Genomic DNA, 53,976 nt, shown 5'->3' on the forward strand with positions numbered 1-53,976 from the left:
CTGCTCGCCGAGATCGGCGACGCCCGCGGCCGGTTCCCCACCCCGGACTCGCTGATCTGCCTGGCCGGGGTCGCCCCCTCCACCCGCCAGTCCGGCAAACGCACAATCGTCAGCTTCCGCTGGGCCGCAGACAAACAGCTCCGCGACGCGATCTGCGACTTCGCCGGCGACTCCCGCCACGCCAGCCCCTGGGCCCGCCACCTCTACGCCCACGCCATCGCCCGCGGCCACGACCACCCCCACGCCGTGCGCATCCTCGCCCGCGCCTGGCTCGGCGTGATCTGGAAATGCTGGCAGACCAACACCCCCTACGACCCCACCCGACACCGCGCCGCCCAAGCCCATCAACACCGAGCGGCTTGACACAGGGCTACTCACAGCACGGCCAGGGCCACCAGCGCAGCCCCGAGGAGTAACACCCAGGCGTCCACCGCGCGGCGCAGCGGGACCGCCGCGGCACGCAGGTCCATCAGGTGCCGGGCCAGCAACCACAGCTTCACGCACGTCAGCACGACCGCGGCGACGGCACCGAGGCGCAGCGCCTGTTCGGGGACGTGGTCGGCCGCCAGCCACCAGGTCGCCGCCGTCGCCACGACGAGTCCGGCCCACACCGCAACGAGCCGCCTCACGTCACGGGCACCACATAGAGCACCCCGAACAGCAGGATCCACAACAGGTCGACGAGGTGCCAGTAGACGGCCACCCCCTCGGTGAACCGCGGCTCGGCCGTGCCCGCCCCCACCCGCCGCAGCAGGACGACCAGCAGCACGGCACCGACGGCCAGGTGCGCCAGATGGATCCCCGTGAGCACCCAGTAGTAGACGAAGAAGATCCCCGCGCCGGGGACCGCGCCCACGGCCACTGCGTGGTCGTACTCCACCGCCTTGACGACGGCGAACACCGCCGCGCACGCGAGGGTGCCCCACAGGGCACGGCGGACCACCGCGGGCCGCGAACCCCGCTGGACGAAGCTCGCGACCAGCAGGGATCCGGTCAGGAGCACCACCGTGTTCAGGGCACCGGCGCCCATCAGCAGCCGTCCGGCCGCGGCGGCGGTGTCCGCCCGCTCGGCCCGGCCCTCCCAGCCGACCGCCACGGAGAAGGCGGCGAAGACCACGAGGTCGCCCAGGACGACCACCCACAGCCCCGGCTCGCCGGGCACCCCGTCGCGACGTGCGGTCGTCCGGACAGGTTCGGTGGGCGGCGGCGGGTCGTGCCGGAGGAACTCGGGGAGGTCGGCCTCGCTCACGTCCGCGCCGTGTCCCGCAGGACGACCCGGCGCAGGCTCAGCGCCATCGTCACCACCCAGGCCCCCACCGCGGCGAGGGCGAGCCAGAAGACGAACACCCCCTGCCAGGCGAAGGGGCCGGAGTAGAAGAAGAACGGCAGCACGCCCGGCAGGAAGAGGAAGGCGATCCAGAGGTTCAGGTAGCCCACCCACCTCGGCATGAGAGGCTCCGCCGAGCGGTCGCCCAGCACCGCCACCCCGACCGCGACGGCCTGCAGCATGAAGGGCACGACCGGCGGCAGCAGGAGCAGCCAGGCCAGGTCGTGCAGCAGCAGGACCAGCGCCGGGTCGCGGTCCACGCGGAAGGCGCACACCGCCATCATCAGCAGCGGGACCAGCAGCATCACACCCGTGACGGCACCGCCCAGCAGCTGCAGGAACGCGAGCACGGGGACTCGGCCCTCGATTCCGACGAGGTGCGCCGACAGCAACCCCACCAGGGGCAACAGCAGCCCGACGGACATGCTCGCGAGCACGAACCCGACCCGCGTGGTGGTGGGCGAGTCGGTGTAGAAGGCGAGCACCCGGTCGGCGGGCCACCACGCGGCGGGCGGCAGCGGCAGCACCCCGGCGACCAGGAAGCCCGCCAAGGTGCCCGCCAGCATGGCGAACCCGCTCCAGGCACACAGCAGCTGCACTCTCGTCCGCACGAAGCGTCCCATCGTCGATGGTGGTGAATGAGGACTAGACTATTCGGCCCATCGCGACAAGGGCCGTGTGGGTCTAGCTACATGCCCATGTCGGCGTTGGTGGCGGCGCTGGCGCTGAGCCCGCCGTCGACGGCGATCACCTGTCCGCTGATGTACGCGGCGTGGTCGGAGGCAAGGAACAGCGCGGTGTCCGCGATGTGTCGCGGCTGCGCCACAAAGCCCAACGGCACGTTGCGCTCGTAGACCTTGCGCAGCTCCGGCGGGGCGTAGAGGTCGTTGTTGCGGGTGGCCACGAACGCGGGGGCGATCGCGTTGCAGCGGATCCCGTGCCGCCCGTACTGGACGGCGGTCGATCTGGTCAGCTGGATGACCGCCGCCTTGGCCATGCCGTAGGCGGTCATGAACGTCTCCCCCGCGATCCCCGAGACCGACGCGATGTTGACGATGCTGCCGCCGCCCTGCGCCACCATCACCGGCAGGACGTGGCGGGTCAGCAACATTCCCGGCAGCGCGGTGCCGCGCATCGTCGCCAGGAGGAAGTCCCCTGACATGTCCCCGACCGGTGTCTCCTGCGCCCCGAGCTCGATCGCCGCGGCGTTGTTGTCGACGACGTCGATGCGGCCGTGGTCGGCGACGACCTTCTCGACGATCTCCTGGACCAGGCCCTCCTCCTGCACGTCGGCCACGAAGGACGTGGCCGTGCCACCGGCGGCGCGGACGGCCTCCTCGACCAGCGGCGTTCGCTCGGCGTCGCGGTCGATCATGACGACGGTGGCGCCCGCGGCGGCGAAGGAGTGGGCGGTGACCTCGCCCATGCCGTTCGCGGCGCCGGTGACGATCACCACCCGGTCGGTGAAGTCGAACATCGGAGTGTCCTTCCTGCTCAGGGGCCTCGCGGCCGGTCGGTGCGGCGAGTGAACCACCTCGGGGCCACGCGGCTCACTGCACTTTCGTGCAGTGACCCCCGCCACCCCGGCTCCTACCGTGAGGCCATCCGCGACCGCCTGCACCGGCTCGGCGATCGCCACCCCGACGAGGAGGAGCCTCATGTCCCGACTGCGCTTCGGGGCGTTCATCGCCCCGATCCACCCGGCGGGCACCAACCCCACCGCCGCCCTGCACCGCGACCTGGACCTGGTCACCTGGCTCGACCACCTCGACTACGACGAGGTCTGGTTCGGCGAGCACCACTCGGCGGGCAGCGAGATCATCTCCTCACCGGAGATCTTCATCGCGGCGGCGGGCGCCCGGACTCGGCGGATCAAGCTCGGCACCGGCGTGATCTCGCTCAGCTACCACAACCCGCTCTGGGCGGCGGACCGGATGGTCCTGCTCGACCACCTCACCCATGGCCGAGTGATGCTCGGGGTCGGTCCGGGATCGCTGCCGACCGACTCCGCCATGATCGGGCTGAACCCCACCGACACCCGCGAGCTGCTCGAGGAGAACCTCGACATCGTGCTGCGGCTGCTGAACGGCGAGACTGTATCCGCCAAGACCCGGACCCACGAGCTGATCGACGCCCGGCTGCAGCTGCGTCCGTACTCCGACCCGCTGTTCGACGTCGTGGTGGCCGCGGTCGTGTCGCCCACCGGACCCCGCCTGGCCGGGACCCACGGCCTCGGCCTGCTGTCGATCGGCGCCACCCTCACGATCGACGGGTTCAACGCCCTCGCCAACCATTGGACGATCATGGAGGAGCGGGCGGCGGCGGCAGGCACGACGGTGGACCGGGATGACTGGCGGCTGGTCTCCCCCATGCACATCGCGGAGACTGAGGAGCAGGCGCACGCCGACGTGGAGCACGGCATCGAGGCCTGGTTCGAGTACTTCGCGCACACCGCGGCCTTCCCCCAGATGGCCGTGGACGGCAGCAACGTCAAGGAGATGATCAGCTTCATCAACGACAACGGGATCGGGGTCATCGGCACCGCGGAGCAGGCACGTGCCCAGATCGAGCGGCTCGCCGAGCACTCGGGCGGGTTCGGCAGCTTCCTGCTGCTCGGCCACGAGTGGGCCACGCCGGAGAAGACCAGGCGCTCCTACGAGCTGCTCGCGAGCGAGGTGATCCCCCACTTCCAGGGGCAGGCCCAGCCCACTCTCGACGCGAAGGCCCGCGCCGTCGCCGTCCGGGAGGGGCACTCGCAGGCCCAGCTGCAGGCCATCGCCCACATGAGCGAGAAGTACCAGCAGGAGGTAGCGGCGACCGCCGGGACCTCCACCGAGGTCGTCTGACATGCGGGCCGCCCGGTTCCACGCACGCCAGGACGTGCGCATCGACGACGTCCCGGAGCCCGCGCCCGGCCCCGGACAGGTCCTGCTCCGCCCGGGGTACGCCGGGATCTGCGGCTCCGACCTGCACCTCGTCCACGCCCCCGAGGCCGTGGGCGTCGACCCGACACGTCCGCACCCCCTGACTGGCGCACAGCCGCCCCAGGTGATGGGACACGAGTTCGCCGGCACCGTCGAGCAGGTCGGGGAGGGGGTGACCACGGTGCGTCCGGGCGACCGGGCCGCCGTGTTCCCGATCTTCTCGTGCGGGCGCTGCGCGGCATGTACCACCGGACGGGTCAACGCCTGCCGCACGGTGGGCTTCCTGGGTCTGACCGCCGAGGGTGGAGGAATGTCGGAGCACGTCGTGGTGGCCGCCGAGCGGCTGCACCTGCTCCCGGACGGCGTCGACCTGCGTCTCGGCGCACTGGTGGAGCCCATGGCGGTGGCGTGGCGCGCGGTCACCGCGAGCCGGGTGCGACCCGGTGGGTCGGCGCTCGTGGCCGGCGCCGGGCCCATCGGGATCGGGCTCTGGTTCGCCCTGCGGGCCCGCGGGGTGGAACGGGTGGTGGTGTCCGAACCGAGCGCGGTGCGGCGGGCCGCCGTCGCGGCCCTCGGCGCCCACGTCGTCGACCCGGCCGCCGAGGACCTCGCAAAGACGGTGGACCCCCTCACCGACGGCGCGGGGGTCGACGCGGCCTTCGACGCCGCGGGTGCAGCCCCCGCCTTCCTTGCGACCCTGGCGTCGCTCACCCCCGGCGGACGTGCGGTCGTGGTCGCCGCGCACGAGCAGGCCGTCGAGCTCAACCCGACGATGCTGGTGCTGGGCGAGACCGAGGTCGTCGGCTCCCTCGCCTACCTGCCCGCCGACTTCGACGCCGTCATCGCCGCGATGGCCGAGGGCGCCTATGACACGACCGGCTGGGTCGAGGAGCGCCCACTCGCCGACCTGCTCGCAGCGCTCGCCGACCTCGGGGAGGCGCGGGCGTCCAAGATCCTGCTCACGATCTGAGCAGCGGTCTCGGGATGCTAGGTCTGGGCGTCCGCCCGACCGTAGAGCGCAGTGACCCAGACGTGGACCATCCCCTCCACCACGTCCGCAGGCACCTCGTCGTGTCCACCTCGACACCACCGCTCAAGCGCCGACGCGTTCATCCCGACGAGGAGCCGGACCAGCACGGCGGGATCGGGCCCGGCCGGGGCACGGCCGGTCGCCCGCTCCTCCCGCACGACGGCGCCCACCGGCTCGACGAAGCTCTCCAGCCACTCGTCCCATATCCCGCGGACCGACTCGTCGATGTCGCGGGCGTCGAACATCGCGAGCATGACGGATCGCCGGACGCGCCATGACTCCCACAAGGCGGTGAGGGCGTCGCGGAGTGCCTCGATCGGGTCGCCGCCGCGGCCGAGGAAGTCCTGGGCTCCGGCGATCAGTGCGTCGAACGCGTCCTCGAGGAGGGCCGCGACCGCAGCGGCCTTGTTGGCGAAGTAGAAGTAGAACGCCGTGCGCCGGACGCCCGCCGCGCCGGCGATGTCGTCGACGCCGATCTCTGCCAGCCGGCGCTCGGCCAGCATTCCCTCGAGCGCGTGGAGCAGGTCCGCGCGCCGTTCCTCGCCCTTGCTCGGGCGCAGCCAGTCTCGCTCGGTCGATGCCTTGGCGGGTCTCGGGGGCACCGGCCCAGCCTGCCACAGCACCCACATAGTCGACATACGACGACTATTTTTGACAGACGTCGACTCTGGGCTACTGTCGCGCTGGTCACCCCGATCACCACCAGAGCCGGTGGTGTGGGCCGGGTGCGCCAGGAGGCACGATGACCACGGCAGTGCCGCCGCGTCCGACCGTCTGTGTGATCGGTGCGGGCATCAGCGGACTCACCACGAGCAAGATCCTCAGCGACTACGCCATCCCGTTCGACACCTTCGAGAGTGGCGACCGCGTCGGCGGGAACTGGGCGTTCAAGAACTCCAATGGGCACTCGAGCGCCTACCGCTCGCTGCACATCGACACCTCGGCGGAGGGCCTGCGGTTCAAGGACTTCGCCATCTCCACGAGCTACCCGGACTTCCCGCACCACTCGCAGGTGCAGCAGTATCTGGAGGACTACAGCGCGGCGTTCGACCTCAAGCGCCACATCCGCTTCAACACCTCTGTGAAGCACGCTGAGCGGCTGGACGGGGGTGGGTGGCGGATCGACACCTCGGACGGGGAGACCCGGCACTACGACGTGCTGGTGGTGGGCAACGGCCACCACTGGGACCCTCGGTTCCCGCAGTTCCCCGGCACGTTCGACGGCGAGACGATGCACTCGCACCACTACATCGACCCGGAGGAGCCGCTGCACCTGCGCGGCAAGCGAATCCTGGTGGTCGGGATCGGCAACAGCGCGTCGGACATCGTCTCGGAGCTCTCCCAGCAGAGCAACCGCAACCGGGTCTTCCTGTCGACCCGCTCGGGCGCCTGGGTCGTGCCGAAGTACATGCTCGGCAAGCCGGTCGACCAGCTGATCTCGACCTTCCCGCGGCTGCCGATGAAGCCGCAGCGCTACCTGGCCCGCGCGCTGCCCAGGCTGCTCTCCGGCGACATGACCCACTACGGGCTCCCCCAGCCCAACCACCACTTCCTCGAGGCGCACCCGACCCAGTCCAGTGAGCTGCTGGTCCGGCTCGGGTCCGGCGACGCCGTGGCGAAGCCCAATGTGCGCGCGCTCGAGGGCAACCGCGTCCGGTTCGTCGACGACTCCGTCGAGGACATCGACGTCATCATCTGGGCCACCGGCTACAACATCACCTTCCCGTTCTTCGACGAGGACTTCCTGTCCGCGCCGGACAACCGGATCGACCTGTTCAAGCGGATCTTGGTCCCGGGGATCGACGACCTGATGCTGGTCGGGTTCGGGCAGGCCATCCCGACCCTGTTCCCGTTCGTCGAGTGCCAGGCCTCACTGGTGGCGCGCTACCTCGCGGGCACCTACCGCCCACCGGCGGTGCCGAAGATGAAGGCGGCAATCGCCGCGGACCACGAGCGCTACCTGGGCCACATGCACGACAGCGCGCGGCATACCCAGCAGCTCGACTACCACGTGTACGCCGACGACATGGTCCGCCGCGAGCTGCCCGCGGGCCGCAAGCGGGCCCGCGGGCAGGGTCCCGTGGCGCTCGCCGGGCGAGCCGCGACCCAGATCGGGAAGGAGCGCGTCGATGCGCACTGACATCCAGATCGCGGTGCCGGGCGGCACCCTGGCCGCCTGGCACTACGCGCCGTCGGGCGAGACCTTCGCGGGGTCGAGCGGACTGCCCTGCGTGGTCATGGCGCACGGCTTCGCGGCGACCCGAGACTCCGGCCTCGAGGGTTTCGCCGAGCGGTTCGCCGCGGCCGGCCTGCACGTGCTGGCCTTCGACTACCGCGGGTTCGGCGAGAGCATCGGGGGCACCCCCGGCACCGTGTCCCCGGCGGCCCAGGTGGCCGACTACCGCGGCGCCGTTGCGTTCGCCCGCTCGCTGGCCGGGGTCGACCCCGACCGGATCGTCGTCTGGGGGGTGTCGCTCTCCGGTGGGCACGTGTTCCCGGTCGCCGCCGCGGATCCGCGGATCGCGGGCGCGATCGCGCTCACCCCGGCCGTCGACGGCCCGGTCGCTATGCGGGGCGCCGTGGGCAACCTCGGCGCCGCCGCCACCGGCGTCTCCGCCGCAGTCGCCGCGGACCTGGTGGCGGCCGCCCGCGGCGGAACGCCGGTCACGCTGCCTGTCGTCGCCGAGCCCGGAGCGGTGGGTGTCATGACCGCCCCGGGGGCTGCGGCCGAGTACCGCCGGATCGCCGGGCCCACCTGGACCAACCGGGTGCCCGCCCGGTCGGCGGCGGCGGTCGGCGCCTACCGGCCCGGCCGACGGGCCAAGGACGTGCGCTGCCCGATGCTGGTGCAGATCGCGGACGAGGACCAGAGCGCGCCGCCCGCGCCCGCGCGCAGGGCGGCCTTCCGGGCCCGGGCAGACGTGCGCCACTACCCGTGCGACCACTTCGACGTCTACCCCGGCAGCGAGTGGTTCGAGCAGGCCGTCGCCCACCAGCTGCACTTCCTGCACCGGCACTTCGCCCCCGGGTCGGAGTTCGCCCCGGTCGTGCCCGTGATGGTGAACGCATGACGGGCGTCCTGGTCACCGGCAGCGCCTCGGGCCTCGGCCGGGCGATCGCCGAACGGTTCGCCGCCGACGGCGCCAGGGTCGCGGTGCTCGACGTCGACGCCGACGCCGCGGCCGCGACCGCCGCCGAGCTGGGGACCGGCCACCTCGGCGTCGGCGCGGACGTCCGGTCGGCCGAGCAGGTGCGGTCGGCCGTCGGCCGGGTCGTCGAGGCCTTCGCCGGGCTCGACGTGCTGGTCAACAACGCCGGGGTCGAGGCGGTCGGACCGCTCCTGGAGACCGCCGACGACGAGGTCCTGCGGCTCTACGACGTCAATGTGGTGGGCGGCCTGCGGTGCCTGCGCGCGGCGCTGCCCGCGCTGTCGGCGGCCGGGCACGGCGCGGTGGTCAACATGTCGTCGGCCGCGGGCACGGCGGGCAGTCCGCTGCTCGCCGCCTACAGCATGTCGAAGGCCGCGGTAATCCGGATGACTGAGGCGCTGGCCGTCGAGCTGCGGCCGACCGGGGTACGGGTTAACGCCGTGTGCCCCGCCCTGACCGGGCCCACCCGGATGGTCGACGCGCTCGTGGCCCCGTTCGAGGCGATGGGGATGCCGTTCGAGCAGGTGGTCGCGAAACAGGGAGGACGGATGGGCGAGGCCCGCGAGGTGGCCGACATGGTCGCCTTTCTGGCGTCGCCGCAGGCCGGGCTGGTCAACGGGGCGCACTACCTCGTCGACGGCGGGCTGACGGCGGGTGTGCTGTGAGCGCCGGGGAGCTGGCGGGCCGGGTCGCGCTGATCACCGGGGGCGCGGGCGGCATCGGGTCGGCGATCGGCGAGGCCTTTCACGCGGCGGGCGCGACCGTGGTCCTCGCTGACCTCAACGGCGCGGCGGCCGAGCAGGCCGCCGAGCGGATCGGCGAGCACGCCGAGGGTGTGGCGTGCGACGTCCGCGACGAGCGGCAGGTCGCGAGCACCGTCGCCGCGGTCGTCGAGCGACACGGCGGATTGCACGTCGCGGTGGCGAACGCGGGTGTCAGCGGGCCTGTGGGTCCGCTGGTGTCCACGGCGACCGACGCCTGGGCCGGAGTAGTCGATGTGAACCTGCACGGGACCTTCCACACGCTGCGTGCGGCGGGTGCGGTGCTGGCGGAGCGGGGCGGGGGTGCCCTGATCACCACGGCGTCGATCATGGGACTCAGGCCGGCCCCGCTGTGCGGAGCCTACTCCGCCACGAAGGCGGCGATCATCAGCATGACACGCTCGTTCGCGCTGGAGCTGCGCCCGGCCGGGGTGCGCGCCAACGCGATCTGCCCGGGTTTCGTGGACACGGCGCTGTTGCGCGACCGGGACGTCGACCTCGGCGCCGACCTCGGGATCCCCGATCTCGACGCCGTCGTCGCCCAGGTCCACTGAAGGTTCGGCGAAGCGGGGGACGTGGCGTCGTTGGCCCTGTTCCTCGCCTCGAACCGCGCGTCGTTCGTCACCGGCGGCACCTACACGGTCGACGGCGGATTGTCGGAGAACCTGCTCTGACGGTCGCCGGGTGGGCTCATGCACGGCGTGCGCCCACCCGGCGACGTTCCGGACTCCGGCCTCCTCGCGGGTCCGCCACGATCTCCGGTAGGCGAGCTCGGCCTTGAGTGTGGAGAAGGAGTGTTCTCCAACAGCGCGTCATCGTAGGAATCGCCGACCGAGCCATCAATGCGAGAATTCCGTGGTCCTCGAGACGCTGCGCGAAGCGCGGAGACGTGTGATTCGAGCCGCGATCGAGGTGATGACGATCTACCCACTTGCGACGTCAAGTGTCCAGACCGCGTACTCCAGAGCACCAAGGATCAGGTCGGTGTCACAGCGATCCGAGCAGCGTCACCCCACGATGCGGTTGGAGAACGCGTCGCGGGCCGGCCAGAGCACGCCCTCCCCGCTCGGGATGCGAGTCGCGTCGGCGACCCACCACCGGTCCGGCGCCGCTGCGGTGGAGTCCCGGCCGAGCAGGTCCGGAGCCGGAGTATGGAACGGGTTCTGCCTGGTCGACGCCGCACGCCATCGCTTGCGCAGGAACGCGTCCGGCAGCCCGTGCTCACGCATCAGCCGCTCGACCCGCTTACGGGAGACATGCCGTCCCCGCAGACGCCGGGTGGCCCGGATCGGCCGGAGCTTCGCCGCCGCCCGGAGCGGGGCAAGCGAGCGGGTAGGCGCGCATACCCTGGCGGAGCCATGCTCGACGACCCCGACATCGAGATCGCGAGCGTGCGTTCGTCAGTGGAAGGGGCCGAGGCCGCTGCCTCGGCCCCTTTTCACGCCAACCGATCCTGCCGCCGGATGCGCTGCGGGCACTCGCCAGGGTAGCAATTGCGCGAGTGGCCCGACACCCGTGCCTCCACGCCCGCTTGACCACGCTTCGGCTTCTCCTCGACCGCGGCCGGGTGAGCCAGGCCGCGGCGGCGGACGACATGCAGGTCGAGCTCGGCCCCTGGCAACTCAGCGTCGCCCCCAACTCGAGACTGCGACGCGCTGCGCCGCCTCCCACCGCGCGCTGCCGCCGGGCGCTGCCCATGATCCCGCGCCGCCCTCAGCCAACACACCCCTCGTCGGCGTCATCGGAGACCACGTCCTGGAGCACGGCTCCGAGCCTGGCGCGGAGCGGACCAGACCACTCCCCCGTTGTCCGATCCTGCGGCCGGTCCGCGACCGCGGCTACGCATGGCTGCGCGATGCCGACCAACACCACTCCGGCTGGCGGGCGGCGCGCCGGTCCATCGTGGGCGCGATCCCGCTGCAGGACCGCGACCGTGGGCCGGCGCCGTGGTAGGCGGGGTCGGCGGCCGCGGGGGTCTCGTGCGCGGTGAGGGCGTCGATGATGCCGTGCTCGCGGGCGGCTCCCATGTCGTGGCGGGCGCCGGGCAGGGGCGGGGAGATCCACACCAGGCGGCCGATCGGGTCAGCGATGACCTGCACGATCAACCCGTGGGCCTTGTGCTTGCCGGAGTAGCAGGCGCGGTCGTAGCCGAACGCCATCCCGACCCGGTCGGTGCGCGGCAGGGTGCCGCCGAGGATCACGAACGCCTTGCGCTTCGCGACCTCGATTGCCTGTTCCAGCGTCGGCGCCATCGCCACCAGCAACTCGAGGGCCTCGCGGATGTAGCGGTACACCGTCGAGGTGCCGATCTCGAATCCGGAGGCCAGGTCGGCATAGGTCTCGCCCTTGCGCAGATACGCCACGACACCAGCAGGGCCTGGCGGCCGGCGGGCGGCTTGCGCCACCGAGTCCGGCGCTGGTTGCGCTGCGATCGCAGCGCATCCGACAGCACGCCGAGGGCGCGGCTGAACACGGTCATCCCGGACGGGTAGGACAGCACCTTGAAGCTCCTGGTAACGCGGATTGATCTAGGCAATCGCCCCTCTACCAGGAGCTTCACCCATACAAGGTCACGCCACGCCGCACACGCTCTGGCCTGGCCGTCCAGCAGGTTGGCAAAGGTTAAGTGAAGGTAGGGCGTAAATTAGGGCCGCCTCAGGAACTATTCATCACCTGCACCAGAGCGAACGAGTGCCCAAGCGGCACCCAGCTGTTCACTCCGCTTGCTCCACTGGCGACGGCAGAGGATCGAGGCCGAGCTCTATTAGGAACCTGTTGTGCTTCACTAGCGCATCGCGGATCTCTCGCTCGGCTCCCAATAGCTCCGAATTGGCCGCCGCCAGGTCGATCTCGACCTCCGCCTCAGCGAGGCTCACATACCGCGAAATACTCAGATTATAGCCATTAGCCTCGATTTCGTCTATCCCTACCCGCTTGGCATACCGCTCCTCCTCCCGACGATACCGGTAAGTGTCGATGATCTTCTCGATGTGATTATCGTTAAGATAGTTCTGCCGCTTGCCTTTCTCGAAGCATTCAGCCGCGTTGATGAACAAGACATCATTGGGCTTCTTGCACTTCTTGAGGACCAGAATGCACACAGGGATGCCAGTCGAATAGAACAGGTTCGCCGGCAAGCCAATGACGGCATCAATGTGCCCATCTTGCAGCAATTTCGTGCGGACCTTCGCCTCCGCTCCACTGCGGAACAAGACGCCGTGCGGCAGGATGATAACCATCACACCGTCGTCCTTCACGTAGTGAAATCCGTCTAAGAGAAAAGCAAAATCGGCCGCCGATTTCGGCGCCAACCTGTAATTCTTGAAACGCACGTCCTCGCGCAACGCTTCGTTCGGATCCCAGCGGTAGCTGAACGGCGGGTTGGCAACCACTGCGTCAAAGTAGGGCTTCCTCGCAGGGTTCGTCTCACGAAGCATGTCCCAGTCGTTGGTCAGCGTGTCGCCGTGATAGATCTCGAACTCTGAATCTTTTACCCCGTGTAGCAGCATATTCATTCGGGCGAGGTTGTAAGTAGCGACCCCATCCGCTTTCGGACGTTCAGAAGCAGCGAGCCGGATCCACACGCGAAATCCATAACGCTGTCAAGCCGCTCACGAGTGCCGGACGCTGGCTCCTGACCGTCTAGGGTGACGATCGCCGAAAGGATATCGGAGATTCGCTGAGGCGTGTAAAACTCGCCCGCCTTCTTGCCCGACCCAGCGGCGGCGAACTGGCCAATGAGATACTCATAGGCATCGCCAAGTGTGTCGCTGTGAGTTGAGAACCCGCGAGACCATCGGCAATATTTGTGATTATTACGCAATGCTTCGCGTTGCGGTTGGCGTAGGTCTTGCCGAGATTCTCCGAACCGAGATTAATCTCCGAGAAAAGTCCAAAGAATGTGCTCTGGAAGGATTCGTTCTCGATGTACTTGAAGCCGGCCTGCAGTGTGTTTAACAGCTCCTCATTCTGCGTCCGCGCCATATGTGCGATACTTGCCCAGAGGTGCTCGGGTCGAATAACGTAATGGGCTTTAAGGCGCATTTGCTTCTCAAACGCCGATATATCGCCTGAATTCTGCTCATACCAAACAGGCAGAGACGACCGCCCACCGTTGCCCACGGCGTTCGAGTCAGGATAATCAGTCCCGAGTTCCTTCCTCGCAGCCTGCTCGTAGTTGTCTGAGAGGTAGCGAAGGAACAAGAACGCGAGCATGTAGTCGCGGAAGTCGTCCGCATTCATCGCCCCTCTGAGCTGGTCAGCGATGTTCCTTAGAGTCTTGCCGAGCTGCTTCTGCCCTTGATCAGTCATGTAGCATCACTTGTCGCACTCATCGACTCTCTGGGGAACAGGTCGTCACGATTGAAGGGATATTCGTGGACGAAATTATGGAGCACTCTTCGGAAGTGTCGCTTGTTCTCTTCCAGCATCTCCTGGGGCTCAAACATCGAATAGTTCCCATGACTAAGAATATTGATCAACCTTGCATGGAGGATTCCGTCCTCATCGTCCGCATCGCTTTTTATGCATGCGGAAAAAGTCCGGTAGCCATGGAAATTTGCGGTCTTTTCCAGGACCGCTCGGAGCATGTTGAAGTGATGCGTGTACAACCTGTCGTCACGATCCGCTTCGTACAGCTCAATGAGCGTCGCCAAATGCTGAAAGATCGGTGTGTCCCCGGTCTGGGAGAGGAGAAGCGCCTCCGGCGCTCGACCGCGCCTCATGAAGTACTTTCTCGCTTATCTCTGCTCAGTTCATTATATAGTACATTGAAAAACAGCCGCGTTCTCGATCGCCGTGCGGGCATGCGAGCGTGCCGGCGTTATTGAGGCCGTGGCCAGTATTGCGTTGACGTTGCGTCGCTACGGACTACCAAGCCAGCACCGCGGCGATGCTCGAAGTCCAGCTGGTCGACGTACCCGGTCCGACTCGGCCAGCCGCACCGAGCAGTGCCACACATAGCCCCGGCCGGCGTCCTTCGGCGCTCGCAGCGGTAGCCCGGCCGCGACCGCCGGCGCCTGCAGCGCCCGAATCAGCGGACCGAGCTCCAGGTCGTGCTCCCCCGCCCCGCGCCGGGCGGGCTGCCAGGCGGCGTCGCGGCCGTCCCAAGTGGCGACGACCCGCGGGTTCTGGTGCTCGTCGGCCACGCCCGGGCCAAACAGATAGGCCAGCAGCCCGCCCGCACGCCACCCGTGCACGACCTTCGCGATCACCGGGCGCGCCCTGCGCTGGCGACGAGCCGGTCGAGCAGCTCGTCGAGCCGGTCGGTCAGCCGGGTCAGCTCGCCGCAGTCGACGAGCTCGGCGGCCGCGGCCAGCTCGAGACGCAGCCGTAGCAGCTCCGCCACCACCCCGCGCGGGCTGTCCGGCGTGCCGTCGGGCCCGGCGGCTCGGAGCGCCTGCTCCCCCAGCCACGCCCCGACCGCGACACCTGCGCGCAGGGCTGCCTCGGCCACCAGAGCGTGCTCCTGCGCAGTGAACGCGACCCGCACCGACCGCGTCCGCGGCACCACAGATCGTGGACGACGAGCTGCGCGCGGCTTCACCCCGCAGGCTGGCTACCGCAAGATCCTCGATCCGCTCGGGACCGCTCAGCTCACCGCCCTGTGCAAGGAACAGCGTGGGAGCGCCCTAAGCTCACCAGGACGCTGCCCACAGCCCAAGGGCGAAGCCTGCCGTGAGCATCACCACCGCCCCGACCAGGAGGACCACCCGCCATTGCGGCCCGCCGGGCCGGGTCGGCGGCGGCCACGTCTGTCCGGTCCGTCGATGCCGGCGGGTTCTTCCGATTCGACTTCTGCCGGGCGAAGGCATGGAAGGGTTGCGCACAGCCGTCTCCTGTCACAGCAGGGGCGGTCAGACCCTGGTGCCGGCGCTGCAACGCCGGCCCGGGGTCGCCCACGTGGTCCTTCACGAACGGCACGCCCGCAGGACGCGAACGCACCTCCGTCGAGACCACCACTGCCCCGCCCGCTTCGCGACAGTCGAGAGGGCCCTGGGGAGGAAAGCCCCGCAGCACGCCCGGCTGTGCATCACTCGGCAGTGCGAACGCCCCCGTTCGCACCCCTCTCGGTCGCGCGCCCGCGACCGCAGAAGGTTCACTTCTGCATATCTTGCTCCGCCCTGGAAGCACAGGGCGAGCGGGCGAATTGGTCCGGCTCTCGACCGTGCCAGCAGGACGCCTGGCGCTCGACCCGGGTCGCCCGAAGCTCGCCGAGGAGCGACTCGACTCGCCTCGAGCCGCCGGCCGTCCGTCAGGCCGAACGACCGCGCACGACGAGGACCACGATCAGCGACAACTCTCCAGAGCTGTCACAGAGCCTGACGCGACGAGAGGTGAACTGCCATGAAGGATCGACTGTGGGGCGTGAGGGATGTCGCCGAGTTCCTCGGAGTGCCCGTTGCGACGCTGTACCAGTGGCGCCAGCGCGGCTACGGCCCGAAGTCCCGTCGGGTGGGCCGCTACGTCCGCTACGAGCCGGCCGAGGTCCGAGCCTGGTTCGCGGCGCAGGAGTGAGTTGCCGCATGTGCGGGCCTGGCCCCTGACGCGCACGGAGCACAAGATCAAGTCGCGGAGTGAATCATGTGACTATCCTGTGACTGGATCTTCGCAAGATCAGGCGAGACTCGCTCTGACCTGGGGAGAAAGCTCCTCCGACTGGACTCGAACCAGTAACCCTGCGATTAACAGTCGCATGCTCTGCCAATTGAGCTACGGAGGACCGCTGGCCCGCGAGCGGAACCCGCTCGCTGACGGGGGAAACCCTACAACACCGGTTCCGGCGCCCCCGCACCCCCCTCCCCCGCCCTGGGCGAGCATCCGTCCGGGGCTCTGGGGCAGGATGGCGGGGCAGGCGATCACGACCGTCCCGCGTGGAGGCGACATGCTCAAGTTCCTGCTGGGTGCCGCGGTCGGCTACGTGCTGGGCGCGAAGGCCGGTCACGAGCGCTACGAACAGCTGCACCGCACCTACCAGCGCGTCGCCGACCATCCCGCGGTCCAGGGCGCGGCCGGGGTGGTCCGGGCCCGCGTCGAGGAGGTCGTGAAGGGCGGCACGCACGACCCCGGCTCGAACGGGTCGGCGCGCTGAGCCGACCCCGTCCCCCGCGCGGGGCGGGGCTGTACCTGCGGCGCATCGAGATCGACGAGCCCGAGGCGGGCTGGGATCGCTACCCGTTCGCCCTGCCCGTGGTCGCCGCCCTGCGCGGACGACGGCTGGAGTTCGGCCCGGGCGTCACGTTCCTGGTGGGCGAGAACGGGTCCGGCAAGTCGACGCTCGTCGAGGCGATCGCCGTCGCCGCCGGGTTCAACGCCGAGGGCGGCTCGCGGAACTTCGCCTTCGCCACCCGGGCGAGCGAGTCCGCCCTCGGCGGCTCGCTGCGGATCGGGCGGGCGCCGGGGAAGGAGCGCTCGTCCTTCTTCCTGCGCGCCGAGTCGTACTACAACGTCGCCACGGAGCTCGAGCGGCTCGATCGGGAGCCGGGCGGCGCACCGCTGCTGCCGGCCTACGGCGGCGTCTCCCCGCACGAGCGCTCGCACGGCCAGTCCTTCCTCGACCTGCTCATCCACCGCTTCCGCCCGCGCGGCCTCTACCTGCTCGACGAGCCCGAGGCGGCCCTCTCCACGAACGGGCAGCTGGCGGCGCTCGCCCGCATCCAGGACCTGACCACGCAGGGCTCGCAGTTCCTGATCGCCACCCACTCGCCGATCCTGCTCGCGCTGCCCGGCGCCCGGATCCTCGAGATCGGCGACGACGGCGGCCTGCGCACCGTTCCCTACGACGACGCCCTGCCCGTCCGCACCACCCGGGACTTCCTCGCCGATCCCGGGCGGACCCTGCGTCACCTGCTCGGCTGAGCCACCCGGCTGCGGAACGTCCGCCGGTACGCCGTCGGCGAGACGCCCAGCTCTGCCTGCAGGTGCAGCCGCATCGAGCCGGCCGTGCCGAACCCGGCCCGCTCCGCGACGTCGTCGACGGACAGGTCGCTCTCCTCCAGCAACGTGCACGCGCGTTCGACGCGCTGCCACGTGAGCCACTGCCCGGGTGAGGTGCCCATCTCGTCCCGGAAGCGGCGGGTGAAGGTGCGGGTGCTGGTGGACTCGCACGCCGCGAGCTCCCGCAGCGTGACGGGCCGATGCAGGTTCTCCAGCGCCCACGCCCGCGCCCGGGCCGTCGACGACACCGCGGGCTCGGGCACCGGGCGTCGGAGGTACTGGGCCTGTCCGCCGTCCCGGTGCGGCGGGACGACGGTGCCGCGCGCGACCTCGTTGGCCACCGCGGCGCCGTGGTCGGTCCGGATCATGTGCAGGCAGAGATCGATCCCGGCCGCCTCGCCCGCCGACGTGAGCACGCCGCCCGAGTCGGTGTAGAGGACGTCGGGATCGAGGTCCACCTGCGGATGGAGCTCGCGGAACCGGGCGGCGCACTTCCAGTGGGTGGTGGCCGGGCGCCCGTCCAGCAGCCCGGCCGCGGCCAGCACGAACGAGCCCGTGCAGATCGACGCGATCCGCGCGCCCGGCCGGATACGGGCCAGCGCCTCGGCGAGCCCCGGGGGCGACGGCGCGGGCGCGTAGTCGAGGTCCGACGCCGGGACGATCACGGTGTCCGCGGTGTCGAGCATTTCCGGTCCGTGCTCCACCAGGACCGGGAAGTCGGCGTCCGTGCGGACCGGTCCCGGGACGAGCGTGCAGGTCACGACCTCGTAGAGCGGCCGGCCGGCGGCGTCGCGGGCCTGTCCGAACAGCCGGTGGACGATCCCGAGCTCCATGGGCAGCAGCCCCTCGCGCACGAGGACCGCCACCGTGTGCCGCCGCGTCGCCATGGCCCGATCCTCGCACATACTGTCCATCGAGCCACTGGTTCGGCGGGAACGCGGGGCCGACGATCGGGTCATGGACGTTCTGTGGGTGGTCGCGCATCCGGAGCCGCGCTCGTTGACCGGCGTGCTGGCCGCGGAGGGCCGCGCGGCGCTGGAGGAGCAGGGGCACCGGGTCGAGGTGTCGGACCTGTACGCGATGCGCTGGGACCCGGTCCTGACCCGGGAGGACTATGGGCTCGACGCAGACGCGCGGCTGTTCGTCTCCGACGAGTCCCGGCGGGCGTACGACGCCGGGACCCTGCCGCCGGAGATCCGCGCCGAGCAGGAGAAGCTGCGCCGGGCGGACGCGGTGGTGCTGCAGTTCCCGCTGTGGTGGTTCGGGATGCCCGCGATCCTCAAGGGCTGGGTGGACCGGGTGTTCGTCGACGGCTTCGCCTACGGGGTGCGCGGCCCCGACGGGCGCACGCGCCGCTACGGCGACGGCGTGCTCGCCGGGAAACGCGCCCTCGTCGTCACGACGACCGGGGGCCCGGACTCGGCGTTCGGGCCGCGCGGGATCAACGGGCACGCCGAGGAGCTGCTGTTCCCGCTGCTGCACGGCACGCTCTTCTACGCCGGCGCCACGGTCCTGCCGCCGCTGCTCGTCCCCGGCGCCGACCGGTTCGCCGAGTCCGACCGGTTCCGCGCCGGCGCGGCCCTGCGCGAGCGGCTCGGCGGCCTCGGGACCGACGCGCCGCTCCCCTTCCGCCCGCAGCGCGGCGGGGACTACGACGAGCACCTCGTGCTGCGCCCGCACGTCGCGCCCGGGCGGGCGGGGCTGTCGGTGCACACCGCCGCCGCCGAGGTCCGGGCGGCGGGCTAAGGAGACACTGCCTAACCCGCGAGCGGGCGCGGGGACTCCCCCGCGGCGGCGGACACGGCGGCGTCCGGGCCGAGCCGGCGGGCCTGCTCGCGGAGCCGGCCGAGCTCCCGCGCGACGTCGGCCGCCCCGGTCGGCAGGCCGGGCGGCTGGCGCAGCCACGCCGTCGCGACCCGCGGCGCCCGGTGTGCGGCGAGCGCGGCGCGCAGGGCGGCGTCGAGCGTGGGTGGCGCACCGAGGTCGGTGACGACCACCAGGTCGTCACCCGTCCCGTGCGCGACGCTGCTCCCGGCGAACCGGGGCAGGACGTCCGTGACCGCGCGGGCGACCCGACGCAGTCCGTCGACCACGGCGTCGAACCCGCCGCGGGTCAGCGCGCCCAGGTCGGCGGTGACCAGCCCGATCCCGGCGCCCTGCCCCGCGAGCAGCCGCTGCTCGAGCGCCTCGGTGAGCGCGGGCACGCCGGGCAGGCCGGTGACCGGGTGCAGGGCGAGCGCCCGGTCGTACTCGAGCGCCGCGACCGCACGGAGCAGGTCGCCGGTCCGGGCGACGCCGCGGCAGCGGCCGTACCCGTCGACGAGCGCGATGTCGTCGTGGGCGCGGCGGGGGTCGCCGAGCTGCAGCGCCTCCCGCGGCTCCGCGTCGAGCGGCAGCACCCGCGCCGGGTCGGCGAGATCGCGGACCGGCCGCTCGGCGTGCAGGGCGTAGCCGAAGCGGGCGGAGACGGCGAGCAGGAAGCGGGTGCGTTCCAGCATCGCGACCGGCCGCTCCGACGCCGTGGTGAGCACGATGCCGGCGAGCTCCGGCGAGTCCTGGAACAGGGCGCGGGCCTCGGCGCCGGTCGCGGTGTCGCGCAGCATCACGGCCGGGCGGGCGAAGTCACCCAGCACCGGACCGACCGGGTCGGCCCGGACCGAGCGCACGTGCGGGGTCGGCGCGGGCAGCGGGGCCGCGAGCCGGTCGACGGGCCGGCGGCCCGGTGCGCCGAGGAGCGGGCCGCACCCCCGGCGGACGCCGTGCCGGCGGAAGGCCTCCAGGTCGGTGGCGGTCGCGATCCCGGAGGCGACCAGCTCGGCGCCGGTGCGCCGGCAGAGCCTTGCCACGGCGTCGAGCACGACCTGGCCGCCGGGGTCGGCGTCGAGCGCGCCGGCGAGCTCCGGGTCGAGGGCGACGACGTCCGGCGCGAGCCGGGCGATCAGGGCGAGCGGGTGGTCGGCCGGCCCGACCTCCGCCGCCCCGATGCGATGGCCGCGGGACCGCAGCGCGCGGGCGCCGGCCTCCACGTCCGCGTCGGACGGGTCGCCGATCGGCGCGGCGACCCGGACCACGACGTCGCGCGGGGCGAACCCCGCGTCGCGGACGGCGGCGTGCAGCTCGGCGAGCGCACCGCCGTCGTCGGCCACGGTGTCCGCCAGTAGTGTGACGTGCAGGGGGACGCCGAGTCCGTAGCCGCCGGCCCGGCGGATCCCGGCGGACGCGGCGCCGACGTCGAGGGCGGCCCGGCGGTCCGTGCGCGCGGCCGCCGCGACCACCCCCGCCATCGCCCCGTCCCGTGGTCGGGGCACGGCCTCGACGGCCACGACCGCGCCGGTGGCCAGGTCCGCTATCGGTGCGAACAGGGGCCGGATGCCGTCCGACCGGCTGTACGAGGCGGCCCACGCCGCGGGGCCGTCCGGCCCGTCCTGCGCGATCGTCACGCCCGTCCCTCCACCGCTCGAGCGACCGGTCACACCGCCGCCCCGGTCGCGGGCGCCGCGACCGTCCCCGATGGACGGAACGGGCGCCGGGCCGTCCCCCTACCTGCGGGTGGCCGGGAGGTGAACGGATGAAGATCACATCAGGCGGGCGGGACGTTCCGGTCCGCCGGGAGCCCCAGCGTTCGGGACGGGTCGTCAGACCTTGTGCGCCACGGCGAAGAGGCGGCGAAACGGGAACCAGGTGGTGCCGTCGCCGGAGGGCGGGTAGGCCGCGCGGAGGCGTGGGGCCAGCTCGTCCGTGAACCGGGCGTACTCGGCCTCCCCCAGCGCGTCGCGCACGGGACGCAGGGCGGTGCCGCTGATCCAGCGCAGCACCGGGTCCTCGCCGGTGAGGCGCTGCAGGTAGGTCGTCTCCCAGACGTCGGCCATCGCGCCGGTCGCCGCGAGGAGCTCGGCGTACTCCCCCGGCTCGGCCACGGCCGCCTCGCCGCGCAGCACGATCGGCTGTTCCCACTCCGCGGCCAGCTCCCGCACCAGGGCGTGCGAGGGGGCCGCGAAGTTGCCCGGGACCTGCATCGCGAACGTCGCCCCCGCGGGCAGCGCCGCGATCCACCCCGGGATCAGGGCGGTGTGGGTGGGCACCCACTGCAGCACCGCGTTGGTGACCACGAGGTCCGTGTCCGGGGCGGGCGTCCAGTCCTCGACGGCCTGCAGCCTGGCGTGGACACCCGAGGCGCGGGCCGCCTCGACCATGTCCGGGGAGGAGTCGAGGGCCTCGACGACGGCTCCGGGCCAGCGTGCGGCCAGCACCGGGGTGAGGTGGCCGGGACCGCAGCCGAGGTCGACGACCCGGCGCGGGTCGGTCGTGCGCACCCGGGCGAGCAGGTCGTGGAAGGGGCGGGCGCGGTGGTCGTCGAAGTCGAGGTAGAGGGCGGGATCCCAGGTCGTGGTCACGGGTACTCCCAGCTCAGCCCCTGTGAGTGGCGATAGTCGCCAGAGCGACTATCGCCACTCACAGAGTGGGGTCAGGGGTCGGGGTGGATCTGCCGGATCGTGCCGTCGCGACCGGGCACGCGGCGTTCGAGCACCCAGGCCTCGCGACCGTCGGTCATGGTGGCGCGCTCGCGGGAGACGATCGAGCCGGTGACGCGCTGGTGCACCGCCTGCGGCACCTTGCCGGGCTCACCGAGCGGGAAGCGTCGGGGCAGGCCGTCGTGCAGCAGGAACGCCCTGCCGAGGTCCTCCTGTGCGGCCACGACGAAGGTCATCGCACCGTCCGTCCAGGTCGCCTTGCTGACCAGGTGCCAGCCGACCCGCTCCGGCTCGCCGGGGAACCACACGCCGCGGTTGGTGACGACGAGGTGCCCGCCGCCGCGCACGACGTCGGCGACCGCGACCACGTGCTCCTCCGGGTCGAGCTCCCCGGCGAACCCCTCGGGCAGGTCCTCCTTGCCGAGCAACCGCCGGAGCAGGTTCACCGGTGGGCTCCGGAGGCCTGCTCGCGCAGCGCGATCTTGTACTGCTCGAGCGGCACGAGGTCGCCGAACAGCTCGTTGTAGAGCTCCGGGTCCTCGGTCGGGTTGGTGCGCTGCAGCCGGGACTTCACCTCGGCGATCTGCGCCTCGACCAGCGCGAGCTTGACGCCGGCGAGCACGCTGCCCACGTACCGCGCCTCGTCGCCGAGCTTGCGCGGCAGCTCCAGCGGCTCGACGGCCAGCTCGCTGAGCAGCTTGCGCTCCTCGGGACCGCACTCGGCGGTGACGGCCTCGATCCACGCCGGGCCTTCGATGCCCGCGCACACCCCGCCCGCCTTCTGGATCGCGACGTGCACCGCGGCGAACGCGGGATGGGTGAAGACCAGCTCGGGCAGCTCGTCGTAGGCCGGGCCGGCGACGGCCGGTATCTGCAGTGCCGACTTGAGCGCCTCGCGCTGCAGGTGCAGGCGCGGGTCGTCCCGGCGCGGGGCGGCGACCGGCTCCGGACGACGGCCGCGCGGCCGCTCGGGGGCGACCCCGGCCTCCTCGCGCACCCGCCGCACGACCATGGCGATGTCGTCCCAGCTGGTCCAGCCGGCGAGCCTGCGCGCGTACTCGTCCCGCAGGTCCTCGCGCTTGATCCGCGCGACGAGCGGGACGGTGCGCTGCAGCGCCGCCACCCGGCCCTCGGCGGTGTCGAGGTCGTGCTCGGCGAGGATCGAGCGGATCGCGAACTCGAACAGCGGCTCGCGGCGGGCGACCAGGTCGCGGACGGCGGTGTCGCCGTGCGCCTGGCGCAGCTCGCAGGGGTCCTGCCCGTCCGGCGCGATGCAGACGAAGGTCTGCGCGGCGAAGGACTGGTCGCCGTCGAACGCCTTGAGCGCGGCGGCCTGGCCCGCCGCGTCGCCGTCGAAGGTGTAGATGACCTCGCCGCGGTCGAACGAGTCGTCGCCCATCAGCCGGCGCAGCACGGTGATGTGCTCGGTGCCGAAGGCGGTGCCGCAGGAGGCGACGGCGGTGGGCACGCCCGCGAGGTGCATCGCCATCACGTCCGTGTAGCCCTCGACCACCACGACCTGGCGGCGCTTGGCGATCTCGCGCTTGGCGAGGTCGAGCCCGAACAGCACGTGCGTCTTGCGGTAGACCGGGGTGTCGGAGGTGTTGAGGTACTTGGCCTCGATGCCGTCGTCGTCGAACAGGCGGCGGGCGCCGAAGCCCACGACGTCCCCACCCAGGTCCCGGATCGGCCACAGCAGCCGGCGGTGGAACCGGTCGATCGGGCCGCGCCGGCCCTCCTTCGACAGGCCCGCCTTCGTCAGCTCGTCGAGCGAGAAGCCCTGGGCCAGCAGGTGCTTGGTGAGCGTGTCCCAGCCCGCGGGCGCGTAGCCGCAGCCGAACTGCTCGGCTGCGGTCGCGCCGAACCCGCGGGTGGTGAGGAACTGCATGGCCTGCGCCCCCTCGGGGGTGCGCAGCTGGGCCGCGTAGAACTCGGCGGCCTTCTTGTTCGCCTCGAGCAGCCGGCTACGGGTGCCGCGGTCGCGCTGGACGCTCGAGCCGCCGCCCTCGTAGGTGAGCCGCACGCCCACCTTGTCCGCCAGCCGCTCGACGGCCTCGACGAACCCGATGTGCTCCATCTTCATGACGAAGTCGATCGCGCTGCCGCCCTCGCCGCAGCCGAAGCAGTGGAACGTGCCGTGGGTGGGCCGGACGTTGAACGACGGCGTCTTCTCGTCGTGGAAGGGGCACAGGCCCTTCAGCGAGCCCGCGCCGGCCCGGCGGAGCGCGACGTACTCGCCGACGACCTCCTCGATCCGGGTGCGGTCGCGGACCTCCGCGATGTCGCTGTCCCGGATGCGGCCTGCCACGCCCCCGAGTCTAGGCGCGCGCCCGGCCCGCGGTCCCGCAGGTCGCCGGACGGGCGCGGGGGACCGCGGCGCGGGCGGGACGATCGGCGTTCCGGAGTCGCACCGGGGAACGATCGGCGCGCGGTCAGGCTCAGCTGAAGCGGGAGACCCGGCGCTGGAGCGGGATGACCGGGGCGAGGGCGGTGCGCTGGAGCGGCAGGCTGATCTCCCGCGCGGCACCCCGGAGGGTCAGCGTGCCCCGGGCCTGTTCGGGGGCCTCGGCGGGCTCGGCGTCCGCCGGGCCGCCCTGGGCCGGCACCTCCACGCGAGCCGGGGCACCCCCGCTCTCCTCGGGCGCCGCGACCGGCTCGACCGGAGCGGTACCGACGGACGCCGCGACCGGGGCCGCGGCGGGCAGCGTGCCCACCGCCCCGCCGGGGAGCCGCCGCTTCCGCGGGCCGACCAGGTCGACCAGGAGCGGCGCGCCGGCGACCAGCAGCAGCACGGCGATCGCGGCGGCGGCACCGAGCGCGGTCAGCGTGTCGGCGAGGGGTCCGGCGGAGAAGCTCATGCCTACGAATCTCCGCCCCGACCCTGGGCGTTACATCACTCGGCCCTGAGAATTCATGAAGAACGCTCCGGCATTCGGCCTAGTGCACGACACGCCGTCGCGACACGCCCACCAGCACCGCCGCACCCACGCCGAGCTGCAGCGCGAACCCGACCGTCTGGGCCACGGCGTCGACGGTCGGGAAGCCGTGCAGGTGCAGGCTGTGGAACACCGCGTGCGGCACGGTCGCGGTGAGGAACGCCAGCAGCACGACGACCGTGAGCCGCCGCTCCGGCCGCAGGGCCGCCCCGGCCAGGGCGACGGTCAGGGCCAGGCTCAGCGCCCCGACGTCGCGCACCAGGTGCTCGTTGTACGGCGGGAGCATCGCCACCCAGGGGTGCCCCGGCGCCGGGAAGCCCGTGTAGAACCCCGCGGGCACGAGCAGCGCCCACGCCCCCACGACCACCTCGGTGAACGCGAGGAACCAGAGCCCGGCGCGCACCGCCGGACCGCCGACCGCGGGGACCCGGATCTCGCTCACCCCGCTCACCGCGCTCACCGCGCTCACCGTGCCACCCCCGCACCCTGCAGGTACTGCGCGAAGGTGATCCGCCCGTCGGCGTGCTCCGGCACCAGGTTCGCCCCGTCCCGCACCGCAGCCGCGAGCCGGCCGGGCACGGGAACGGTCACGACCCGGCGACGCAGGCCGCGGGCCTCGAGCCAGGCCCGGGCGAGGTCGTCGAACGCCCACACCTCCGGCCCGCCGAGGTCCGCGACCCGGCCGGCCGGTTCGCCCGTCGCGAGCGCGCAGAGCCGGTCGGCGACGTCCCGCACGTCGACCGGCTGGAACGCCACCCCGCGCGGCACCGGCAGCACCCCCGGCACCCGGCCGAGCACGCCCAGCATCGCCGCGACGAGGTCGTGGAACTGCGTGGCCCGCAGGATCGTGTGGGGCAGGCCCGACTCGACGAGCAGCCGCTCCACCGCGAGCTTCTCCCGGTAGTAGCCGAGCGGGATGCGGTCGATCCCGACGATCGAGATGAAGACGAGGTGCGGCGCCCCGTTCCGCTGCGCGGCCTCGACCAGCCGCGCCGAGGTCTCGCCGTCCTTGCGCCCGGTCGCGCAGTGCACCACCACGTCGCAGCCGCGGACCGCGGCGTCGATCCCCTCGCCCGTCGCGAGGTCGCCCACCACGTGCCCCTCACCGGGCCTGCGGCTGAGCACCCGCGTCGGCCGCCCGGCCGCCCGCAGCCGCTCCACCAGAACCCTGCCGAGGGTGCCCGTACCCCCGGTCACCAGCGTGTCCGCCATGTCGGACTCCTTCCGTCAGGAGGAGTGACCGGGCAGCGGCTCGAAACGTGACAGCTGCCCGGCGAGGAAGGCGAGCTTGTCGGGGTTGAGCACGAACCGCAGCCCCGTGACCTGGGCGCCGGTCCGCTCGACCGCCAGCACGGACGTGAGCTCGCCGTCGCGGAGGGCGAGCAGCGCGGGTTCCCCGTTGACCTCGGCGACCCGCCCGACCAGCCCGGTCGTGAACCTCGCGAACACCCCCGCCAGGAACCGCGCGACCTCCGCCCGGCCGCGCACCGGCCGTCGGGCGGCGCTGACCCGCCCCCCGCCGTCCGACCAGGCGGCCACGTCGGCCGCGAGCAGGGTCTCCAGCTCGGCGATCTCGCCCTCGCGGGCCGCCGCGAGGAACCGCTCGACGAGTGCGCCCCACGCCGCCGGGTCGGCCTCGGGCGGCTCCGCGGGCGCCTCGGCGAGGTGCCGGCGGGCACGGGTGTGCAGCTGGCGGGAGTGCGCCTCGGAGACGTCGAGGATCGCGGCGACCTCCGCGTGCGTGTGCCCGAAGGCCTCCCGCAGGACGTACACCGCCCGCTCGAGCGGGGACAGCCGCTCCAGCGTGACCAGCAGCGCGAGCGACACCGACTCCCGCTGCGCCGCGGTCTCCGCCGGCCCGACGGCCGGGTCGGTCGTGAGGATCGGCTCCGGCAGCCAGGGCCCGACGTAGGTCTCGCGACGGGCCCGCGCCGAGGTCAGCCGGGTCAGGCAGAGGCGGGTCAGCGCCGTGGTCAACCATGCGCCGGGGCTCGCGACGGCGGTGTGGTCGGCGCCCGACCAGCGCAGCCAGGCGTCCTGGACCGCGTCCTCGGCGTCCTGCGCGGAGCCGAGCAGGCGGTAGGCGAGCCCGAACAGCCGCGGGCGGTGGTCCTCGAAGTCCGCCACCGGATCCGTCGCCGTGCTCATGTCGAGAAGACTGCCATCGCTCCGACCGATGACCGAGCGGGCCGGGAACGGTCCTCTCCCGGAGCCGAGAGGAGCGGGCATGCCCGACGTGCAGGAGATCGTGGCGGACAAGGCGGCCGAGCTGGTGCGGTCCGGCGGCGAGCGCGGGCTGCAGGTGGCCGCGTACGTCGACGGGCGGCCGGTGATCGACGTGGCCGCGGGCGTCGCGGACCCCGCGACCGGCCGCGCGGTCGAGCCCGGGACGCTGTTCTACAACTGGTCGGTCGGCAAAGGCGCCACCGCCACGCTGGTCCACCGCCTGGTCGACGCCGGCGTCCTCGGCTACGACACGCGGGTCGCCGAGGTGTGGCCGGAGTTCGCGGCCCGCGGCAAGGACGGGATCACCGTGCGCCAGGCGCTCGACCACAGCGCCGGCGTTCCCGGGCTGCCCGCCGGCGTGACCGTCGACGACGTCTGCGACTGGTCCCGCATGGTCGCCGCGCTGGAGGAGGCGGAGCCGTGGTGGGAGCCGGGCACCGCCGTCGGCTACCACGCCTACACCTTCGGCTTCCTGAACGGCGAGATCGCCCGGCGGGCGAGCGGCCGCGAGCTGTCCGACCTGCTCACGGACCTCACGGACGTCCTCGGGTTCCCCGGCGAGATCCGGTTCGGCACGTCGGACCCGTCCGGGCTGGCCGTGCTCGAGGACGCACCGATGCCGGAGACGGGCGGCTTCACCCTGCCCGAGGAGATGCTGCGGGCCGTGCCGATGGCGCTGTTCCCCACCGCGGCGCTCGGCTCCGACCCGCGGGTGCTCGCCGCCGACATCCCGGCCGGGGCGAAGGTGTCCGCGCGGGCGCTCGCCCGGATGTACGCGGGCTGGCTCGACGGCACCGTGGTCTCCCGCGACCGGGCCCCGGCGGCGTACACCGAGTCGTCGTCGGGGACGGACCGGGTCTACGGCAACCCGAGCCGGTGGGGCCTGGGCTTCGGCCTGGGCCTGCCGTGGGAGCAGGAGGGCGCGCCGCGGGTGTTCGGCATGGCGGGCGCGGGCGGCAGCTGGGCCGGCGCCGACCCGGACCGCGGCGTCGCCATGGCCGTCACGCGGAACGTGATGAGCATGGACTTCGAGACCGTCCGGGTACTGGTCACCGCGGTGCTCGACGCGGTCCGATAGGAGGGTGGACTTCGAGGAGCTGCGGCCGCACCTCCTGCGCGTCGGGTACCGGATCACGGGGAGCCTGGCCGATGCCGAGGACGCCGTGCAGGAGGCCTGGCTGCGCTGGTCCGCCCACGAGGCGGAGGTGCGAGACCCGCGGGCCTGGCTGACGACCGTCGTCGGCCGGATCTGCCTGGACCGGCTGACCTCGGCGGCGGCCCGGCGGGAGACGTACGTCGGGCCGTGGCTGCCCGAGCCGCTGGTGACCGCGCCCGACGACGAGGGCCCGCTCGCCGCCGTCGTCCGCGGGGAGGACGTGCGGCTGGCCGCCCTGCTGCTCCTCGAGCGGCTGACCCCGGCCCAGCGGGTCGCGCTGGTCCTGCACGACGCGCTGGGCGAGGCCCACGCGGAGATCGCCGGGGTGCTGGGCTGCAGTGAGGCGGCCGCGCGGCAGCATGCCGCACGGGCCCGGCGGATCGTGGCCGCGGAGGGGCCCCTCCCACCCCGGGTGCCGGCCGCGGCCGAGGAGAAGGTGCTCGCCGCGTTCGCCGACGCCCTCGCCCGCGCGGACCGCCAGGCGCTGCTCGGCGTGCTGCACCCGGACGTCGTGCTCACCAGCGACGGCGGCGGCGCGGTGCCGACGGCGCTGCGGCCGGTCGCGGGTGCGGACAAGCTGATCCGGCTGCTGGCCGGGCTGCGGGACCGCTACGGCGCCGACCTCGACCCGGCCGGCTGGATCCCGGTGCGGGTGAACGGCGAGCCCGGCTTCGCCACCCCGGCCACGCCGGGGGTGACGGCGTCGGCGACGGCGGTCACCGTCGTCCTCGACGAGACCGGGGAGCCGAGGATCGCGGCGGCCCTCCAGGTCATGAACCCGGCCAAGCTGCGCGTGTGGTGGTGACACGTGTGATGGTGACGCAGCCGTCACGGCGTGTCACCACGGCACCCCGGCCGCGGGACGGCAGGATCGTCCGGTGCACGGCGCCCGGATCCTCACCGCAGTCCTTCTCGTCCTCCTGACGGCGTCCGGGTGTGCCACCCTCGCCGACCGGTACACGCCGTGGGCCGCTCCCGCGGCGGCGCCCACCGGCTCCGCCGCGGACACCCTGGAGGCGCTCCCCGTGAAGGGCCGGGCACCGAAGACCGGCTACGCCCGCGACGAGTTCGGCCCCAGCTGGTCCGACGTCGACCGCAACGGCTGCGACCAGCGCAACGACGTCCTCGCCCGGGACATGACCGGCGAGACCTTCAAGCCCGGCACGCACGACTGCGTGGTGCTCACCGGCACCCTCGCCGACCCGTACACCGCGACGACCATCGCGTTCACGCGCGGCCAGGGCACGAGCGAGGCGGTGCAGATCGACCACGTCGTCGCCCTGTCCGACGCCTGGCAGAAGGGCGCCCAGCAGCTCGACGCCGACACCCGCAAGCGCCTCGGCAACGACCCGCTCAACCTCCTCGCCGTCGACGGACCGACCAACAACCGCAAGGGCGACGGCGACGCCGCGACCTGGCTGCCGCCCAACCGCGCCTACCGCTGCGACTACGTGGCCCGGCAGGTGGCGGTGAAGGCGAAGTACGGGCTGTGGGTCACCCAGGCCGAGCACGACGCCATCTCCGGCATCCTCGCCGGATGCCCCGGTCAGCCGATCCCGGTGGACGACACCGTGCCCGGCACGGTTCACTCCTCCGGGGCGTAAGGCCCGGCCCCCGGAGCGCGATGAACCGGGGGACGGGGTTTCGCGGCAATCGGGGGGAACGATGGCCGGGCAGTGGGACGGGCACGGGGACGGGCACCCGGTGCCGCGACAGCGCGGACCGGTGGGTGCACCGCCCGGATCCCCCGTGCCCGCCGGGGTACCGGGCCGGCACGCGGCCGCCGGGCCCGCCCGGCACGCCGCGCCGCAGGTCCCCGCCCCCCGCGACCCCTCCGCCGGCCACCGGTTCGGTCCCTCCGCCCCGCCTCCCGGGTACGGGGTGCCGGGGTACGGGCCGCAGCCCTACACCCCGCCGCTCCCGCCCGCGCCGGCCTCCCGTGTGCCGCGCTGGGTGCTCCCGGCCGCGCTGGTCGCCGTGATCCTCGGCGCCGGGGCCGCGATCGGCGGCATCTCCGTGGCCGCCCTCGCCGCGGGCACCGGCGAGACGTCGACGGTGGCCGCCGGCACCGGTGACCGCGCCTTCCTGGCCGCCGTGTCGACCCGGCCCGCGTTGGCCGAGGTCCCGCCGGACACCCTGATCGAGCTGGGCCACGGCGCCTGCTCGTCCCTCGAGGGCGGGGCGAGCCGGGGCGACCTGGTGTCCGCGGCCGTGTCGGCCGGCTTCGGCACCCGGGACGCCCAGGTGCTGGTCGACGCCGCCCGCACGAGCTACTGCCCCGGCGCCTGAGCCACCCGCGGGCCGCCGAGCCGCACGCGGCACGCCGCGTCGAACCCCTGGTCGACGATGCCCAGGGCGTGGTTCCCCCGCGCCCGCTGGTTCTCGACGGCGATCGCCTGGGTCAGCTCGAGCAGCCCAGCCCGGCCGAACTCCCGCTCCAGCTCCGCGACCTGCGCGTCGGTGACGGTCGGCGGGGTGGCCGTCATCGCGTCGGCGTAGGCGACCGCGAGCCGCTCGGCGGGGCTGTAGAGCGGGTCGGTGGCGTAGTCGTCGATGCGGGCCAGACGGTCGACGTCGAGCCCGTCGAGCCGCTGCAGCATGGTGCCGAAGTCGACGCACCACGAGCAGCCGACGACCGTCGCCGTCCGGTACACCGCGAGCTCTCGCACCCGGGCGGGCAGCACCCGGGCGGCGCGCTCGTTGGCCAGCTCGGACACCAGCGCCGACCAGAACAGCCCGCGGTGGTGCCGGGCCACCGCGAACGGCTCCGGGACCGCGCCGAACCTCCTGCGCGCCAGGCGGTAGACCAGCCGGCCGAGCACACCGGCCTCGGCCTCGGGAACGGCGGGGATGCGTGCCATGTCGTCCTCCTCGGGTCGGGTACCGGGAGGACGACGGCGCCGCGACCTCCGTGACGCGCTGTGTCCCGGATCACGCCCCATCCCGTGAGCGGCAACTGCCCCTAGAGCAGCACTTCCCGCTCACGACCCCCGCTGACCAGGGCCAACGAGATCAGCCGCGGCACAATCGACGGTGCCAGGCGAGCGCGCCGGCGTCCGTCAGCACCGCGATCTGGTCGACGACGACCCGGAGCCGGGCGGTGTCGTCGCCGGCCGCGGCCCACTCCCCCGCCCGCACCGGGTCGAGGGTGCCGGGCGCGCCGGCCAGCAGCGCCTCCCCGAGCTCCTTGAGCAGCTCCCGCTGCCGCGCCTGCATCCGCAGCCGGTCCGGGTCGCTCATCACGTACCGCAGCGCGACGGCCTTGAGCAGCGCCACCTCCGCGGCCGCCTCGGCGGGCACGACGAGATCCGCGGTGTAGCGGAGCACCGGGCCGTCACCGTGGGCGTCGAGTGTGGCGTCCGTGGCCGCCCGCACGAACCGCCCGACGAGCTCGCTGGTGAGCCTCTTGAGCGCGGCGTGCGCGGCGGCCGGTGCGGTCGCGGTGTCGAAGCCCTTCACCGCGTCGACGACGGGCAGCCGGGCGAGCTCCGCGGCCGCGACCTCGCACGCCGCCGGGTCGGCCCCGAAGTGCGTGCTCGCCAGGAGTGCGAGCACGGCCCGCTCCTCGGGCGCGGCCAACGCGGCCAGGTCGATCCGGCCGGAGAGGATCCCGTCCTCGACGTCGTGCACGGAGTAGGCGACGTCGTCGGACCAGTCCATGACCTGGGCCTCGACGCAGCGCCGGGGCACGGAGACGGAGCCCGCGGAGTCGACCATCGGCTCGGAGACGGAGCCCGCGGAGTCGACCATCGGCTCGGAGACGGAGCCCGCGGAGTCGACCATCGGCACGGAGACGGAGCCCGCGGAGTCGACCATCGGCTCGGGCGCGCCCTCGCGGACCCAGTCGAACACCGCGCCGTCCTCGTCGTACGCGCCGAACTTCCGCTCCGCGCCGCGGCGCCGCCAGGGGTACTTGCAGCTGGCGTCGAGGGTCGCGCGGGTGAGGTTGAGGCCGCCGGGGTGCTCGCCGCTGTCGTCGACGAGGGCGACCTTGGGCTCGAGCCGGGTGAGGATCCGCAGCGTCTGGGCGTTGCCCTCGAACCCGCCGCAGGCTGCGCCGAACTCGTCGAGCGCGCGTTCGCCGTTGTGCCCGAAGGGCGGGTGCCCGATGTCGTGCGCGAGCCCGGCGGTGTCGACGACGTCCGGGTCGCAGCCGAGCTCCTCGGCGATCCCGCGGCCGATCTGCGCGACCTCCAGCGAGTGGGTCAGCCGGGTGCGCGGGATGCCGGTGATCTCGGCGGCTTCGCCCGGTCCCACGACCTGCGTCTTCCCCGCGAGCCGTCGCAGCGCCGCGGAGTGCAGCACCCGGGCGCGGTCGCGGGAGAAGGGCGAGCGCTTCTCCGGGCGGTGGTGCTCGCCGAGCCCGGACCCCTTGGGCGGCTCGGGGAGCAGGCGGGCGCGGTCGTGGTCGTCGTACCCCTCCCGGGCCGGCGCCGGGACCGTCGCGGTCATGGTCGGCGTCCTCAGCCCAGCCCGGTGTTCTCGGTCTCGGCCGAGGCGTGGGTGAGCTGGTAGTACAGCAGCGCGGCGGTCTCGCGGAGGATGTAGCGCGCCTGCGTCTCCCGCGTCTGCACGACGGGCCCGCTGCGGGTCGGCGACGTCCAGGCCTCCAGCCCCGAGTCGCGGGCCATGGTGCGGGCGCGCAGCGAGTGCCACGGGTCGCTGACGATCAGGGCGCTGCTCCAGCCGTCCCGGCTCGCCCGCGCCGCGACGGCCTTGAGGCTGCCCAGCGTGTCCGCGCCCTCGGCGACCGTGGTGATCGCGCCGGCCGGGACGCCGTTGCGCTCCAGGTACCGCGTGCCGGCCTCCGCCTCGGTGTACTCGTCCCCCGCGCGGTTGCCGCCGACGGTGACGATCCGCGGGGCGAGCCCCTCCTGGTACAGCGCGACCGCGTGCCGCAGCCGGGCGGCCAGGATCGGGCTCGGCTCGCCGTCGTACTGCGCCGCCCCGAGGACGACGACGGCGTCGACCGGCCGGTCGCCGTCCACCCGGGCGGTCTGCCAGACCCGGAACATGGTGCCGCCCAGGATGATCGCGGCGGTGAGCAGAGTGCCGACCACCAGCCGGGCGGCCCAGGTCAGCCCGGTGCGCGTGCGGGGCGTCGGTGTGGTGGGGGTGTCGTCCGCGTCCGGACGCTCCTGGCCGCGCACGTGCCGGAGCCGAACGGTCTCCGGCTCGCGGACACCTCGGCCGGCACCCCGGGCAGCACCGCGCCGGTGCCCGATCGGTGCGCTCACCCCCCGATCTTCCCCTCCGACGTGCCCAACGCGCGGGCGGCGCGCCCGGAGCGGGCCGCGATGACCTCGGCGACGATCGAGACGGCCGTCTCGGCCGGGGTGCGGGCGCCGAGGTCGAGCCCAACCGGGCCGTGGATCGCGGCCAGCTCCTCTTCGGAGACGCCGGCATGCAGCAGGCGCTCGCGGCGGGCGGCCTGGGTCCGGCGGGAGCCGAGCGCGCCGAGGAAGCCGCGGCCGCGGCGGATGCCGTCGACCAGCATCGCGTCGAAGCGCGGGGCGTGGTCGAGCAGCACGACGACGTCGGCCTCGGTGAAGGCGGACACCGCGGCCCGGGCCTCGTCGAGCTCGGTGACGGTGCGGCCCGCCCAGCCGAGCAGCGCGGCCTGCGCGAGCAGCGCCTCGCCGATCGCGCCCGAGCCCACGACCAGCACGGACGGGACGGGGACCCACAGGTCGAGCAGGATCTCGGTGTCGCCGACGGTGCGGCGGTCGGTCACGGTGGCGCCGCGGCGCAGCAGCTCCCGTGCGGCCGCCGTGACCTCGGCGTCGAGCCCCGGGGTGCCGTCCCCGAGGGTGCCGTGCACCTCCTCCAGGCCCGGGCCGGTGAGCACGAGCGCGGCCTCGCCGTCGATCGTCGAGACCAGCGCGGCCGGGCGCGCCTCCTGCAACGCGGCGCCGAGGGCATCGGCGAGGTCCGCGGGCAGCGGGTGGCCGAGCAGCGTCGCGCCGCCCGCGCACGCCAGCCCCGCCCGCAGCGCCGCACTCTCGGCGACGTGCGCGGTGCGGGTCTGCGGGAGCCCGGCCGCGGCGCCGGCGAGCGGGACGGCGGAGTCGTCGAGCGCACCGAGGTAGAGCAGGCCGGCGGTCTCGCCGTCCGCGGTGCCGGCCAGCAGCTGGCCGGACTCGACGGTGCCGAACCCGTGCCGGTCCAGGACCCGCACGACGCCGACCGTTCCGGTGCCGCCCGCGGCCCAGCGGCGCAGTGCGGCCCCCAGCTCGCGACGGGGATCGGTGGACGGGGCGGGAGCGGTCACGAGCGCCAGGGTAGCCACCACGGCCGCCCGCCGAGTGCCGCCCTCGGCACCGATCGGGCGTGTGGGGATGCGCTGCGGGAACCGGCACGGGATCATCGCCGTTGTCCGGGAAACGGACTTTCCTCCCACCGACTCGTCACGGAGCCATGGACCCTTCCTGCAGTACCGGCACCGTCCCCCACGGACGGACGCTCCGCTCCCCCGCCGGAGCGATCGCATGACGACGATCCTCGGCATCCTCCTCGGCGTGCTGGTCGTCGTGGGCATCACCGCCCTGACCGGCTTCTTCGTCGCCCAGGAGTTCGCGTACATGGCCGTCGACCGGTCGCGGCTCAAGGCCCGCGCGGCAGAGGGCGACGCGGGTGCCGAGCGCGCCCTCACGGTCACCCGGCGCACCTCCTTCATGCTCTCCGGCGCGCAGCTGGGCATCACCGTCACCGGTCTGCTGGTCGGTTACGTCGCCGAGCCGCTGATCGGCGAGGGCATCGGCGAGCTGCTCGGCGGCGCCGGCTGGGCCGTCGCGCTCGGCACCGTCGTCGCCCTGCTGCTCTCGACCGTCGTGCAGATGGTGTTCGGCGAGCTGTTCCCGAAGAACCTCGCGATCGCCCGGCCCGAGCCCGTCGCCCGCCGGCTGGCCCTGCCCACCACGATGTACCTGACCGCCTTCGGCTGGATCGTGCGGGTCTTCGACGCCGCGTCGAACCTGCTGCTCAAGGCCCTGCGCATCGAGCCGGTGCACGACGTCGAGCACGCGGCCACGCCGCGCGACCTCGAGGCGATCATCGACGAGTCCCGCGACAGCGGCGACCTGCGCCCCGACCTGTCGACGATGCTCGACCGCGTTCTCGACTTCACCGACCGGCCCGCGCGGGCGGCGATGATCCCGCGGCCGCGCGTCACGTCGGTGCAGGCCAACCTGCTGGTGCCCGAGCTCGCCGAGGCCATGGCGGCGGGGCACTCCCGCTACCCGGTGCTCGACGAGACCGGCGAGGAGGTCGTCGGCGTCGTCTGCCTGCGCGACCTGCTCGCGCTCGAGGGGCGCGACACCTCGGCCCTGCGGGTCGCGGAGGTCATGCGTCCGGCCGTCGTGGTCCCGGCGTCCCTTCCGCTGCCCGCGGTCGTCGCCGCACTGCGCGAGGCGGGCGACGAGTTCGCCTGCGTCGTCGACGAGTACGGCGGCCTGGCCGGCGTGATCACGCTGGAGGACATCGCCGAGGAGCTCGTCGGCGAGATCACGGACGAGCACGACCCGGCGCTCGCCGACCGGCCGGTCGACGCGCCGGACGGCTGGGTCGTCCCCGGCACCATGCACGTCGACGAGGTCGAGCGGCTGATCGACGCCGACCTGCCCGAGGGCGACTACCAGACCGTCGGCGGCCTGGTGATCGCCGAGCTGCAGCGGCTGCCCGAGCCCGGCGACGTCGTCAGCGTGCGGCTGCCGCGCGGTGCGGACTCCGACGAGCCCGAGCGGGACGTGCGGATCGAGGTCCGCGAGGTCGCGCGCCGGGTGCCCGAGCAGGTCCGGGTGCGGGTCGTCGAGTCCGCCCCGGTGGAGGTGGAGCGATGAGCGCCGTGTCGATCATCGTGTCGATCGCGCTGGTGGCGCTGTCGGCGTTCTTCGTCGCCGTCGAGTTCGCGCTGGTCGCGGCGCGGCGGTACCGGCTGGAGGAGCAGGCGGGGCACAGCGCGTCCGCCCGCGCCGCGCTCCGCAGCGCGAAGGACATCTCGCTGCTCCTGGCCGGCTCCCAGCTCGGCATCACCCTCTGCACGCTCGGCCTCGGCGCCGTCGCCAAGCCGGCCGTCGACGAGGCGCTCGAGCCCGTGTTCCTCGGGTGGGGGCTGCCTGCGGGCGCCGCGGGGATCGTGTCGTTCGTGCTGTCGCTGGTCGTCGTGACCTTCGTGCACCTCGTCGTCGGCGAGATGGCGCCGAAGTCCTGGGCGATCTCGCACCCCGAGCGGTCGGCCACGCTGCTGGCGCTGCCGATGCGGGCGTTCATGGTCGTCACCCGGCCGCTCCTGGTGGCGCTCAACGGGATGGCGAACTGGTGCCTGCACCGGGTCGGCGTCGCGCCCGTCGACGAGATGGCCTCCGGCCGGAACGCCGACGACCTCCGCCAGCTCGTCGACCACTCCGCCCGGGCCGGAGCGCTCGACGAGGAGCGGCGGGACCAGCTCGTCACCACCCTCGAGCTCGACCGGGCGCCGGTGCGCTCGCTGGTCCACCCCGACCCTGCGGGTGTGAGCTGCTCGGACACCGTGGCCCGAATCCGCCAGGTGTCCCGGGAGAGCGGGCACCTGCGGCTCGTGGTCCGGGACGGCGACCGCGTGACCGGCTTCGTGCACGTCCGGGACACCCTGGGCAGGCCGGAGACGGTGCGGGCCCGCGACCTCGTCCGCGACGTCCTCACCTTCCCCGCCGACACCCCGGTCCACCAGGCGCTGTCGACCATGCGGGAGAAGCGGGGGCAGCTGGCGCTGGTCACCGAGAACGGGACGCTCCTCGGCATCGTCACCATGCAGGACGTCGTCGACCGCCTCCTCCCCGCCTGATCCTGCGGCCGCGCTCGGGTCGCGCCGGACCGTGATCGCCAGCTGGGACCGTTGTTGGCCGCTGGTGGCCGTCCACGGTCCGCCTCGGTGATCACGCCCCGAGGGACGACTCCCCTCCGCCGTGATCGCCATACCGGACCGACCACGGCCGGAAACGGCCGTCATCGGGCCGGTCCGGTGATCACACTCGCCGGCTCAGCAGGCCCCGCCGTGATCGCCCACTGTGACCGCTCCCGGCCATCAGCGGCCGTGAACGGTCCGGTTCGCTGATCATCTCCCCAGCCCGCGGCTCCATCCTCCGTCATGATCGTCGTGCGGGACCGCTCGCTGCCGACTCCGGCCTGCAGCGGTCCCCTTCGGTGATCACGTCCACCGAGCGCGGACGCGTGCACACCTGCACACACCTGGTCCGATCCGGTCTGCCGACACCTCGTCGCGCGGCATCGTCGAGCGATGGATCTCGACGCCCTGCTGCGCAACCAGGCCGGAGTGCTGTCCCACGCACAGGCGGTGGCATGCGGGGTACCACCACGGACCGTGTCGCGCCGGGTCGCCGAGGGCCAGTGGGTGCGCGTCCTGCCCCGGGTGTACCGCGCGGCGAGCCACCGCTATGGCGACGAGGCGCGGATCCGGGCGGCCTGGCTCTGGCTGGGTGACGACGCCCTGGTCCCAGGACCGGCGGCGGCGTACTGGCACGGCATGCTCGACGCTGCACCTCGGACCGTCCAGGTCACGATCCCCCGCGGCGAGCATCGCGGTGCGCGGCCCGGCGTCACCGTCCGACGGCGCACGCTCGATACCGCGGACCGCGCCCGGGTCCGCGGCATCGGCGTCACGGCGCCGCCGCTCACGGTCCTCGAGATCGCGGTCGCGCTCGACGCCGGCTCCGCGTTCCTCGACCGCGCCCTCCAACGGCACGTCCGCTTCGCCGAGGTGCACCGTGCCTCCTCGCGCATGCTCGGCAGCCGCGGCTCCCGGTGGGCCGGCCGACTGCTGGCCGCCGCCGCCGACACGGCGGGATCGGACGCGGAACGTCTGATGGTCGCGCTGCTGCGCGGGGCCGGCATCCGCGGCTGGGTGCTCGGCCATCCGTTCGGGCCGTGGACGATCGATCTCGCGTTCGTCGGCGCGCGGGTCGCCGTCGAGTTCGACGGGTGGGCCTGGCACGTCGACCAGGTGCGGTTCGCCCACGACCGCCGCAAGGGCAACGCGCTGGTCGGCGCCGGCTGGACCCTGTTGCGCTTCACCTGGCACGACCTCACCGGGACACCGGCGCTCGTGGTCGGCCAGATCAGCAGGGCAGTGTCGACGGCGGCGTGACGCCGGAGATCACCGACTCGGACCGTTCTGCGCCGCACCAGGCCGTCGACAGTCCCGGACGACGATCAGTGAGTCGACGCGGCACGCCCGCAGGTCGTGATCGTCGGACGGGACCGGACACGGCCACATACGGCCGAGAACGGTCCCGCCCGACGATCACGTCGAGGGCTCCTGCGCGCGGAACCGACCCAAGAGGCCCGGGATCAGCAGCCCAGGAGGCGCTGGGCGAGGTAGGCCTCGACCTGGTCGAGCGGGATGCGCTCCTGCGCCATGGTGTCCCGCTCCCGGATGGTGACGGCCTCGTCCTGCAGGGTGTCGAAGTCGACCGTGATGCAGAACGGGGTGCCGATCTCGTCCTGGCGGCGGTAGCGGCGGCCGATGGCGCCGGCGTCGTCGAACTCGACGTTCCAGTTCTTCCGCAGCCGCGCGGCCAGGTCCCGTGCCTTGGGCGAGAGGTCGGCGTTGCGGGACAACGGCAGCACGGCGGCCTTGACCGGAGCGATCCGGCGGTCCAGGCGCAGCACCACGCGCTTGTCTGTGCCGCCCTTGGCGTTGGGCGCCTCCTCCTCGTGGTACGCGTCGATGAGGAAGGCCATCATCGAGCGCCCGACGCCGGCGGCCGGCTCGATGACGTACGGCCGGTACCGCTCCTTCGTGTTCTGGTCGTAGAAGGAGAGGTCGACGCCCGAGTGGTTCGAGTGCGTGGTGAGGTCGAAGTCCGTGCGGTTCGCGATGCCCTCGAGCTCGCCCCACTCCTGCCCGACGAACTCGAAGCGGTACTCGATGTCGACGGTGCGCTTCGAGTAGTGGGAGAGCTTCTCCTTGGGGTGCTCATAGTGCCGCAGGTTCTCCCGCGCGATGCCGAGGTCGACGTACCAGTTCGTGCGCTCGTCGATCCAGTACTGGTGGAGCTCCTCGTCCGTGCCCGGCTCGACGAAGTACTCCATCTCCATCTGCTCGAACTCGCGCGTGCGGAAGATGAAGTTGCCCGGCGTGATCTCGTTGCGGAAGCTCTTGCCGACCTGGCCGATGCCGAACGGCGGCTTCTTGCGCGAGGTCGTCTGCACGTTGAGGAAGTTCACGAAGATGCCCTGCGCGGTCTCCGGGCGCAGGTAGTGCAGGCCCTCCTCGGACTCCACCGGGCCGAGGTAGGTCTTGAGCATCATGTTGAAGTCGCGCGGCTCGGTGTACTGGCCGCGCGTGCCGCAGTTGGGGCACGGGACGTCGGACAGGTCCTCCTCCGACGCCTCCTTGCCGGTGCGCTCGGTGTACTCCTCGGCCAGCTGGTCGGCGCGGAAGCGCTTGTGGCAGTGCTGGCACTCGACGAGCGGGTCGGTGAACACGCCGACGTGCCCGGAGGCGACCCACACCTGGCGCGGCAGGATCACCGACGAGTCGAGGCCCACGACGTCCTCGCGGCCGGTGACCATCGACTTCCACCACTGCCGCTTGATGTTCTCCTTGAGCTCCACGCCGAGGGGCCCGTAGTCCCAGGCCGACCGGGTACCGCCGTAGATCTCACCCGACGCGAAGACGAATCCGCGGCGCTTGGCGAGCGCGACGATGGTCTCGATCTTGGCGGAACTGGGCTTGCTGGCCACGGAGGATCTCCCGGGAACGGTCTGGGGCGACCCCGCCGGATGCGGGGGCGGAATCTCCAGGGTATCGACCGGCGCGAACGGGTTCGGCTAGTCCCCCGCCCGCAGCGACGCCCGCCGCTCGACGGCGCCGCCGGCGGCCCCGAGCAGCGTCTCGTACGTGGCGGGCGAGTCGGCCGACGCCTCGGACAGCAAGGGCACGACGTGTTCGCGGACCGGGAAGGGCGACAGGGCCCGGCGGTAGGCGTCGACCCCGGTGAAACGCACGGTGAGCACCCAGTGCTCCGGGTCGTCGACGGCCCGGCCGGCCTCCCCGCCCAGGCAGCCGGGTTGCGCGGTGAGCAGCTCCAGGGCGTGCGCGAGCCGCTCGGCGAACGCGGCGGGATCGGCGGGTGTGAAGCGGCACACGAGCAGCACGCGGCGGACCCTACCGACCGCCTTCCCGCCTTGTTGAAAACGCCTATCATGGCCGATGCGGCCCGGCGAGGCTCACGACGCGACCGAGGGTGCGGCCGCCGCCCCCGGGGACTGGACGGTCATGTCGATCACGCACGAGCACGAGGGCACGCTCTGCCCCGCCGCCGAGCCCGCCCCCGTCCACCCGCCGCGCACCCTCGCCGCCGCGGGCGACCTGCTCCGCGCCCTCGCCGCGCCGGTCCGGATCGCGATCGTGCTGCAGCTGCTCGACTCCCCGCGCTGCGTGCACGACCTGGTCGACGCCCTCGGCGTCACCCAGCCCCTGATCAGCCAGCACCTGCGGGTGCTCAAGTCCGCCGGGGTGGTCGAGGGCGAGCGCAAGGGCCGCGAGGTGCTGTACTCACTGGTCGACGACCATCTCGCGCACATCGTCGTCGACGCGGTGGCGCACGTTCAGGAGGACGCATGACCGCTGGGGGCACCCGGGTACTGCGCGCGACGAAGCAGCGCGCCGCCGTCTCCGCCCTGCTCGACCGGCTCCCGGACTTCCGCTCGGCCCAGGAGATCCACGAGGAGCTCCGCCGCTCCGGCGAGGGCATCGGCCTGACGACCGTGTACCGGACCCTGCAGACGATGGCCGACGGCGGCGAGGTCGACGTCCTGCGCAACGCCGGCGGCGAGGCCGTCTACCGCCGCTGCGCCTCCGACGAGCACCACCACCACCTGGTGTGCCGGCGCTGCGGGGCGGCGGAGGAGATCGACGCCCCCGCCGTCGAGGAGTGGACGCAGCGCGTCGCCCGGGAGCACGGCTTCACCGAGATCTCGCACACCGTGGAGATCTTCGGGGTGTGCCGGTCCTGCGCCTGACCTGCGCGAACGGCGCTCTCGCTCGCCAAAGTTGAGCGAGAGCGCCGTTCGTGCGACGGGGGTCAGGACTTCGGGGGCATCCGGATCGCGCCGTCGAGCCGGATCGTCTCGCCGTTCATGTAGTCGTTGGTGAGCACCTCGACCGCCATGGAGGCGTACTCCTCGGCCTTCCCCAGCCGGTTCGGGTAGACCACGCTCTGGCCGAGCGCGGCCTTGAAGGCCTCGGCCTTCTCACCCTCGCCGTAGATCGGGGTGTCGATCAGGCCGGGGGCGATGGTGTTGACGCGGATGCCGTGCCGGGCCAGGTCGCGGGCCATCGGCAGGGTCAAGCCGACCACGCCGCCCTTCGACGCCGAGTACGGGGTCTGGCCGATCTGGCCGTCGAACGCCGCCGCGGAGGCCGTGTTGAGGATCGCGCCGCGCGAGGTGCCGTCCTCGAGCGGGTCGGTCTTGGCCATCGCCGACGCCGCGAGCCGGGCGCAGTTGTAGGTGCCGGTCAGGTTCACCCGCACCACGAACTCGAAGGTCTCGAGCGGGACCGGCTCGAGATCGCGGCCGATGATCCGGGCGGCGCGGCCGAGGCCGGCGCTGTTGACCAGGATCCTCAGCGGGCCGAGCTCGGACGCCGCCTCGACGGCCGCCTTGACCTGCGCCTCGTCGGCGACGTCCGCCTTGGCGAACACGCCCCCGATCTCGGCGGCGACCTTCTCGCCCCTGTCCTCCTGCAGGTCGAGCACGACGACCTTGGCCCCGCGCTGGGCCAGCAGCCGCGCGGTCGCCTCCCCGAGACCGGACGCGCCGCCGGTGACGATGGCCGAGGCTCCCGTGATGTCCATCAACGCTCTCCTCTCCGCGGCGGCGTCGGTGCCGCCGTGATGCACGTGCATTGTCTGCCCACTCTGCTGTGCCGGGGCCGTGCTGTCGACCACATCCGCGGCCCGGGCGGAGTGGCCGGCGTCTCATATCGAGATCCATCCTCCGTCCGCACGGCATTACCGTGCGCGACACGCGACGAAGCGGGAGGCGTGCCATGACCGACGGCGTACCCGAAGGCGGGACACCGGACGCACCGAGCACGGTGCGGAAGCTGGACACGCCGGAGTCCGGGGAGCTGGCCCAGCTCTCCGCGGTGTTCGAGGACCTGCAGTACGTGCTGCGCTGCTGTGAGCACCTGGTCGCGGCGCTCGCCGTGCCCCGGCCCGATCCGGTGCTGGTCGAGGCGCTGTGGACCGGCGCCCTCGTCGGGTACGTGCGCTGCTTCTCCGGGCGCACCAAGATCCTCACCGACGCGGACGTCGAGGCCCTCGAGCTCGACGACGAGATGGTGAAGTTCCACAGGACCTTCCCGACCCTGCGGGACCACTACGCCTCGCGGCACGTCAACCCGCGCGAGGCCTTCACGATCGGCATCGCGCAGGCCAACGACGGGCACCCGACCGGTGTCGCCGTGGTCTCCGCGCCGCGGCCCCCGGTCGACGACACCACGGTCCGGCTGCTCGGCCGGATCTCCTACGGCCTGTCCGGGCTGGTCGACGGCCGGATGCAGGAGGCCCAGGCGCGCGTCCTCGAGAACGCCCGGCAGATGAGCGCGGCCCAGCTCGCCGAACTGCCGCTCGTGCACCTGTCCGAGTCCCCCGTCGGCTGACCCCGTGAGTGGCGATGGTCGCTATAGCGACTATCGCCACTCACGAGGGTCAGGAGCCGACGAGCTCGGTGCGCATGGCCGAGGCGTTGCCCACGACCAGCATCAGCAGGGTCCCCATCGGACCCTCGCCGAGGCCGGCGGCGGGGAAGGCGTAGCGGAGCGTGACGTCCCAGCCGTTCTCGCCGCGCACGACCCGCGGCGTGCCGAACAGCCCCTCGCCCACGCCGAGGGCGACACGGGTGGGGACGTCCGTGGCCGGGTCCGCGGACACCGGCAGGTCCCAGGCGACGACGCAGGTCAGGTTGAGGACGGGCAGCCCCTCCTCCAGCTCGGTGCCCTGCACCACGCACAGCACGCCGCCGTGGGCGAAGGTGAGCGCGCCGTCCTCGCCGACCTCGACGTCGTGGTAGCGCTCCAGCGCCCTGCGGGCGATCTCCAGGCTCACGAGGGCCCCGCCTTGTCTGCGTGATCGATCGCCCCGCCGAACCGGCGGTCCCGCCTCGCGTAGATCTCGATCGCCTCCCAGATGTGCCGGCGGTCGAAGTCGGGGAAGAGCGTGTCGAGGAAGACCATCTCGGCGTAGGCGCTCTGCCACAACAGGAAGTTCGACGTCCGCTGCTCGCCGCTCGACCGCACGAACAGGTCGACGTCGGGCATGTCCGGCTCGTCGAGGTACCTCGCGATCGTCCGCTCGTCGATCTTGTCCGGCCGGATCCGGCCCTCGGCCACCTGCTGCGCGATCTGCTTCACCGCGTCGGCGATCTCCGCCCGGCCGCCGTAGTTCACGCACATGGTCAACGTCAGCACGTCGTTGTGCCTCGTCTTCTCCTCCGCGACCTCGAGCTCCTTGATCACCGACCGCCACAGCCGCGGCCGCCGCCCGGCCCACCGGACCCGCACGCCCATGCCGTGCATCTCGTCCACCCGGCGGCGGATGACGTCCCGGTTGAAGCCCATGAGGAACCGCACCTCGTCCGGGCTGCGCTTCCAGTTCTCGGTCGAGAAGGCGTAGGCGGACAACCACTTCACGCCGATGTCGATGCAGCCCCGCGCGACGTCCATGAGCGAGGCCTCACCCCGGCGGTGCCCCTCGATCCGGGGCAGGCCGCGGGCGTTGGCCCAGCGGCCGTTGCCGTCCATGACGAGGGCGACGTGGTTCGGGACCAGCTCCGGCGGGATCGCCGGCGGCCGGGCTCCCGACGGGTGCGGCGGCGGGGGCTGGAAGGGCCCAGGAGTCGGCACGGCCACGGAGCCTACGTCCGCCGTCCCTGGACGCCGGGCCCCGGTCTGGAGTAGGCACTGCACATGGGGGCCTGGTTCACGGAGACGATCGTCACGACCGGGCGCCTGCCCTTGTTCTGCTTCCTCTGCGCGTTCCTCGTCGCGTTCCTGTTCATCCGGTTCAGCGTGCGGATGATCCGCGCCCAGGTGTCGTGGTGGCCCGGCAACGTCACGCCGGGCGGGCTGCACATCCACCACGTGATGTTCGGGATGGTCATGATGCTGGTCGCGGGCTTCGGCCTGATCGCGCTGGCCGAGGTGAGCACGCCCGTCCCGAACGTGATCCTGGCGAGCCTGTTCGGGATCGGCTCGGCGCTGGTGCTCGACGAGTTCGCGCTGATCCTGCACCTGTCCGACGTCTACTGGAGCACGCAGGGCCGCAGCTCGATCGACGCCGTGTTCGTCGCCGTCACGATCACCGGGCTGTTCCTGTGCGGGCTGCACCCGCTGGGGTTCAACGACGACTTCACGGCCCTGAACTCCGGCGACGCCGTCGAGGTCGTGCTGACGTTCGTCTTCTTCGCGCTGCAGCTGCTCCTGGTGGTGATCACGCTGGCCAAGGGCAAGCTGTGGACCGGCCTGCTCGGGCTGTTCCTCACCCCGCTGCTGCTGTTCACCGCGATCCGGCTGGCTCGGCCGGGATCGCCCTGGGCGCGCTGGCGGTACCTGTCGCGGCCGAAGAAGATGGAGCGCGCGGTGCGCCGCGAGAAGAAGTACCGGGTGCCGGTCGTCCGGGCCAAGATCGCGGTCCAGGAGGCGATCGCGGGCCGCTTCGACGCGGACCCGGAGCAGCGCCACGCCGTGACCGAGGCCGCGCACCGGGAGGCGGAGCGGGCGGCGATCGACGCCGCCGAGGCCGTCCGGCGCGCGGGCCCGATCGGGGCGCCGCGCACCCCAGTCCCGGCGGCGCCCCCACCCGAACGCGTCATGGAACCATGATGCGCAGAATCCGGCTCCCAGAACGCGTCACGGAACCATGATGCGTGTGGGCAGGGTTGTCAGCCGGCCACGCGCGGCAGGTTCCACCCCTGCCACACCGCGACCAGCCGCAGCACGATCGTGACGACGGCGCCGAGAGCCAGCACCAGCACTCGCGGCCCCCCGTAGCGCAGCCCCACCGCCGTGACGCCGGCACCGGCCAGCGCGGCCACCGCGTAGACGTCCGAGCGCAGGACCAACGGCACCCCACCCAGCAGGACGTCCCTGATCACGCCGCCGCCGACCCCGGACACCGTCCCGAGCAGCGCCGCCAGCAGCGGCGACATCCGGTGGTCAATGGCCTTCGCGGCGCCGACCACGGCGAACAACGCGAGCGCGGCCGCGTCGAGCGGGATGAGGACGTCGCGCGGGACGTCCCGCACACTGGTGTACAGCAGCACCACCACCGCCCCGCCGGCGAACGCCGTGACCGGGTAGGCGACCTCGCAGAACGCCGCGGGCGGCGCGTCGCCGAGCAGCAGGTCCCGGATGATGCCGCCACCCAGTGCCGTCACGAAGGCGATGACGAGGACACCGAAGACGTCGAGCCCCGCCGCGGCCGCGACCAGCCCGCCCTGCAGCGCGAACAGCCCCGTCCCGGCCAGGTCGACCGTGCGGAGCAGGTGGGCGGGACGGAGGCGGGCGCGGGGGCGGCGCGGGCGCGTCGGCATGGGTGGACTCGGACGGGTTCAGGCGATCGGGGTGGCCCCCGGCGCGGCGGCGGCGGTGGGGTCGCCGCGGCGCTCGACGAAGGGCAGGGAGCGGAGCTGGCGCTCGAGGTGCCACTGCAGGTGCGCGGCGACCAGGCCGGAGGTGTCGCGGCGGGTGGGGGCCTCGGCGGCGTCGGCGATCTCCCAGTCGCCGTGCAGCAGGGCGTCGAGCAGGCCGAACACGGCGGCACCGGGGAGAACCGAGCCGGGCGGGCGGCACACCTCGCACACCGCGCCGCCGCCCGCGACGCTGAACGCCCGGTGCGGTCCCGGCGAGGCGCACTTGGCGCACTCGGTGATCGCCGGCGCCCAGCCGGCGTGGCTCATGGCGCGGAGCAGGAAGGCGTCGAGGATCAGCGAGGCGTCGCGCTCGCGCCCGGCGAGCGCCCGGATCGCCCCCACGAGCAGCAGATAGACGCGCAGGGTCTCGCCGCTGTGCCCGCTGCCCTCCTCGGACACGAGCCGGTCGGCCGTCTCGAGCATCGCGCAGCCCGCGGTGTAGCGGGAGTAGTCGGAGACGACGCCGGTGCCGAAGGCGTCGAGCGTCTGGCACTGGGTGATGACATCGAGGCTGCGGCCGGTGTAGCACTGCACGTCGACGTGGTTGAACGGCTCGAGCCGCGCGCCCCACCGCGAACGGGTGCGGCGCACGCCCTTCGCGACCGCCCGGATCTTGCCGTAGCGCCGGGTCAGCAGGGTGACGATCCGGTCCGCCTCGCCCAGCTTCTGCACGCGCAGCACCACACCGGTGTCGCGGTACAGGGTGCTCACCGGGGAAGCCTACGACCTCCGCCGCGAAGCCACGCCGCGACCGGCCGGTTGACCAGCCTCCGCCGCACGAGGATCGTGGACGTCCCCGGTGGGCGGTCCGGGCGAGCGGCGCGGCCCGCCGCGGCCGGACGAAGGGGACCCCATGACCGTCATCGTCATCACCAGCCTGCACGGCGTGACCGCCGACGGGCTCCGGGAGACCAACCGCAGCCACGACGCCACGATGCAGCGGATCGTCGAGGACGCCCGGTCCAAGGGGTGCCGGCACCACGTGTTCGCCGAGGCGGAGGACGGCAGCGTCGTGGTGTTCGACGAGTGGACCAGCCGCGAGGACTTCGAGGCGTTCTTCGGCGGGCAACGGGAGATCCCGGACGTCATGCGCGCCGCCGGCGCCACCGCGACACCGACCGCCGCCAGCTACCGGGTCATCGAGACCACCGACAGCTACTGAGCCGGCGGCTGCGGCCGGAAGGGCTGCTCGACGTCCGGCCCCTTCTGCAGCACGAGCGCCGTCGACGGCGGCACCTCGTGCCAGAGGCCGGGCAGGTCGGTCAGCGGCTCGGAGACGACCGCCCGGGAATCCTCGGAGAAGTGCTGCCAGCGCTCGTCCGCGGGGTAGAGCCGGCGCAGCGCGTCGACCTCGCTGCTCACGTACAGCGTGTTGACGACCGGGCCGCTGGCGTACCGGACGGCGTAGAGCCGCTCGCCGTCGGCGACCCCGACCGTCATCTGCAGCGGGTGTTCGGAGCCGGCGGCGCGGCCGGCGGCCTCGACGTAGCCGGCCATGCGCTCGAGCGCGGGCAGCGGCTCGTCCTCCAGCCCGAACGTGAGCGCGAGGTGGAAGAGGACCTCCGAGTCCGTGCTGCCCTGGACGTTGCCGAAGAGATCGGGCCGGACGGCGAAGAGCAGGTCCCGGCGCAGCTCGGCCCACCGGTCGACGAAGCCGTTGTGGACGAAGATCCAGTTGCGGTACCGGAAGGGATGGCAGTTCGTCTGCTGCACGGGCGTGCCGGTGGCCGCGCGGACGTGCGCGAGGAACAACCCGGACTGCACGACGCCCGCGATCTCGCGCAGGTTCCGGTCGCCCCAGGCCGGCGACTCACTGCGGTACAGCGCGGCGTCCGGTCCCTTCCCGTACCAGCCCAGCCCGAAGCCGTCACCGTTCGCGATGGCGCTGTCCGGGGCCGCCCGCCTGCTCTGCTCGATGAGCGAGTGGCGGGTGTCGTAGATCAGTTCCTTCGGCTCGATGGGGTTGCCGAAGTAACCCAGCCACCGGCACATCGGCGCCTCCCTGGTCGCGTCCGCGTCAGGCTGACCTACCCGGTACGCCCGGAACCTCACCCCGGCGGGACGACCTTGACAGCCGCCCGCGCAGAAGTAAGGGTGACCTCAGTTCGTAGGGAGGTGACGGGTGGGCGAGCTGGAGGAGGTCCGGGCGCTGCTGTCCGGGCAACGGTCGGGGACGCTGGCGACGATCGGGTCCGCCCCTGGCCCGACGAGCACGTCGGCCGGCGCGGGTGCCGCGGGCTTCCCGTTCGGGTCCGTGGTCGCCTACGCGCTCGACGACGAGGGCTCGCCGCTGCTGTGCCTGTCCGACCTCGCCGAGCACAGCCGGAACCTGGCGGCCGACCCGCGGGCGTCGCTGCTGGTGGCGGAGCCGGGTCCGGACCCGCTGGCCGCGCCGCGGGTCACCCTCGTGGGCCGGGTGTGGGTCCTGCACGGCGACGAGCGCACCCGCGGCCTGGCCGCCTACCGCCGCGCCTTCCCCGACGCCGGGTACGTCGACTTCGCCGACTTCCAGCTCTACCGGCTCGAGGTCCGCACGATCCGCCACGTGGCCGGGTTCGGCCGGATGTCCTGGCTCGAACCGGATCAGAAGCCGAGCTTGCGCAGCTGACGCGGGTCGCGCTGCCAGTCCTTCGCGACGGTGACGTGCAGGTCGAGGTAGATCTTGGTGCCGAGCAGCGCCTCGATCTGCTTCCGGGCGGCCGTGCCGACCTTCCGCAGCCGCTCGCCCTTGTGGCCGATCACGATGCCCTTCTGGCTCTGCCGCTCCACGAAGATCGTGGCGTGCACGTCGAGCATCGGGTCGTCGGCGGGCCGGTCCTCGCGCTCGATCATCTCCTCGACGACGACGGCGATCGAGTGCGGCAGCTCGTCCCGGACCCCCTCCAGGGCGGCCTCGCGGACCAGCTCGGCGACGAGGGTCTCCTCCGGCTCGTCCGTCAGCTCGCCGTCCGGGTAGAGCGGCGGGCCCTCCGGCAGCTTGCCGACCAGCAGGTCCGCCAGCAGCTGCACCTGGTACCCGCTCTTCGCCGAGCACGGCACCACGTCGGCGAACTCCATCAGCTCGGTCAGCTGGGTGAGCCGCTCGGCGATCTGCTCGGGCTGCGCCTTGTCCGTCTTCGTCACGACGCCGACGACCGGTGTGCGGCCCGCGACGGATTTCAGCTCGTTGGCGATGAACTCGTCGCCCCGGCCGACGGGCTGGTCCGCCGGCACGCAGAACCCGACGACGTCGACCTCGGCCCAGGTCTCGCGCACGACGTCGTTCAACCGGGAGCCGAGCAGCGTCCGCGGCTTGTGCAGGCCGGGGGTGTCGACGACGACGAGCTGTGCGTCGGGCCGGTGCACGATGCCGCGGATCGCGTGCCGCGTGGTCTGCGGGCGCGACGAGGTGATCGCGATCTTCTGCCCGATCAGCGCGTTGGTCAGCGTGGACTTGCCCGCGTTGGGCCGGCCCACGAAGCACGCGAAGCCGGAGCGGAAGTCCTCCGGCCAGGACCCGAATGCGGTCATGATGCCTCGCTTCGCTCGGCCCGTGCGCGGTCAGTGGTGCTCTGGCACCACTGACCGCGCACAGGCACGTCAGTGCAGGTCACAGGGGACCCGGGTTGTCGCCGGTGAGCCGCTCGAGGATCTCGCGGCCGATGGGCAGGGCGGCGGTGGCCGCCGGAGAGGGCGCGTTCAGGACGTGCAGGATCGAGCCCGGCCCCCGCACCCCGCCGGCGCCGCCCTGCTCGACGAACAGGAAGTCGTCGACGAGCGTGCCGTCCGGCTTCACGGCCTGCGCCCGCACCCCGGCGCCCGCGGGCGTGAGGTGGCGCGCCTCGACCTCGGGCAGCATCCGCTGGATCTGGGTGACCATCGCCGCCTTGGACAGCGACCGGTGCACCTCGCCCAGCCCGTAGCGCCAGTGCCGCTTCGCCACCCGCAGCATCCCGGGGTACACCAGCGAGCCCAACAGTTCCTTCGGCTTGACCGTGCCCCACGAGTAGCCCTCGCGGGCCAGCGCGAGGACGGCGTTGGGCCCTGCGTGGACGTGCCCGTCGATCCCGCGGGTGGCGTGCACCCCGAGGAACGGGAACGCCGGGTCCGGGACCGGGTAGATCAGGCCCTTGACCAGCTCCGCGGCGTCGTCGGTGAAGCCCGAGTACTCCCCGCGGAACGGGATGATCCGCACCCCCGGATCGGCGCCGGCGGCGCGGGCGAGCTCGTCGCAGCGCAGCCCGCCGCACACCACGACCCGCTCCCCCAGCAGGTCGCCCTGCTCGGTCCGGACCACGACGTCGGGCCGGGAGGACGTCTCCCGCCGCACCATCCCGGTGACCGCGCGGCCGCGGTGGATCTCGCCGCCCTCCTTGGCCACCAGCTCACCCAGCTTCTCGGCGATCGCCCGGTAGTCGCAGATCCCGGTCGACGGCACCCACAGCGCCTCGAGCCCGCGGACGTGCGGCTCCCGCTCGCGGATGCCCGCTGCGTCGAGCCGTTGTGTCTCGACGCCGTTGGCCGCCCCGCGCCGCTCCAGCTCCGCCATCCGCGGCAGCTCCTCGGGCTCGGTGGCCACGACGAGCTTCCCGCACACCTGGTGCGGCAGGTCGTGCTCGCGGCAGAAGGCGACGGTCTCGGCGCACCCGGCGACCGCGAGCCGGGCCTTGAGCCCGCCCGGAGCGTAGTAGAGCCCGGAGTGGATGACGTTGGAGTTGTTGCCGGTCTGGTGGGTCGCCAGCCGCGGCTCCCGCTCGACGACGGCGACGCTCAGCCCGCTGCGGACCGCCGCGTGCGCCGTGGCCAGGCCGACGATTCCGCCGCCGACGACGACCAGGTCGTACCGGGGTGTGCTCATGCGGGCGTCAGCACGCTCACGACGGCGCCGGACGCGTCGGCCACGATCACCGGCGCGGCGGCGGTCAGGTCGCGCACCGCGGCGACCGAGGCCTCGTCCGCCTCGCCGCTCTCGGTGACGACGGCCGCGGCCTCCAGCCCCGGCGCCCCGCTCGACACGGCGGCCGCCACGGCCGCCTGCAGGGCCGTGAGCCGCAGGGACGGCAGCGCGACGGAGGCGGCGGCGTAGGTGCGGCCGTCCGTGTCGCGAACCGCGGCGCCCTCGGCCGCGCCGGTGCGGGCGCGCGACGACCGTGCCAGCGTGACGATCTTGGCGTCCTCGGCGTCGAGCTCGGGCGGGTTACTGCCGGACATCGGTCTCCTCCCGGACGTCGGCCTCCGCGGCGGCGTCCTCCTGGGGTTCGGGGGCTTCGGCGGACTCGGGTACGGCCAGCGGCGTGACCAGCACCGACGTGATGCGGATGCGGCCGCGGGCGTCCTTGCCGCCCTCGGCGCGCAGGTGCAGCAGGCCCTCGACCTCGGCCTCGGCGCCGGGCAGCGGCACCTTGCCGAGCCGCTGCGCGAGCAGCCCGCCCACGGTGTCGACGTCCGCCTGCTCCAGGGCCTCGCGCAGCAGCTCCTCGCGCTCGGTGCCGCTGAACTCGCCGGCGAACAGCTCACTGAGGTCCTCGACGGGCAGCCGGGCGGCCAGCCGCAGGGTGCCGCCGTCGAGCCGCTGGACCTCGGGCACCTCGTCGGTGTCGTACTCGTCGGAGATGTCGCCGACGATCTCCTCGAGGATGTCCTCGATCGTGACGACGCCCGCGGTGCCGCCGTACTCGTCGACCACGATCGCCATGTGGTTGCGGGTGCGCTGCATGTCCTTGAGCAGCTCGTCGATCCGCTTGGAGTCGGGCACGAACACCGGCGGCCGCACGACCTCGACCAGCGGCGCGTCGGGCCGGTCCCAGCCCGCGCCGACCAGGTCCTTGAGGTAGGCGACGCCGATGACGTCGTCGATCCCCTCGCCGAGCACCGGGATCCGGGAGTAGCCGCTCTTCAGCGCCAGCCGGACCACCTTCTGCACCGGGGTGTCCTGCTCGGCCCACACCACGTCGGGTCGGGGCTGCATGACGTCCCGGACGATCGTGTCGCCCAGCTCGAAGACCGAGTGGATCATCTTCCGCTCGCCCTCCTCGACCACGCCGCTGGTGCTGGCCATGTCCACCAGCTCGCGCAGCTCGACCTCGGAGGAGAACGGGCCCTCGCGGAAGCCGCGGCCCGGGGTGATCGCGTTGCCGACCAGGATCAGCAGCTTGGTCAGCGGGCTGAGCAGGGTCGCCATGATCCGCACCGGCGCCGCGACGGCCAGCCCCAGCGCGTAGGGGTGCTGGCGGCCGAGCGTGCGCGGGCCGACCCCGATCAGGACGTAGCTGACCACGACCATGATCACCGCGGCGAGCAGGACACCGACCCAGGCCGGGTCGAACCAGCTCGCCAGCGCGATGGTGAGCAGCACCGTCGCGACGGTCTCGCCCATCAGCCGCAGCAGGATCAGCAGGTTGACGTACCGGGCGCGGTCGTCGACGACCTTCGACAACGCGCGCGACCCCGGCCGGTTCGCCCGCACCAGGTCCGTGACGCGCGCCCGCGAGATCGAGGTGAGCGCCGCGTCGGCCGCCGCACACAGCCCGGCGAACGGGATCAGGACGATCGCGACGGCGAGCAGGCCAGCGGCGTTCATCGGTCTCCTGCGGTCGGTGTCCGGGCGGTCAGCGCGGTTCGGCGGGGCCGGCCGGGTCGTCGAGCCCGACGGTGCCCAGCACCCGCGAGTCGCTGCGCCGCTGGGCCTCGCGGGCCGCGGCCTGCGCCCGGCCGGTGCGCCAGTCGTGGAGCAGCTTGTTCTGCAGCGCGAACATCTCGCGCTCCTCGTCCGGCTCGGCGTGGTCGTAGCCGAGCAGGTGCAGCACGCCGTGCACGGTCAGCAGGTGCAGCTCGTCGGAGAGCGCGTGCCCGGCCTTGACCGCCTGGTCCTTGGCGAACGCCGGGCAGAGCACGATGTCGCCGAGCAGCGCCGGGCCGATCTCGGGGGCGTCGGGGCGGCGGGTGTCGTCGACCAGCTCGTCCATCGGGAAGGACATGACGTCCGTGGGGCCGGGCTCGTCCATCCACCGCTCGTGCAGCTCGGACATGGTGTCGAGGGTGACCGCGGTGATCGCCAGCTCGACGGCCGGGCTGACCCGCATGGCGTCGAGCGCGTACCGGGCGACGGACACGATCAGCGACTCGTCGACGGCGACGCCGGACTCGTTGACGACCTCGATGCTCACGGCAGTTCTCGGACCAACCTTCTCGGGGCGACCTCGGCGGACGGGACTCGTGACCAGGGTAGTCGCACCCCGGTCGGCTCCGTTCGGTCGGCCGTGGTGGACCGAGCCGGTCAGTCGGCGGTCGCGAGCAGGGCCCGGACGGCGGCGGGGTCAGGCGCGTCGAGGGCCCGGGCGGCGAGCGCGGCCGCCCCCCCGGCGTCGACCTCCCGGACGGCCTGCTTGACGAGCGCGACCGCGGGCGGCGCGACGGAGAGCTCGCGGACCCCGAGCCCGACGAGCAGCGGGGCGGCGACCGGGTCGGCGGCGAGCTCCCCGCAGACCGCGACCATCGTGGGCCCCGCACCCCGGCAGGTGGCGTCGACCAGCCGCAGGACCGCGGGCGAGAGCGGGTCCGCGAGGGCCGCGACCTCGGCCGACCCGCGCTCGGCGGCGAGCGTGTACTGGGTGAGGTCGTTGGTGCCGATGCTCAGGAAGTCGACGTCCGGGGCGAACGCGGCCGCGGTCAGCGCGACGGCCGGGACCTCCACCATGATCCCGACCTCGAGGCCCGGCGGCCGGCCGCGGCCCTCGGCGGCGATCGCCTCGTCGAGGGCGGCGCGGGCGGCGTGCAGCTCGGCGGGGACGGTGACCATGGGGAACATCACGCCCACCGGCGTCGCGTGGGCGGTCCGGACGATCGCGCGCAGCTGGTCGGCGAGCAGGTCCGGTCGGCGCAGGGCCAGCCGCAGCCCGCGAACGCCGAGGAACGGGTTGGCCTCGGCGGGCATCGGGACGTAGGGCAGGGGCTTGTCGCCGCCGACGTCGAGCGTGCGCAGGACGATCCGGCGGCCGCCCAGCGCCTCGGCGACGGCCCGGTAGGCCGCCTCCTGCTCGTCGACGTCCGGCGGTGCGGCCCGGTCGAGGAAGAGGAACTCGGTCCGGACCAGGCCCGCGAGGTCGGCGCCGGTGCCGGCGGCGCTCGCGGCGTCGGCACCGACGTTCACGCCCACCAGGATCTGCACGCCGTCGCGGGTGCGGGCGGGCTCGTCCGCCCGGGCGCGGGCCGCGGCCTCCTGCTCCGCGCGCTGCGCGAGCCGGGCGCCGAACACGGCCCTGACCTCCGCGGACGGGTCGACGACGAGGCGGCCGGCCGTGCCGTCGAGCGCAAGCGGGGTGCCGGGGGCCAGGTCCAGCACGGCGGGTCCGGCGCCCATGACGGCCGGGATGCCGCGGGCGCGC

The 53,976-nt window shown here is 73.0% G+C and carries 62 protein-coding genes, 1 tRNA gene and 2 pseudogenes (1 of these 65 only partly in view); 25 read left to right on the plus strand and 40 right to left on the minus strand.

What is annotated here, in order from left to right:
* Positions 1–363, plus strand: a 363-nt coding sequence (locus AB0B41_RS21560) for a transposase (protein WP_358205948.1), incomplete at its 5' end; no start/stop codon positions are given.
* An 11-nt stretch (positions 364–374) separates the two neighbouring features.
* On the opposite strand, the gene AB0B41_RS21565 is transcribed toward AB0B41_RS21560, so the two are convergent.
* The 4 genes from AB0B41_RS21565 to AB0B41_RS21580 form a co-directional block, all read right to left on the minus strand.
* Positions 375–629, minus strand: coding sequence for a cytochrome C oxidase subunit IV family protein (locus AB0B41_RS21565; protein WP_358205951.1), 255 nt, complete (start codon positions 627–629; stop codon positions 375–377).
* Positions 626–1,249, minus strand: a complete 624-nt coding sequence (locus AB0B41_RS21570) for a cytochrome c oxidase subunit 3 (RefSeq protein ID WP_358205954.1) — start codon at positions 1,247–1,249, stop codon at positions 626–628. The genes AB0B41_RS21565 and AB0B41_RS21570 overlap by 4 nt, the downstream gene beginning before the upstream one ends.
* Complete coding sequence (locus tag AB0B41_RS21575) at positions 1,246–1,950, minus strand: hypothetical protein (RefSeq protein WP_358205956.1); 705 nt, start codon at positions 1,948–1,950, stop codon at positions 1,246–1,248. The genes AB0B41_RS21570 and AB0B41_RS21575 overlap by 4 nt, the downstream gene beginning before the upstream one ends.
* Positions 1,951–2,015: 65 nt before the next feature.
* Positions 2,016–2,804 carry an SDR family oxidoreductase gene (locus AB0B41_RS21580; protein ID WP_358205958.1) on the minus strand — a complete coding sequence of 263 codons (789 nt, stop codon included), beginning with the start codon at positions 2,802–2,804 and terminating at the stop codon, positions 2,016–2,018.
* 181 nt (positions 2,805–2,985) lie between these two features.
* Between AB0B41_RS21580 and AB0B41_RS21585 the strand changes: the two genes are divergently transcribed.
* Entirely contained in the window at positions 2,986–4,173 is a 1,188-nt protein-coding gene (locus tag AB0B41_RS21585; protein ID WP_358205960.1) for an LLM class flavin-dependent oxidoreductase, read from the plus strand.
* A gap of 1 nt (position 4,174) precedes the next feature.
* Positions 4,175–5,221 (plus strand): alcohol dehydrogenase catalytic domain-containing protein, encoded by a 1,047-nt coding sequence (locus AB0B41_RS21590; RefSeq protein ID WP_358205963.1) that lies wholly within the window; start codon positions 4,175–4,177, stop codon positions 5,219–5,221.
* 17 nt (positions 5,222–5,238) lie between these two features.
* Here AB0B41_RS21590 and AB0B41_RS21595 read toward each other — a convergent pair whose 3' ends face one another.
* A complete protein-coding gene (locus tag AB0B41_RS21595; RefSeq protein WP_358205965.1) occupies positions 5,239–5,883 on the minus strand; it encodes a TetR/AcrR family transcriptional regulator in 645 nt (214 codons plus the stop codon).
* Positions 5,884–6,023: 140 nt separating this feature from the next.
* Here AB0B41_RS21595 and AB0B41_RS21600 point away from each other — a divergent pair, with 140 nt between their 5' ends.
* From AB0B41_RS21600 to AB0B41_RS21615, 4 genes and pseudogenes are all read left to right on the plus strand, one after another.
* Positions 6,024–7,421, plus strand: a complete 1,398-nt coding sequence (locus AB0B41_RS21600) for an NAD(P)-binding domain-containing protein (protein WP_358205967.1) — start codon at positions 6,024–6,026, stop codon at positions 7,419–7,421.
* Positions 7,411–8,352 carry an alpha/beta fold hydrolase gene (locus AB0B41_RS21605; protein ID WP_358205969.1) on the plus strand — a complete coding sequence of 314 codons (942 nt, stop codon included), beginning with the start codon at positions 7,411–7,413 and terminating at the stop codon, positions 8,350–8,352. The genes AB0B41_RS21600 and AB0B41_RS21605 overlap by 11 nt, the downstream gene beginning before the upstream one ends.
* On the plus strand, positions 8,349–9,095 hold the full coding sequence (locus AB0B41_RS21610) for an SDR family oxidoreductase (protein ID WP_358205972.1): 747 nt from the start codon (positions 8,349–8,351) through the stop codon (positions 9,093–9,095). Before AB0B41_RS21605 ends, AB0B41_RS21610 begins: the two co-directional genes overlap by 4 nt.
* Positions 9,092–9,865 (plus strand): annotated as a pseudogene (locus tag AB0B41_RS21615) (SDR family NAD(P)-dependent oxidoreductase). Before AB0B41_RS21610 ends, AB0B41_RS21615 begins: the two are co-directional and overlap by 4 nt.
* Before the next feature lie 333 nt (positions 9,866–10,198).
* Here AB0B41_RS21615 and AB0B41_RS21620 read toward each other — a convergent pair.
* The 5 genes and pseudogenes from AB0B41_RS21620 to AB0B41_RS21640 form a co-directional block, all read right to left on the minus strand.
* The gene (locus AB0B41_RS21620; RefSeq protein ID WP_358205974.1) at positions 10,199–10,420 is read right to left on the minus strand and encodes a hypothetical protein; all 222 of its coding nucleotides are present in this window, start codon (positions 10,418–10,420) and stop codon (positions 10,199–10,201) included.
* Positions 10,421–11,176: 756 nt separating this feature from the next.
* A pseudogene (locus AB0B41_RS21625) lies at positions 11,177–11,691 on the minus strand (transposase family protein); the annotation flags it as partial.
* 214 nt (positions 11,692–11,905) lie between these two features.
* Positions 11,906–12,775, minus strand: coding sequence for an N-6 DNA methylase (locus AB0B41_RS21630; protein WP_358205976.1), 870 nt, complete (start codon positions 12,773–12,775; stop codon positions 11,906–11,908).
* On the minus strand, positions 12,703–12,930 hold the full coding sequence (locus AB0B41_RS21635) for an N-6 DNA methylase (RefSeq protein ID WP_358206083.1): 228 nt from the start codon (positions 12,928–12,930) through the stop codon (positions 12,703–12,705). The genes AB0B41_RS21630 and AB0B41_RS21635 overlap by 73 nt, the downstream gene beginning before the upstream one ends.
* Entirely contained in the window at positions 12,834–13,502 is a 669-nt protein-coding gene (locus AB0B41_RS21640) for a type I restriction-modification system subunit M N-terminal domain-containing protein (RefSeq protein ID WP_358205978.1), read from the minus strand. The genes AB0B41_RS21635 and AB0B41_RS21640 overlap by 97 nt, the downstream gene beginning before the upstream one ends.
* 176 nt (positions 13,503–13,678) lie before the next feature.
* Between AB0B41_RS21640 and AB0B41_RS21645 the strand changes: the two genes are divergently transcribed.
* A complete protein-coding gene (locus tag AB0B41_RS21645) occupies positions 13,679–14,020 on the plus strand; it encodes a hypothetical protein (RefSeq protein ID WP_358205980.1) in 342 nt (113 codons plus the stop codon).
* 33 nt (positions 14,021–14,053) lie between these two features.
* On the opposite strand, the gene AB0B41_RS21650 is transcribed toward AB0B41_RS21645, so the two are convergent.
* A complete protein-coding gene (locus AB0B41_RS21650; protein WP_358205982.1) occupies positions 14,054–14,404 on the minus strand; it encodes a hypothetical protein in 351 nt (116 codons plus the stop codon).
* Positions 14,401–14,646 carry a hypothetical protein gene (locus AB0B41_RS21655; RefSeq protein ID WP_358205984.1) on the minus strand — a complete coding sequence of 82 codons (246 nt, stop codon included), beginning with the start codon at positions 14,644–14,646 and terminating at the stop codon, positions 14,401–14,403. Before AB0B41_RS21655 ends, AB0B41_RS21650 begins: the two co-directional genes overlap by 4 nt.
* Before the next feature lie 890 nt (positions 14,647–15,536).
* Here AB0B41_RS21655 and AB0B41_RS21660 point away from each other — a divergent pair.
* Positions 15,537–15,707: a helix-turn-helix domain-containing protein gene (locus tag AB0B41_RS21660; RefSeq protein ID WP_358205986.1), complete on the plus strand. Its 171-nt coding sequence runs from the start codon at positions 15,537–15,539 to the stop codon at positions 15,705–15,707.
* Positions 15,708–15,839: 132 nt separating this feature from the next.
* Here AB0B41_RS21660 and AB0B41_RS21665 read toward each other — a convergent pair.
* Positions 15,840–15,912 (minus strand) — tRNA-Asn (locus AB0B41_RS21665).
* Between the two features lie 162 nt (positions 15,913–16,074).
* On the opposite strand from AB0B41_RS21665, the gene AB0B41_RS21670 reads away from it, so the two are divergent.
* Positions 16,075–16,281, plus strand: coding sequence for a hypothetical protein (locus tag AB0B41_RS21670; protein WP_358205989.1), 207 nt, complete (start codon positions 16,075–16,077; stop codon positions 16,279–16,281).
* Between the two features lie 98 nt (positions 16,282–16,379).
* Positions 16,380–17,048: an AAA family ATPase gene (locus tag AB0B41_RS21675; RefSeq protein WP_358205991.1), complete on the plus strand. Its 669-nt coding sequence runs from the start codon at positions 16,380–16,382 to the stop codon at positions 17,046–17,048.
* Here AB0B41_RS21675 and AB0B41_RS21680 read toward each other — a convergent pair.
* The gene (locus AB0B41_RS21680) at positions 17,033–18,040 is read right to left on the minus strand and encodes a helix-turn-helix domain-containing protein (RefSeq protein WP_358205994.1); all 1,008 of its coding nucleotides are present in this window, start codon (positions 18,038–18,040) and stop codon (positions 17,033–17,035) included. The two genes, AB0B41_RS21675 and AB0B41_RS21680, sit on opposite strands and share 16 nt — an antisense overlap.
* Positions 18,041–18,083: 43 nt before the next feature.
* Here AB0B41_RS21680 and AB0B41_RS21685 point away from each other — a divergent pair, with 43 nt between their 5' ends.
* The gene (locus AB0B41_RS21685; RefSeq protein ID WP_358205996.1) at positions 18,084–18,872 is read left to right on the plus strand and encodes an NAD(P)H-dependent oxidoreductase; all 789 of its coding nucleotides are present in this window, start codon (positions 18,084–18,086) and stop codon (positions 18,870–18,872) included.
* A gap of 11 nt (positions 18,873–18,883) precedes the next feature.
* On the opposite strand, the gene AB0B41_RS21690 is transcribed toward AB0B41_RS21685, so the two are convergent.
* From AB0B41_RS21690 to AB0B41_RS21725, 8 genes are all read right to left on the minus strand, one after another.
* A complete protein-coding gene (locus tag AB0B41_RS21690; protein ID WP_358205999.1) occupies positions 18,884–20,566 on the minus strand; it encodes an EAL domain-containing protein in 1,683 nt (560 codons plus the stop codon).
* A 195-nt stretch (positions 20,567–20,761) separates the two neighbouring features.
* Positions 20,762–21,520, minus strand: coding sequence for a trans-aconitate 2-methyltransferase (locus AB0B41_RS21695; RefSeq protein WP_358206001.1), 759 nt, complete (start codon positions 21,518–21,520; stop codon positions 20,762–20,764).
* A gap of 71 nt (positions 21,521–21,591) precedes the next feature.
* Positions 21,592–22,044 carry a hypothetical protein gene (locus AB0B41_RS21700; protein WP_358206004.1) on the minus strand — a complete coding sequence of 151 codons (453 nt, stop codon included), beginning with the start codon at positions 22,042–22,044 and terminating at the stop codon, positions 21,592–21,594.
* Positions 22,041–23,906 (minus strand): DNA primase, encoded by a 1,866-nt coding sequence (gene dnaG, locus AB0B41_RS21705; RefSeq protein WP_358206006.1) that lies wholly within the window; start codon positions 23,904–23,906, stop codon positions 22,041–22,043. The genes AB0B41_RS21700 and dnaG overlap by 4 nt, the downstream gene beginning before the upstream one ends.
* A gap of 130 nt (positions 23,907–24,036) precedes the next feature.
* On the minus strand, positions 24,037–24,456 hold the full coding sequence (locus AB0B41_RS21710; protein WP_358206009.1) for a hypothetical protein: 420 nt from the start codon (positions 24,454–24,456) through the stop codon (positions 24,037–24,039).
* Between the two features lie 79 nt (positions 24,457–24,535).
* Positions 24,536–25,003: a hypothetical protein gene (locus AB0B41_RS21715; protein WP_358206011.1), complete on the minus strand. Its 468-nt coding sequence runs from the start codon at positions 25,001–25,003 to the stop codon at positions 24,536–24,538.
* A complete protein-coding gene (locus AB0B41_RS21720) occupies positions 25,000–25,746 on the minus strand; it encodes an NAD(P)H-binding protein (protein ID WP_358206013.1) in 747 nt (248 codons plus the stop codon). The genes AB0B41_RS21715 and AB0B41_RS21720 overlap by 4 nt, the downstream gene beginning before the upstream one ends.
* Positions 25,747–25,761: 15 nt before the next feature.
* Positions 25,762–26,682: an RNA polymerase sigma-70 factor gene (locus tag AB0B41_RS21725; protein WP_358206015.1), complete on the minus strand. Its 921-nt coding sequence runs from the start codon at positions 26,680–26,682 to the stop codon at positions 25,762–25,764.
* Positions 26,683–26,761: 79 nt separating this feature from the next.
* Here AB0B41_RS21725 and AB0B41_RS21730 point away from each other — a divergent pair, with 79 nt between their 5' ends.
* From AB0B41_RS21730 to AB0B41_RS21745, 4 genes are all read left to right on the plus strand, one after another.
* Positions 26,762–27,838 (plus strand): serine hydrolase domain-containing protein, encoded by a 1,077-nt coding sequence (locus AB0B41_RS21730; RefSeq protein WP_358206017.1) that lies wholly within the window; start codon positions 26,762–26,764, stop codon positions 27,836–27,838.
* Positions 27,839–27,842: 4 nt separating this feature from the next.
* Positions 27,843–28,721, plus strand: a complete 879-nt coding sequence (gene sigJ, locus AB0B41_RS21735) for an RNA polymerase sigma factor SigJ (protein ID WP_358206019.1) — start codon at positions 27,843–27,845, stop codon at positions 28,719–28,721.
* A 73-nt stretch (positions 28,722–28,794) separates the two neighbouring features.
* A complete protein-coding gene (locus tag AB0B41_RS21740) occupies positions 28,795–29,520 on the plus strand; it encodes an HNH endonuclease family protein (protein ID WP_358206021.1) in 726 nt (241 codons plus the stop codon).
* 145 nt (positions 29,521–29,665) lie between these two features.
* Positions 29,666–30,205 carry a DUF732 domain-containing protein gene (locus AB0B41_RS21745; RefSeq protein ID WP_358206023.1) on the plus strand — a complete coding sequence of 180 codons (540 nt, stop codon included), beginning with the start codon at positions 29,666–29,668 and terminating at the stop codon, positions 30,203–30,205.
* On the opposite strand, the gene AB0B41_RS21750 is transcribed toward AB0B41_RS21745, so the two are convergent.
* From AB0B41_RS21750 to AB0B41_RS21765, 4 genes are all read right to left on the minus strand, one after another.
* Positions 30,187–30,777: a carboxymuconolactone decarboxylase family protein gene (locus tag AB0B41_RS21750; RefSeq protein ID WP_358206026.1), complete on the minus strand. Its 591-nt coding sequence runs from the start codon at positions 30,775–30,777 to the stop codon at positions 30,187–30,189. The genes AB0B41_RS21745 and AB0B41_RS21750 overlap by 19 nt on opposite strands.
* Before the next feature lie 151 nt (positions 30,778–30,928).
* Positions 30,929–32,368 (minus strand): deoxyguanosinetriphosphate triphosphohydrolase family protein, encoded by a 1,440-nt coding sequence (locus AB0B41_RS21755; RefSeq protein WP_358206028.1) that lies wholly within the window; start codon positions 32,366–32,368, stop codon positions 30,929–30,931.
* Positions 32,369–32,379: 11 nt separating this feature from the next.
* Positions 32,380–32,997: a YdcF family protein gene (locus AB0B41_RS21760; RefSeq protein ID WP_358206086.1), complete on the minus strand. Its 618-nt coding sequence runs from the start codon at positions 32,995–32,997 to the stop codon at positions 32,380–32,382.
* A 152-nt stretch (positions 32,998–33,149) separates the two neighbouring features.
* Positions 33,150–34,187 (minus strand): XdhC family protein, encoded by a 1,038-nt coding sequence (locus AB0B41_RS21765; RefSeq protein ID WP_358206031.1) that lies wholly within the window; start codon positions 34,185–34,187, stop codon positions 33,150–33,152.
* Positions 34,188–34,404: 217 nt separating this feature from the next.
* On the opposite strand from AB0B41_RS21765, the gene AB0B41_RS21770 reads away from it, so the two are divergent.
* From AB0B41_RS21770 to AB0B41_RS21780, 3 genes are all read left to right on the plus strand, one after another.
* Entirely contained in the window at positions 34,405–35,754 is a 1,350-nt protein-coding gene (locus tag AB0B41_RS21770; RefSeq protein WP_358206033.1) for a hemolysin family protein, read from the plus strand.
* Positions 35,751–36,737 carry a hemolysin family protein gene (locus AB0B41_RS21775; RefSeq protein WP_358206036.1) on the plus strand — a complete coding sequence of 329 codons (987 nt, stop codon included), beginning with the start codon at positions 35,751–35,753 and terminating at the stop codon, positions 36,735–36,737. Before AB0B41_RS21770 ends, AB0B41_RS21775 begins: the two co-directional genes overlap by 4 nt.
* Before the next feature lie 453 nt (positions 36,738–37,190).
* Entirely contained in the window at positions 37,191–38,057 is an 867-nt protein-coding gene (locus tag AB0B41_RS21780) for a type IV toxin-antitoxin system AbiEi family antitoxin domain-containing protein (protein WP_358206038.1), read from the plus strand.
* A gap of 203 nt (positions 38,058–38,260) precedes the next feature.
* Here AB0B41_RS21780 and AB0B41_RS21785 read toward each other — a convergent pair whose 3' ends face one another.
* Positions 38,261–39,658: a glycine--tRNA ligase gene (locus AB0B41_RS21785; protein ID WP_358206040.1), complete on the minus strand. Its 1,398-nt coding sequence runs from the start codon at positions 39,656–39,658 to the stop codon at positions 38,261–38,263.
* 87 nt (positions 39,659–39,745) lie between these two features.
* On the minus strand, positions 39,746–40,072 hold the full coding sequence (locus tag AB0B41_RS21790; protein WP_358206043.1) for an antibiotic biosynthesis monooxygenase family protein: 327 nt from the start codon (positions 40,070–40,072) through the stop codon (positions 39,746–39,748).
* Between the two features lie 121 nt (positions 40,073–40,193).
* On the opposite strand from AB0B41_RS21790, the gene AB0B41_RS21795 reads away from it, so the two are divergent.
* Both AB0B41_RS21795 and AB0B41_RS21800 read left to right on the plus strand, forming a co-directional pair.
* Positions 40,194–40,541, plus strand: a complete 348-nt coding sequence (locus tag AB0B41_RS21795) for a metalloregulator ArsR/SmtB family transcription factor (RefSeq protein WP_358206088.1) — start codon at positions 40,194–40,196, stop codon at positions 40,539–40,541.
* A complete protein-coding gene (locus tag AB0B41_RS21800; RefSeq protein ID WP_358206045.1) occupies positions 40,538–40,939 on the plus strand; it encodes a Fur family transcriptional regulator in 402 nt (133 codons plus the stop codon). The genes AB0B41_RS21795 and AB0B41_RS21800 overlap by 4 nt, the downstream gene beginning before the upstream one ends.
* 62 nt (positions 40,940–41,001) lie before the next feature.
* Here the strand turns inward: AB0B41_RS21800 and AB0B41_RS21805 are convergent, their stop codons facing one another.
* Positions 41,002–41,775 carry an SDR family NAD(P)-dependent oxidoreductase gene (locus AB0B41_RS21805; protein WP_358206048.1) on the minus strand — a complete coding sequence of 258 codons (774 nt, stop codon included), beginning with the start codon at positions 41,773–41,775 and terminating at the stop codon, positions 41,002–41,004.
* 194 nt (positions 41,776–41,969) lie between these two features.
* Here AB0B41_RS21805 and AB0B41_RS21810 point away from each other — a divergent pair, with 194 nt between their 5' ends.
* A complete protein-coding gene (locus AB0B41_RS21810) occupies positions 41,970–42,584 on the plus strand; it encodes a hypothetical protein (RefSeq protein ID WP_358206050.1) in 615 nt (204 codons plus the stop codon).
* A 49-nt stretch (positions 42,585–42,633) separates the two neighbouring features.
* Here AB0B41_RS21810 and AB0B41_RS21815 read toward each other — a convergent pair whose 3' ends face one another.
* Positions 42,634–43,029: a hypothetical protein gene (locus tag AB0B41_RS21815; RefSeq protein WP_358206052.1), complete on the minus strand. Its 396-nt coding sequence runs from the start codon at positions 43,027–43,029 to the stop codon at positions 42,634–42,636.
* Complete coding sequence (locus tag AB0B41_RS21820; RefSeq protein ID WP_358206055.1) at positions 43,026–43,826, minus strand: isoprenyl transferase; 801 nt, start codon at positions 43,824–43,826, stop codon at positions 43,026–43,028. Before AB0B41_RS21820 ends, AB0B41_RS21815 begins: the two co-directional genes overlap by 4 nt.
* A gap of 63 nt (positions 43,827–43,889) precedes the next feature.
* Between AB0B41_RS21820 and AB0B41_RS21825 the strand changes: the two genes are divergently transcribed.
* Complete coding sequence (locus AB0B41_RS21825) at positions 43,890–44,804, plus strand: hypothetical protein (protein ID WP_358206057.1); 915 nt, start codon at positions 43,890–43,892, stop codon at positions 44,802–44,804.
* A 59-nt stretch (positions 44,805–44,863) separates the two neighbouring features.
* Here the strand turns inward: AB0B41_RS21825 and AB0B41_RS21830 are convergent, their stop codons facing one another.
* A complete protein-coding gene (locus tag AB0B41_RS21830) occupies positions 44,864–45,514 on the minus strand; it encodes a TRIC cation channel family protein (RefSeq protein WP_358206060.1) in 651 nt (216 codons plus the stop codon).
* An 18-nt stretch (positions 45,515–45,532) separates the two neighbouring features.
* Entirely contained in the window at positions 45,533–46,324 is a 792-nt protein-coding gene (gene recO / locus AB0B41_RS21835; protein WP_358206063.1) for a DNA repair protein RecO, read from the minus strand.
* A gap of 142 nt (positions 46,325–46,466) precedes the next feature.
* Between recO and AB0B41_RS21840 the strand changes: the two genes are divergently transcribed.
* A complete protein-coding gene (locus AB0B41_RS21840; protein ID WP_358206065.1) occupies positions 46,467–46,775 on the plus strand; it encodes a hypothetical protein in 309 nt (102 codons plus the stop codon).
* Here AB0B41_RS21840 and AB0B41_RS21845 read toward each other — a convergent pair.
* On the minus strand, positions 46,769–47,605 hold the full coding sequence (locus AB0B41_RS21845; protein WP_358206067.1) for a class II glutamine amidotransferase: 837 nt from the start codon (positions 47,603–47,605) through the stop codon (positions 46,769–46,771). The two genes, AB0B41_RS21840 and AB0B41_RS21845, sit on opposite strands and share 7 nt — an antisense overlap.
* A 130-nt stretch (positions 47,606–47,735) precedes the next feature.
* Here AB0B41_RS21845 and AB0B41_RS21850 point away from each other — a divergent pair, with 130 nt between their 5' ends.
* On the plus strand, positions 47,736–48,221 hold the full coding sequence (locus AB0B41_RS21850; RefSeq protein ID WP_358206069.1) for a pyridoxamine 5'-phosphate oxidase family protein: 486 nt from the start codon (positions 47,736–47,738) through the stop codon (positions 48,219–48,221).
* Here the strand turns inward: AB0B41_RS21850 and era are convergent.
* From era to ptsP, 6 genes are all read right to left on the minus strand, one after another.
* Positions 48,197–49,123: a GTPase Era gene (era, locus tag AB0B41_RS21855; RefSeq protein ID WP_358206071.1), complete on the minus strand. Its 927-nt coding sequence runs from the start codon at positions 49,121–49,123 to the stop codon at positions 48,197–48,199. The two genes, AB0B41_RS21850 and era, sit on opposite strands and share 25 nt — an antisense overlap.
* 79 nt (positions 49,124–49,202) lie before the next feature.
* A complete protein-coding gene (lhgO, locus tag AB0B41_RS21860; protein WP_358206074.1) occupies positions 49,203–50,450 on the minus strand; it encodes an L-2-hydroxyglutarate oxidase in 1,248 nt (415 codons plus the stop codon).
* Complete coding sequence (locus AB0B41_RS21865) at positions 50,447–50,803, minus strand: hypothetical protein (protein WP_037043518.1); 357 nt, start codon at positions 50,801–50,803, stop codon at positions 50,447–50,449. Before AB0B41_RS21865 ends, lhgO begins: the two co-directional genes overlap by 4 nt.
* Positions 50,790–52,172: a hemolysin family protein gene (locus AB0B41_RS21870; RefSeq protein WP_358206076.1), complete on the minus strand. Its 1,383-nt coding sequence runs from the start codon at positions 52,170–52,172 to the stop codon at positions 50,790–50,792. Before AB0B41_RS21870 ends, AB0B41_RS21865 begins: the two co-directional genes overlap by 14 nt.
* A 28-nt stretch (positions 52,173–52,200) precedes the next feature.
* Positions 52,201–52,758 carry an rRNA maturation RNase YbeY gene (ybeY, locus tag AB0B41_RS21875; RefSeq protein WP_358206078.1) on the minus strand — a complete coding sequence of 186 codons (558 nt, stop codon included), beginning with the start codon at positions 52,756–52,758 and terminating at the stop codon, positions 52,201–52,203.
* Positions 52,759–52,868: 110 nt separating this feature from the next.
* Positions 52,869–53,976 carry part of the coding region annotated (gene ptsP, locus AB0B41_RS21880) for a phosphoenolpyruvate--protein phosphotransferase (RefSeq protein ID WP_358206080.1) on the minus strand (this coding region is incomplete at its 5' end). Its footprint extends 213 nt past the window's final position, so 1,108 of the 1,321 annotated nt are shown.

It is taken from the genome of Pseudonocardia sp. NPDC049154, assembly GCF_040648315.1.
Lineage (GTDB): Bacteria > Actinomycetota > Actinomycetes > Mycobacteriales > Pseudonocardiaceae > Pseudonocardia.

Excerpts from the sequence above, each read along its gene's own strand:
- AB0B41_RS21800 (WP_358206045.1), top strand. The coding sequence starts at position 40,538 with ATGACCGCTGGGGGCACCCGGGTACTGCGCGCGACGAAGCAGCGCGCC.
- lhgO (WP_358206074.1), bottom strand. The coding sequence starts at position 50,450 with ATGAGCACACCCCGGTACGACCTGGTCGTCGTCGGCGGCGGAATCGTC.
- AB0B41_RS21575 (WP_358205956.1), bottom strand. The coding sequence starts at position 1,950 with ATGGGACGCTTCGTGCGGACGAGAGTGCAGCTGCTGTGTGCCTGGAGC.
- AB0B41_RS21810 (WP_358206050.1), top strand. The coding sequence starts at position 41,970 with ATGACCGACGGCGTACCCGAAGGCGGGACACCGGACGCACCGAGCACG.
- AB0B41_RS21670 (WP_358205989.1), top strand. The coding sequence starts at position 16,075 with ATGCTCAAGTTCCTGCTGGGTGCCGCGGTCGGCTACGTGCTGGGCGCG.
- AB0B41_RS21605 (WP_358205969.1), top strand. The coding sequence starts at position 7,411 with ATGCGCACTGACATCCAGATCGCGGTGCCGGGCGGCACCCTGGCCGCC.
- AB0B41_RS21830 (WP_358206060.1), bottom strand. The coding sequence starts at position 45,514 with ATGCCGACGCGCCCGCGCCGCCCCCGCGCCCGCCTCCGTCCCGCCCAC.
- AB0B41_RS21660 (WP_358205986.1), top strand. The coding sequence starts at position 15,537 with ATGAAGGATCGACTGTGGGGCGTGAGGGATGTCGCCGAGTTCCTCGGA.
- AB0B41_RS21710 (WP_358206009.1), bottom strand. The coding sequence starts at position 24,456 with ATGAGCTTCTCCGCCGGACCCCTCGCCGACACGCTGACCGCGCTCGGT.
- AB0B41_RS21750 (WP_358206026.1), bottom strand. The coding sequence starts at position 30,777 with ATGGCACGCATCCCCGCCGTTCCCGAGGCCGAGGCCGGTGTGCTCGGC.
- AB0B41_RS21805 (WP_358206048.1), bottom strand. The coding sequence starts at position 41,775 with ATGGACATCACGGGAGCCTCGGCCATCGTCACCGGCGGCGCGTCCGGT.
- AB0B41_RS21580 (WP_358205958.1), bottom strand. The coding sequence starts at position 2,804 with ATGTTCGACTTCACCGACCGGGTGGTGATCGTCACCGGCGCCGCGAAC.
- AB0B41_RS21725 (WP_358206015.1), bottom strand. The coding sequence starts at position 26,682 with ATGAGCACGGCGACGGATCCGGTGGCGGACTTCGAGGACCACCGCCCG.
- AB0B41_RS21865 (WP_037043518.1), bottom strand. The coding sequence starts at position 50,803 with ATGTCCGGCAGTAACCCGCCCGAGCTCGACGCCGAGGACGCCAAGATC.
- AB0B41_RS21610 (WP_358205972.1), top strand. The coding sequence starts at position 8,349 with ATGACGGGCGTCCTGGTCACCGGCAGCGCCTCGGGCCTCGGCCGGGCG.
- AB0B41_RS21680 (WP_358205994.1), bottom strand. The coding sequence starts at position 18,040 with ATGGACAGTATGTGCGAGGATCGGGCCATGGCGACGCGGCGGCACACG.
- AB0B41_RS21845 (WP_358206067.1), bottom strand. The coding sequence starts at position 47,605 with ATGTGCCGGTGGCTGGGTTACTTCGGCAACCCCATCGAGCCGAAGGAA.
- AB0B41_RS21585 (WP_358205960.1), top strand. The coding sequence starts at position 2,986 with ATGTCCCGACTGCGCTTCGGGGCGTTCATCGCCCCGATCCACCCGGCG.
- AB0B41_RS21780 (WP_358206038.1), top strand. The coding sequence starts at position 37,191 with ATGGATCTCGACGCCCTGCTGCGCAACCAGGCCGGAGTGCTGTCCCAC.
- AB0B41_RS21775 (WP_358206036.1), top strand. The coding sequence starts at position 35,751 with ATGAGCGCCGTGTCGATCATCGTGTCGATCGCGCTGGTGGCGCTGTCG.
- AB0B41_RS21620 (WP_358205974.1), bottom strand. The coding sequence starts at position 10,420 with ATGCGTGAGCACGGGCTGCCGGACGCGTTCCTGCGCAAGCGATGGCGT.
- AB0B41_RS21795 (WP_358206088.1), top strand. The coding sequence starts at position 40,194 with ATGTCGATCACGCACGAGCACGAGGGCACGCTCTGCCCCGCCGCCGAG.
- AB0B41_RS21590 (WP_358205963.1), top strand. The coding sequence starts at position 4,175 with ATGCGGGCCGCCCGGTTCCACGCACGCCAGGACGTGCGCATCGACGAC.
- AB0B41_RS21720 (WP_358206013.1), bottom strand. The coding sequence starts at position 25,746 with ATGGCGGACACGCTGGTGACCGGGGGTACGGGCACCCTCGGCAGGGTT.
- AB0B41_RS21685 (WP_358205996.1), top strand. The coding sequence starts at position 18,084 with ATGGACGTTCTGTGGGTGGTCGCGCATCCGGAGCCGCGCTCGTTGACC.
- AB0B41_RS21755 (WP_358206028.1), bottom strand. The coding sequence starts at position 32,368 with ATGACCGCGACGGTCCCGGCGCCGGCCCGGGAGGGGTACGACGACCAC.
- AB0B41_RS21640 (WP_358205978.1), bottom strand. The coding sequence starts at position 13,502 with ATGACTGATCAAGGGCAGAAGCAGCTCGGCAAGACTCTAAGGAACATC.
- AB0B41_RS21870 (WP_358206076.1), bottom strand. The coding sequence starts at position 52,172 with ATGAACGCCGCTGGCCTGCTCGCCGTCGCGATCGTCCTGATCCCGTTC.
- era (WP_358206071.1), bottom strand. The coding sequence starts at position 49,123 with ATGACCGCATTCGGGTCCTGGCCGGAGGACTTCCGCTCCGGCTTCGCG.
- AB0B41_RS21840 (WP_358206065.1), top strand. The coding sequence starts at position 46,467 with ATGACCGTCATCGTCATCACCAGCCTGCACGGCGTGACCGCCGACGGG.
- AB0B41_RS21600 (WP_358205967.1), top strand. The coding sequence starts at position 6,024 with ATGACCACGGCAGTGCCGCCGCGTCCGACCGTCTGTGTGATCGGTGCG.
- AB0B41_RS21770 (WP_358206033.1), top strand. The coding sequence starts at position 34,405 with ATGACGACGATCCTCGGCATCCTCCTCGGCGTGCTGGTCGTCGTGGGC.
- AB0B41_RS21825 (WP_358206057.1), top strand. The coding sequence starts at position 43,890 with ATGGGGGCCTGGTTCACGGAGACGATCGTCACGACCGGGCGCCTGCCC.
- AB0B41_RS21730 (WP_358206017.1), top strand. The coding sequence starts at position 26,762 with ATGCCCGACGTGCAGGAGATCGTGGCGGACAAGGCGGCCGAGCTGGTG.
- AB0B41_RS21645 (WP_358205980.1), top strand. The coding sequence starts at position 13,679 with ATGGAGGATTCCGTCCTCATCGTCCGCATCGCTTTTTATGCATGCGGA.